The sequence below is a fragment of the Enterococcus sp. C53 genome (assembly GCF_040887425.1).
Classification (GTDB): Bacteria; Bacillota; Bacilli; order Lactobacillales; family Enterococcaceae; genus Enterococcus_B; species Enterococcus_B hirae.
In genome coordinates this window covers 403,701-461,371 of the sequence record NZ_JBFOFT010000001.1, presented here as the reverse complement: position 1 = coordinate 461,371, position 57,671 = coordinate 403,701, and the positions used below count along the sequence as shown (strand labels likewise).

At 37.2% G+C, this 57,671-nt stretch carries 54 protein-coding genes and 1 tRNA gene (2 of these 55 cut by a window edge); 7 read left to right on the top strand and 48 right to left on the bottom strand.

The window, feature by feature from the left end:
• The 23 genes from AB3I42_RS02295 to map form a co-directional block, all read right to left on the bottom strand.
• Positions 1–105, bottom strand: the 5' end (the start) of a protein-coding gene (locus AB3I42_RS02295) for a glycosyltransferase family 2 protein (protein ID WP_010719729.1). Its footprint begins 870 nt before the window's first position; the window shows 105 of its 975 coding nt (coding positions 1–105); it begins with the start codon at positions 103–105; its stop codon lies beyond the left edge, outside the window.
• On the bottom strand, positions 98–1,159 hold the full coding sequence (locus tag AB3I42_RS02290) for an NAD-dependent epimerase/dehydratase family protein (protein ID WP_010738171.1): 1,062 nt from the start codon (positions 1,157–1,159) through the stop codon (positions 98–100). The genes AB3I42_RS02295 and AB3I42_RS02290 overlap by 8 nt, the downstream gene beginning before the upstream one ends.
• A 9-nt stretch (positions 1,160–1,168) precedes the next feature.
• Positions 1,169–1,870 carry a 2-C-methyl-D-erythritol 4-phosphate cytidylyltransferase gene (locus AB3I42_RS02285; protein WP_010719731.1) on the bottom strand — a complete coding sequence of 234 codons (702 nt, stop codon included), beginning with the start codon at positions 1,868–1,870 and terminating at the stop codon, positions 1,169–1,171.
• A 234-nt stretch (positions 1,871–2,104) separates the two neighbouring features.
• The gene (locus AB3I42_RS02280) at positions 2,105–4,822 is read right to left on the bottom strand and encodes a DUF5776 domain-containing protein (protein ID WP_081128604.1); all 2,718 of its coding nucleotides are present in this window, start codon (positions 4,820–4,822) and stop codon (positions 2,105–2,107) included.
• Between the two features lie 12 nt (positions 4,823–4,834).
• Positions 4,835–5,680, bottom strand: a complete 846-nt coding sequence (locus AB3I42_RS02275) for a phosphorylcholine transferase LicD (protein ID WP_010719733.1) — start codon at positions 5,678–5,680, stop codon at positions 4,835–4,837.
• Between the two features lie 253 nt (positions 5,681–5,933).
• On the bottom strand, positions 5,934–6,974 hold the full coding sequence (locus AB3I42_RS02270; protein ID WP_010738173.1) for a glycosyltransferase family 2 protein: 1,041 nt from the start codon (positions 6,972–6,974) through the stop codon (positions 5,934–5,936).
• A gap of 17 nt (positions 6,975–6,991) precedes the next feature.
• A complete protein-coding gene (locus tag AB3I42_RS02265; RefSeq protein ID WP_010738174.1) occupies positions 6,992–8,383 on the bottom strand; it encodes a sugar transferase in 1,392 nt (463 codons plus the stop codon).
• Between the two features lie 206 nt (positions 8,384–8,589).
• Positions 8,590–10,728 carry a glycosyltransferase family 2 protein gene (locus AB3I42_RS02260; protein WP_181914587.1) on the bottom strand — a complete coding sequence of 713 codons (2,139 nt, stop codon included), beginning with the start codon at positions 10,726–10,728 and terminating at the stop codon, positions 8,590–8,592.
• A gap of 37 nt (positions 10,729–10,765) precedes the next feature.
• Complete coding sequence (locus AB3I42_RS02255; RefSeq protein ID WP_368022235.1) at positions 10,766–12,352, bottom strand: class I SAM-dependent methyltransferase; 1,587 nt, start codon at positions 12,350–12,352, stop codon at positions 10,766–10,768.
• Complete coding sequence (locus tag AB3I42_RS02250) at positions 12,342–13,562, bottom strand: ABC transporter ATP-binding protein (protein WP_010719738.1); 1,221 nt, start codon at positions 13,560–13,562, stop codon at positions 12,342–12,344. The genes AB3I42_RS02255 and AB3I42_RS02250 overlap by 11 nt, the downstream gene beginning before the upstream one ends.
• A gap of 11 nt (positions 13,563–13,573) precedes the next feature.
• Entirely contained in the window at positions 13,574–14,380 is an 807-nt protein-coding gene (locus AB3I42_RS02245; RefSeq protein ID WP_096709490.1) for an ABC transporter permease, read from the bottom strand.
• Between the two features lie 213 nt (positions 14,381–14,593).
• Positions 14,594–15,847 (bottom strand): EpaQ family protein, encoded by a 1,254-nt coding sequence (locus AB3I42_RS02240; RefSeq protein WP_010738177.1) that lies wholly within the window; start codon positions 15,845–15,847, stop codon positions 14,594–14,596.
• A gap of 222 nt (positions 15,848–16,069) precedes the next feature.
• A complete protein-coding gene (locus AB3I42_RS02235; RefSeq protein WP_081115122.1) occupies positions 16,070–18,121 on the bottom strand; it encodes a hypothetical protein in 2,052 nt (683 codons plus the stop codon).
• Positions 18,122–18,172: 51 nt separating this feature from the next.
• Entirely contained in the window at positions 18,173–19,021 is an 849-nt protein-coding gene (rfbD, locus tag AB3I42_RS02230) for a dTDP-4-dehydrorhamnose reductase (RefSeq protein ID WP_014834184.1), read from the bottom strand.
• A gap of 181 nt (positions 19,022–19,202) precedes the next feature.
• A complete protein-coding gene (gene rfbB, locus AB3I42_RS02225) occupies positions 19,203–20,231 on the bottom strand; it encodes a dTDP-glucose 4,6-dehydratase (RefSeq protein WP_010719743.1) in 1,029 nt (342 codons plus the stop codon).
• A gap of 21 nt (positions 20,232–20,252) precedes the next feature.
• Entirely contained in the window at positions 20,253–20,825 is a 573-nt protein-coding gene (gene rfbC, locus AB3I42_RS02220) for a dTDP-4-dehydrorhamnose 3,5-epimerase (protein WP_010719744.1), read from the bottom strand.
• Between the two features lie 14 nt (positions 20,826–20,839).
• On the bottom strand, positions 20,840–21,706 hold the full coding sequence (rfbA, locus tag AB3I42_RS02215) for a glucose-1-phosphate thymidylyltransferase RfbA (protein ID WP_010738180.1): 867 nt from the start codon (positions 21,704–21,706) through the stop codon (positions 20,840–20,842).
• Between the two features lie 88 nt (positions 21,707–21,794).
• Entirely contained in the window at positions 21,795–22,511 is a 717-nt protein-coding gene (locus AB3I42_RS02210; protein ID WP_010738181.1) for a glycosyltransferase family 2 protein, read from the bottom strand.
• A 13-nt stretch (positions 22,512–22,524) separates the two neighbouring features.
• Positions 22,525–23,349 (bottom strand): glycosyltransferase, encoded by an 825-nt coding sequence (locus AB3I42_RS02205; protein ID WP_368022234.1) that lies wholly within the window; start codon positions 23,347–23,349, stop codon positions 22,525–22,527.
• The gene (locus AB3I42_RS02200; protein ID WP_010719748.1) at positions 23,346–24,146 is read right to left on the bottom strand and encodes a glycosyltransferase; all 801 of its coding nucleotides are present in this window, start codon (positions 24,144–24,146) and stop codon (positions 23,346–23,348) included. Before AB3I42_RS02200 ends, AB3I42_RS02205 begins: the two co-directional genes overlap by 4 nt.
• A complete protein-coding gene (locus AB3I42_RS02195; protein ID WP_181914590.1) occupies positions 24,146–25,276 on the bottom strand; it encodes a glycosyltransferase family 4 protein in 1,131 nt (376 codons plus the stop codon). Before AB3I42_RS02195 ends, AB3I42_RS02200 begins: the two co-directional genes overlap by 1 nt.
• Before the next feature lie 68 nt (positions 25,277–25,344).
• On the bottom strand, positions 25,345–26,268 hold the full coding sequence (locus AB3I42_RS02190; protein ID WP_010719750.1) for a YihY/virulence factor BrkB family protein: 924 nt from the start codon (positions 26,266–26,268) through the stop codon (positions 25,345–25,347).
• Positions 26,269–26,294: 26 nt separating this feature from the next.
• A complete protein-coding gene (gene map, locus AB3I42_RS02185) occupies positions 26,295–27,059 on the bottom strand; it encodes a type I methionyl aminopeptidase (RefSeq protein ID WP_010719751.1) in 765 nt (254 codons plus the stop codon).
• 158 nt (positions 27,060–27,217) lie between these two features.
• Between map and AB3I42_RS02180 the strand changes: the two genes are divergently transcribed.
• The gene (locus AB3I42_RS02180) at positions 27,218–27,658 is read left to right on the top strand and encodes a flavodoxin (RefSeq protein WP_010719752.1); all 441 of its coding nucleotides are present in this window, start codon (positions 27,218–27,220) and stop codon (positions 27,656–27,658) included.
• A 198-nt stretch (positions 27,659–27,856) separates the two neighbouring features.
• Here AB3I42_RS02180 and AB3I42_RS02175 read toward each other — a convergent pair whose 3' ends face one another.
• Positions 27,857–28,417, bottom strand: coding sequence for a TetR/AcrR family transcriptional regulator (locus AB3I42_RS02175; protein ID WP_131773211.1), 561 nt, complete (start codon positions 28,415–28,417; stop codon positions 27,857–27,859).
• A gap of 258 nt (positions 28,418–28,675) precedes the next feature.
• Here AB3I42_RS02175 and AB3I42_RS02170 point away from each other — a divergent pair, with 258 nt between their 5' ends.
• A complete protein-coding gene (locus AB3I42_RS02170) occupies positions 28,676–29,908 on the top strand; it encodes an aminopeptidase (RefSeq protein WP_034867838.1) in 1,233 nt (410 codons plus the stop codon).
• Between the two features lie 317 nt (positions 29,909–30,225).
• Positions 30,226–30,645, top strand: a complete 420-nt coding sequence (locus AB3I42_RS02165) for a hypothetical protein (RefSeq protein ID WP_258924860.1) — start codon at positions 30,226–30,228, stop codon at positions 30,643–30,645.
• A 61-nt stretch (positions 30,646–30,706) separates the two neighbouring features.
• Here AB3I42_RS02165 and AB3I42_RS02160 read toward each other — a convergent pair.
• Positions 30,707–30,780, bottom strand: a tRNA-Arg gene (locus AB3I42_RS02160).
• A gap of 151 nt (positions 30,781–30,931) precedes the next feature.
• Between AB3I42_RS02160 and AB3I42_RS02155 the strand changes: the two genes are divergently transcribed.
• Positions 30,932–31,096, top strand: a complete 165-nt coding sequence (locus tag AB3I42_RS02155) for a hypothetical protein (RefSeq protein ID WP_010738186.1) — start codon at positions 30,932–30,934, stop codon at positions 31,094–31,096.
• A gap of 158 nt (positions 31,097–31,254) precedes the next feature.
• Here the strand turns inward: AB3I42_RS02155 and AB3I42_RS02150 are convergent, their stop codons facing one another.
• The 11 genes from AB3I42_RS02150 to sfsA form a co-directional block, all read right to left on the bottom strand.
• Positions 31,255–32,436, bottom strand: a complete 1,182-nt coding sequence (locus tag AB3I42_RS02150; RefSeq protein WP_010738187.1) for an enhanced intracellular survival protein Eis — start codon at positions 32,434–32,436, stop codon at positions 31,255–31,257.
• A gap of 145 nt (positions 32,437–32,581) precedes the next feature.
• A complete protein-coding gene (locus tag AB3I42_RS02145; RefSeq protein WP_010719758.1) occupies positions 32,582–32,995 on the bottom strand; it encodes a DUF3284 domain-containing protein in 414 nt (137 codons plus the stop codon).
• Entirely contained in the window at positions 32,995–33,177 is a 183-nt protein-coding gene (locus AB3I42_RS02140; protein ID WP_010719759.1) for a DUF3188 domain-containing protein, read from the bottom strand. Before AB3I42_RS02140 ends, AB3I42_RS02145 begins: the two co-directional genes overlap by 1 nt.
• Positions 33,178–33,204: 27 nt before the next feature.
• Positions 33,205–33,426: a hypothetical protein gene (locus tag AB3I42_RS02135; protein WP_010719760.1), complete on the bottom strand. Its 222-nt coding sequence runs from the start codon at positions 33,424–33,426 to the stop codon at positions 33,205–33,207.
• 63 nt (positions 33,427–33,489) lie between these two features.
• Positions 33,490–34,947, bottom strand: coding sequence for a PTS sugar transporter subunit IIC (locus tag AB3I42_RS02130; protein WP_010738188.1), 1,458 nt, complete (start codon positions 34,945–34,947; stop codon positions 33,490–33,492).
• A 124-nt stretch (positions 34,948–35,071) separates the two neighbouring features.
• Positions 35,072–35,392 carry a PTS lactose/cellobiose transporter subunit IIA gene (locus AB3I42_RS02125; RefSeq protein ID WP_010719762.1) on the bottom strand — a complete coding sequence of 107 codons (321 nt, stop codon included), beginning with the start codon at positions 35,390–35,392 and terminating at the stop codon, positions 35,072–35,074.
• A gap of 25 nt (positions 35,393–35,417) precedes the next feature.
• A complete protein-coding gene (locus AB3I42_RS02120) occupies positions 35,418–35,735 on the bottom strand; it encodes a PTS sugar transporter subunit IIB (RefSeq protein WP_010719763.1) in 318 nt (105 codons plus the stop codon).
• Between the two features lie 154 nt (positions 35,736–35,889).
• Positions 35,890–38,592 (bottom strand): sigma 54-interacting transcriptional regulator, encoded by a 2,703-nt coding sequence (locus AB3I42_RS02115; protein WP_034867831.1) that lies wholly within the window; start codon positions 38,590–38,592, stop codon positions 35,890–35,892.
• A 64-nt stretch (positions 38,593–38,656) separates the two neighbouring features.
• A complete protein-coding gene (locus AB3I42_RS02110) occupies positions 38,657–39,946 on the bottom strand; it encodes a DEAD/DEAH box helicase (RefSeq protein WP_010738191.1) in 1,290 nt (429 codons plus the stop codon).
• A gap of 1 nt (position 39,947) precedes the next feature.
• Entirely contained in the window at positions 39,948–40,961 is a 1,014-nt protein-coding gene (locus AB3I42_RS02105) for a Gfo/Idh/MocA family protein (RefSeq protein WP_010738192.1), read from the bottom strand.
• A gap of 16 nt (positions 40,962–40,977) precedes the next feature.
• Positions 40,978–41,706 carry a DNA/RNA nuclease SfsA gene (gene sfsA, locus AB3I42_RS02100; RefSeq protein WP_010738193.1) on the bottom strand — a complete coding sequence of 243 codons (729 nt, stop codon included), beginning with the start codon at positions 41,704–41,706 and terminating at the stop codon, positions 40,978–40,980.
• A 161-nt stretch (positions 41,707–41,867) separates the two neighbouring features.
• On the opposite strand from sfsA, the gene AB3I42_RS02095 reads away from it, so the two are divergent.
• The 3 genes from AB3I42_RS02095 to zwf all read left to right on the top strand — a co-directional run bounded on the left by AB3I42_RS02095 (position 41,868) and on the right by zwf (position 44,699).
• Positions 41,868–42,260, top strand: coding sequence for a DUF4828 domain-containing protein (locus AB3I42_RS02095; protein WP_010738194.1), 393 nt, complete (start codon positions 41,868–41,870; stop codon positions 42,258–42,260).
• 247 nt (positions 42,261–42,507) lie between these two features.
• A complete protein-coding gene (locus tag AB3I42_RS02090; RefSeq protein WP_010719768.1) occupies positions 42,508–43,155 on the top strand; it encodes a metal-dependent transcriptional regulator in 648 nt (215 codons plus the stop codon).
• Between the two features lie 14 nt (positions 43,156–43,169).
• Complete coding sequence (zwf, locus tag AB3I42_RS02085; RefSeq protein ID WP_034867829.1) at positions 43,170–44,699, top strand: glucose-6-phosphate dehydrogenase; 1,530 nt, start codon at positions 43,170–43,172, stop codon at positions 44,697–44,699.
• Positions 44,700–44,918: 219 nt separating this feature from the next.
• On the opposite strand, the gene ileS is transcribed toward zwf, so the two are convergent.
• The 12 genes from ileS to mraY all read right to left on the bottom strand — a co-directional run.
• A complete protein-coding gene (ileS, locus tag AB3I42_RS02080; protein WP_181914593.1) occupies positions 44,919–47,711 on the bottom strand; it encodes an isoleucine--tRNA ligase in 2,793 nt (930 codons plus the stop codon).
• 258 nt (positions 47,712–47,969) lie between these two features.
• Positions 47,970–48,674 (bottom strand): DivIVA domain-containing protein, encoded by a 705-nt coding sequence (locus tag AB3I42_RS02075; protein WP_010719771.1) that lies wholly within the window; start codon positions 48,672–48,674, stop codon positions 47,970–47,972.
• A 20-nt stretch (positions 48,675–48,694) separates the two neighbouring features.
• Positions 48,695–49,477, bottom strand: coding sequence for an RNA-binding protein (locus AB3I42_RS02070; protein WP_010738197.1), 783 nt, complete (start codon positions 49,475–49,477; stop codon positions 48,695–48,697).
• Positions 49,478–49,512: 35 nt separating this feature from the next.
• Positions 49,513–49,782: a YggT family protein gene (locus tag AB3I42_RS02065; protein WP_034686156.1), complete on the bottom strand. Its 270-nt coding sequence runs from the start codon at positions 49,780–49,782 to the stop codon at positions 49,513–49,515.
• 29 nt (positions 49,783–49,811) lie between these two features.
• Positions 49,812–50,408 (bottom strand): cell division protein SepF, encoded by a 597-nt coding sequence (locus AB3I42_RS02060; RefSeq protein WP_010719773.1) that lies wholly within the window; start codon positions 50,406–50,408, stop codon positions 49,812–49,814.
• The gene (locus AB3I42_RS02055) at positions 50,408–51,094 is read right to left on the bottom strand and encodes a YggS family pyridoxal phosphate-dependent enzyme (protein ID WP_010719774.1); all 687 of its coding nucleotides are present in this window, start codon (positions 51,092–51,094) and stop codon (positions 50,408–50,410) included. The genes AB3I42_RS02060 and AB3I42_RS02055 overlap by 1 nt, the downstream gene beginning before the upstream one ends.
• 14 nt (positions 51,095–51,108) lie before the next feature.
• Entirely contained in the window at positions 51,109–52,353 is a 1,245-nt protein-coding gene (gene ftsZ, locus AB3I42_RS02050; protein ID WP_010719775.1) for a cell division protein FtsZ, read from the bottom strand.
• 22 nt (positions 52,354–52,375) lie between these two features.
• Positions 52,376–53,704 (bottom strand): cell division protein FtsA, encoded by a 1,329-nt coding sequence (gene ftsA / locus AB3I42_RS02045; RefSeq protein WP_010719776.1) that lies wholly within the window; start codon positions 53,702–53,704, stop codon positions 52,376–52,378.
• Between the two features lie 153 nt (positions 53,705–53,857).
• Positions 53,858–55,105 carry a cell division protein FtsQ/DivIB gene (locus AB3I42_RS02040; RefSeq protein ID WP_306690249.1) on the bottom strand — a complete coding sequence of 416 codons (1,248 nt, stop codon included), beginning with the start codon at positions 55,103–55,105 and terminating at the stop codon, positions 53,858–53,860.
• A 16-nt stretch (positions 55,106–55,121) separates the two neighbouring features.
• Positions 55,122–56,204, bottom strand: a complete 1,083-nt coding sequence (gene murG, locus AB3I42_RS02035; protein WP_010738199.1) for an undecaprenyldiphospho-muramoylpentapeptide beta-N-acetylglucosaminyltransferase — start codon at positions 56,202–56,204, stop codon at positions 55,122–55,124.
• 16 nt (positions 56,205–56,220) lie between these two features.
• On the bottom strand, positions 56,221–57,591 hold the full coding sequence (gene murD, locus AB3I42_RS02030; protein WP_368022233.1) for a UDP-N-acetylmuramoyl-L-alanine--D-glutamate ligase: 1,371 nt from the start codon (positions 57,589–57,591) through the stop codon (positions 56,221–56,223).
• Positions 57,592–57,604: 13 nt separating this feature from the next.
• Positions 57,605–57,671: the final stretch of a phospho-N-acetylmuramoyl-pentapeptide-transferase gene (gene mraY, locus AB3I42_RS02025; RefSeq protein WP_181914594.1), read on the bottom strand. Its footprint extends 896 nt past the window's final position; only the last 67 of its 963 coding nucleotides appear in the window; the start codon falls outside the window, past its right edge — the gene reads right to left on this strand; it ends in the stop codon at positions 57,605–57,607.

The following is a 57,671-nucleotide window of genomic DNA, read 5'->3' as shown; positions in this document are numbered from 1 at the left end:
AATCAGTTCAAAATCGGAAAAAGTCTGAGCGAGAATGGAATCTACACATTTTTTTAAATATTTTTCAACTTTATAAACAGGTACGATGATACTAATTTCACACATGTATTTCATCCTTAACTAACTGTACTGTATGCTTCAGTGATTCTTCTAGACTAAAGATCGGGAACCAGCCAGTATCTTTAATTTTTTCATTATTTAAAATAGCCGTATTTGCTTTAGAAAAGCCTTGTTGTTCAATTGCATCAGGTAATTCAAAAATGACTTGCTTCCCACTAATTTCAGCAAGTTTTTGAGCAAGCTCTTTTAGATGCAAATCAAAACTGTCATTAGAGATGTTATAAGCTTCTCCATTCTGACCGTGAATAAGGAGATGAAGCATCGCTGAAACAGCATCACCTACATAAATATAGGAAAAATACTGGTTTCCTTCACTCTTTAATACAATATCTTCTTCATGCACTGCATTCAAGATAAATTGAGAAGAAGCCTTAGAGTCAGATAACAGCATCGTTGGGCCAAATGTACGGCATAATCTTGGAATCACAATATCTAATTGATGCTTCGCAATATATGCCTGACAAAGGGACTCACTGACTCTCTTACCTTCCGGATAGCCGGCACGTAAAGTATTGCAATCAATATAACCACAATAATCTTCCGAAAACTTTTCAACGTCTCCACGATTTTCGCCATAGATCTCTACAGTTGAAAGGAAAAGCACTCTTTTCGGTTCTGTTGCTACAGCATGTTTCAATACTTGTTCTGTACCAGCAAGATTCGTCATAATCGTGCCAATTGGATCGGTTGCATAAGCTTTTGGATGGGTATTGCTTGCACCGTGGATGATATAGTCAGCCTTAATAGAAAAAGGCAACGGATCTGTCACGTCTCCTTCGATGATCTCAAAATTTTGATCAGAGATATACGGAGAGAATCGTTCTTCCAATCTTTGACGATTTCTTCCCATTGCATATACTTTAATATTAACCCCTAAATACTGGTTTGCTAACATTAACGTATCGACTAAAAAAGAACCAATCATACCTGAGGCACCAATCATGAGTAAAGATTGACCATCCAAACTTTTTAAATCAGGAGTATGTTCGACTACCTTCAGCAAATCATCTTTATATAGTGGATTATTTATTAAAGACATCCTCTTCACCTAATCTTTCATTTTTAAATATGCTTTGAAAAGCTCTAAATCATCGGTTGTGGTCAATTTGATATTTTTATCAGAACCAGCCGCAAAATACAAGGTTTCACCTAAGTCCACCATCATCGTATTGGTATAAGATGAGTCTGTCATTCCAATATTTTCTTTGACCGCCCGATTATAAGCAGATAGTAATTTACCATATTGGTATGCTTGTGGTGTTGAAACACGTCGTAACGTATTACGATCCACATATTGTTGTGTCGTTTCTTCGGTTTTCTTAATAAAAATCTGTTCATTATACGGTAATGAAGTCACACCATTTCCATATTCCTTACATTTCACAATCACATCTGATAGGACGAGTTCATCCACCAATGGACGGATACCGTCATGAATGATAATTGTGTCATCATCCTCTGAATAATCTTTTAAAAATTGTACACCGTTATTGATTGATTCTTGTCCTTTAGATCCGCCAGTAATCACCCATTGGACTTTACTGATATTGAACTCTTTGATATAAGCCCACATGGTTTCTTCCCAACCTGATTTACATACAACAAGAATTCGATCAATCTGTGGATGGTGTTGGAATGACTCCAATGTATAAATAATGATGGGCTTCCCCTCGATATTAATAAATTGTTTTGGTATATCCTGCCCCATTCGTTTGCCAACGCCACCGGCAATAATTATAGCTGTAATCATATGAGATAAATTCCTTTCTTTTATGTGTATTTATACTAAATAGGTATTGAAAACTTGCCTATTATTTCACTATCCGTTCAATAAAAACCATATTTAACCTTTTACATTTTCTCACAACTGCCAATAACTTTCAATGTTTTCCACTGAGCCTCGGTGAAATATAAGTATTATACAAAAAAACAACACATCAAAAGAATGATAGAACATTCGATTGATGTGTTGATTTATTTATTTTTAGTTTACTTTTTGAACATACTTTTTATTTGCAGTCACATAACCATCAGCTGTTTTTAATCGTGGAAGTCCTGATGGGGTATATTCGATTGATTGGATCTCTACGATCGTTCCTTTGCTAATTGCAGCTCCTTTTTGCGTAAAACTGAGATCTTTATAGTAGTAATCATTCATCAACAGTTGAACTCTTTTAGGATTCGTCACAAAATAATTATCATTTGCATTCGCAGCAGCTGTAACATACCCTTTATTAGCTGTAACATATCCCTTATTGGTTTTTAATCGTGGGATTCCACCAGCTGTATACTCGATACCTAAGACATCGATCACCGTACCTTTCGCAATTGCGGTACTTGGTTGTTTAAAGTCTATGTCAGAATAATAGCGATCATCCCTCAACATAACAATTTTTCTTGGATTTTCGATAAAGTAATTATCACTGTCACTCACTAATTGTGTTACATAACCTCTATTTGCTGTCAAATAGCCTTTTGCCGTTTTTAACCGTGGGATTCCACCACTTGTAAATACCACATTTTGGACTTCAATCAATTCATTTTTAGAGACTGCCTCCCCTTTTTGACTGAAATTGACATCATGATAATACGTATCATTTGTCTTCATGACCACATATCCTGGATTACTATAATAATAGTTTGAGATATTATCTGGCACTTCTTGCACATACTCTTTATTAGCCGTCAAATAGCCATCGGGCGTAAGCAATCGCGGTACTTGACCTTCACGGTATACGACACCTGTAACAGATACAAGCGATCCTTTCGTCACTGCTTTTCCTTTATGGAGAAAGTCTGTGTCTCGATAGTAAGTATCATTGGCTTTCATGACGATTCGAACAGGGTTTTTCGTATAGTAATTATCAATTGATGCTACAGTTGCGATCACGTAGTCTCTATTTGCTGTATAAAAGCCTTTATTTGTTTTTAATCGAGGTATTCCACTCTTTGTTTTTTCAATTCCCGTTACTTTGATGACCGTACCAGCTGAGACTGATTCTCCTGGTTTTGTAAACTCGACATCTTGGTAAAAACGATCATTTGTCTGAGCAATGACTTGTCCTGGATTTGTCATATAGTACATATCAGAGATATCACGATACTGTTCGACCAAATTTTTATTCGCAGTCAAATAGCCATTTTTTGTTTTTAAACGGAAAATACCAGAGTCCGTGTAAGCTAAGCTTTCTACTTCCACCACTGTACCTTTCGTGACTTTATTTAAACGCTGGGTAAAAGCTGTATCTGCATAAAAATAATCATCGGTCTTCAAACGAACTTTTTTAGGATTCGTTGTAAAATAAGAATCAATATTGCTTTGAGCCGCTACAACATATGATTTATTTGCTGTTAAATAACCGTGATCTGTAAATAAGCGTGGAATCCCACTAGCGGTTGTTTGAATACTTTTCACAGTAACTAAAGTATTTTCTTTAACAGTCATTCCAGGACTGGTAAAATTCACATCATTGTAAAAACAATCATCCTTCTTGAGGATGACTCTTCCAGGATTTGTCGTATAATATTTATTTAGGTCAGGTCCGGTTCCTGTATTTGGCGTTCCAAAAAAAGAACTGTAAATCATCGACATGTCAAAGGGACGTGATTGATAATTAGCCAAACCTGGGAAATACATTTTAGACGACCACTGCCAAGCGCCATAATCATTGTTCCACTGCATCGATTGTGTTGGAGTATAAGGATATTGTGCGACCCATATACGTTCTTTATTAAAGGGAGCAGGATTGATGTACCCACTATCTAGCCAGCCTCTACTAAGATATAGTGCAGCATTAGAATACCCAAGATTTTTTAGTTGTTGATTAAAAGCCAGAGCATTTTTTTGCGTATCGCGTCCGTTGGAAATCAAGTTTGGGTCTTCTGCGTCATCGAACATGATCGCATTTTTGGGCAAACCGAATTTTGACGCTGCTTGTGCAAAATATTTTGCCTCTGCTTGAGCCGTCTGGACAGATGTATACAAGCTATAATGATAAGCGGACACGCTTAGTCCTGCAGCTTTAGCATTGTTGATTTGACTTTGCGCATACGGATTAGTATAAGATGTTCCTTCAGTGAGCTTGACGGTTACTCCCGTAACCCCGTAACTTTTAATTTTTTGATACTCAGCAACAGAGATTGTTCCATTCCAACTAGCGACATCAATGAAGTCTTTTCTTGGTAAATTAGGATTATCGGCATATACACTATCAGGTTCCCTCATTCTCGTCATAATCCCATACTGACTGCCAGACGGTTGCATGGCATAAGTACCTTTTTTATGGTTTGTCCCTCTTTTCCCGAGTTCAGCATCTTCTCTTGAATCACCTTGACTAGCATCTGGTTGGACCTCGGTAGAATCACTCGTAGAATTGGCGGTCTCGGAACCCGAAGTGCTGGTACTTTCTTGAGTGGGGATTGTCGAGCTGCTGGTCATACTGGATTCTGTCGAAGAAGTCTCAGCCGTAGATGTTTCCGTAGTTGTCGAACTATCCGATTGTTTTGTATCGTTAGTTGTGGTAAGTGTTGCTGAATCAGACGAGTCGTTCATTTGCTTTTCTTCAGTTCCCACTTCATTCATAGCCTTCTGTTCTTGACTAGATTGAGAAGTTTTAGCTATATTTTCAATTGCATAAGTATTGGAAATAGAGCTATTTAATAATAATGTACATAAAAGTACACCAGAAAAAATCCGTTTCATCTCTTTTCTCCTTCATACTGTATCGTTTACTTTGTAAGCTTTTTTAGTATCAACAAGAACAGCTTCATGATGAGGCTGTTGTTCTTCTTCAGGGGGCAATTGCATGTAGTCACCAAAGACCTGTTTCAAATAGCGGTCATATCCAACAGGAATTGGCATTTTTGTCTCTTCAAAGGGAACAACAATCGCTGATTTAAAATCTTCCAAATGGTAAATATTTCCCATATATTTAGGTCCGACACATAATTCTGTGACATAAGGTGTCGATCCGAATGAGTACTTACTCATTTGTTTTTCTGCAAAACGCCAAATCTTATAGCGAATTTTGGGCGAAGAGAACGTACTTAAAAGCACCTTGCTACCTGTTGCCATCATTCCTCCATGTTTTTCGGGCACAACCTGAGAACAAAACAATGCATAAACGAGCGCCCACATTTTTTGGATTTTCCGTTGCGCACTTTTTTCAGGCGCACCGTCCAAAGGAAAAATATCAATCGGTATACCATGAGGAATAGCCATTCCTTCTTGATACGTTTTGACAAATGTGGTATTTGCATCTCGAATGGTCATAAATGAATTATGATCATTGTAATTCTCAGAAGCAACCAATAGCGGATAGCGTTCAACATCAGCATATTTTGGCCATAGTTCTTTTATTTTTTCATAATCTTGTCTAGGCATAAAAAAATCCAAGTCATCATCCCAAGGAATAAAACCTTGATGACGGATAGAGCCAATACAGCCACCACCACAAAAATAACAAAGTAGGTCGTGTTTATTACAAAAATCGACAAAATATTGAGCGATTTCTAACACTACCTGCTGGACATTTCTTAATTCAGGATCATTACTATACATACTTACAGCTCCCTCTATTTTTATTTTATCATAACTATTTTTTTTATCCGAAATAGAATCTGTCTAAATTTGCAAAAAAAGAGTGTGGGTCAAAAGGAAAACCTAAAGACCCAAACTCGAATAAATAGTGTGTTAGAAGAAACTTTTATCCTAACACTTTTATAAATGTGAGAATAAAGCCATGACAGCTGTCACTGCTTTTTTATTTCGATTGAAAAGCAAATGATATCACCCTGCTATTCCGGTCGCTTATTTAATACACTCGTTTTAGTGTTGCCATCAATCCTGGCATCTTTATTTCAACAAAACTTCCGATGCGTACAGCAGTTAAAAAGAATGAACAAGGCAGGTTATACAATTGCTTCGTTACTTTTTTTACTGTAGAGTCGGTGCAAGCAATTTTTTTCGCCTCAACAATAGTTGGATCCGTTAATATTTGCTTTGCTTCAGCTTTTTTTTCTTTTGCTGTCCGTGTCGAAGTGCCATAGATAGAAAAGATGACCGACGTCGTTCCTTTTAAATGGAGAGCTGCCATTCCTGGCTTATCGACTTCATTCGTCACTTCATTTGCTAATTGGTAGAACTCTTTGAAGGTACTAAATTTATTGGGACGGTACTGATTCGTGATTCCTTTGCCACCTTCAAATTCATAAATATAAGAAATTTTCGGGTTCATCAGGACATTTTGACAATATTTATAATAATGCAAATTAAAAATACGGTCTTCACAGCTATTGTATCCTTTAAAAAGAAGCTGATTCTGTTTTAAAATATCCCTTCGATAACATTTATTCCAAACTACATACATCAACTGATCGTTCATTAATCGATACATGTCTTTTATAAAACTATCATGACTTTGATAATGATGCTCCGTCACTAAATTTTCTTTTTCTGAAATAATCTGTTCTCCGTCCATCGTTCGAAAGATAAATGAACTAACGATCAAATCGGTGTCTGGATGTTTAGCTAAAAGCTTGTCATAATCAGATAAAACTTCTTTTTTCGGCGTATCATCCGCATCAAAAAATAAGATGTAAGTTCCTTGGGCTTGCATAATCCCTTCATTTCTTGCTAAACCAGGCCCTTGATTAGCCGTTGTGATCAGTCGAAATTTAGGGTCGTTCTCAATAAGTCTCGTAATGATTGCTTCCGTTTGATCTGTCGAACCATCATTGATTAACAAAACTTCATAATCAGTAAAATCAAATTCTTTTAAAGATGCGATCGTACGAGCAATCGTGCTTTCAGCATTATAAATGGGTATGACGATACTAAATTTTGGGTTACTCATTTTTCACTACCTCTCAACTAGCGAAAGATTTTCTCTTTTGGAAAAGCAATCTCTGCCAATGAATGAACATTCTCATCTTCTTCCAAGCCTTGAGAAGACATCTTATCAAAAAGAATTTTAATGGTTTGTAATAATATTTTTAAATCGAGCAATAAAGAATATTTCTTGATGTAAAGTAAATCAAACCGTAATTTACTGTTGTAATCTGATACGTATTTCCCATAAACTTGCGCATAACCCGTTATCCCAGCACGTACATTGTGTCTCAAATAGTAATAAGGATTTTCCGCATTGAATTGATCAACAAAGAAAGGACGTTCTGGTCGAGGACCAACGATCGACATGTCTCCCTTTAATACATTAAAGATTTGTGGTAATTCATCAAAACGAACTGCTCGGATAAATTTACCCACTGGAGTGACACGAGCATCGTTGCTCTTAGCCAAAACAGGTCCTGATTTGGCTTCTGCAGTCGCAGTCATCGAGCGAAATTTATAGATTGAAAATTCTTTTTGATTTTTAGTGATCCGAATTTGTTTATAAATAACCGGACCCGGTGAAGTAACTTTTACTAAAATAGCAGTTAATAACATGAAAGGTGAGGCTATGATCAGTAAAATCAACGAAACGATAATATCAAACAACCGCTTGAATAATTCATATTCTGGTGGAATTCTGAATCCTGAAGCTTCAATAATACTTTCATCTTCAAAGTTCATGATGTTTGGATTGATCATCGTTAAGTTTTCAAATGTCGTATTGAGAAATAATTTCTTCTCATTTTTTGTCACTAGTTGATAGATTTTTACTTTTTCTGCTTCTTCAATATGTGAAGCCAGATAGACGATATCCATTTGATCAATCATTTTTTTCACATTTTCATAGTAGTGATCGATGACAACCGCTTCTACTTTATGCTTATTATTTTTTTTAGAACTGAAATTTTGTATGGCCGGTGCCACATCTTTTTCTGATCCAACGATCACGACTTTCTTATCACGACTGACTTTCAAGTACAACTTATAGATTAATATTCTGTAAAGACTCAATAAAATGGTCGCTAGCACAAATGACAGTAAAATTACGCCTCGTGGGAAAGCAAACCAGCGTCCAGCAAAGGTGACGACCATGATCCCCAATGTCATTAAGACTTGACCAATAACCGTGACAAACACGATATCGCTGACCGTTCGATTATAAAAAACATATACGCCCAATAAGATATTCAAGGCAATAAATATAACAGAAATAAAGATTGCTGAATGTTGAAAAGTTTCAAAATTCCGCATGGGTATTTCCCCATGAAATTTCAGTAAGAAACTGCTATATATGGCTACATTGTACATCAAAACATCCATTAAAATAATGAATATTCGTCTTGCAGCACTCCATTCCCCATTTTTATTCATATATACACTCCTAATCACAAAATAATGCACCTATTATCTTACCATAGCAGGGTTTAAAAGCCTAGTGAATAAACAAATTGTAACAGAATTACAAAAAACTACTGCTCTACAATTATAACGCTTGCTTTTAATATCTCATTTTACGAAAAAAAAACTACCATGCTTTCTTAACTGATTGCATGATAGTTTCTATTTTCATTTCTTAATTAATCTGGTCTTAATGAAAAATCTCCAATTCCTTCTTTTGTCAGATTATCGTTATAAAAAGGATCATGGTTGATATATCCTGGCCATTTCACTTGCATTTTCTTTATCTCACCTGCAAAACGTTTTTGCTTCTCAGGCGTATCTTCATAGCCTCTTGATTTTGATTCAAAATGATAAAGTTCAACTTGATGGGCATAAACGTTATATCGACCTAGCTCATAAATTTTCAGGCATAAATCCACATCATTGAAAGCGACTGCTAATGTTTCATCAAAGCCATGGACCGCATGAAAATCACTGGCTTTGACCATCATACAGGCAGCTGTTACCGCTAAGTAATTGACATCGATGACTAACCGACCAAAGTAACCACAGTGTGTTTGGTCATAGTTGTTCAACGCATGACCAGCAACGCCACCAATACCAACTAACACACCAGCATGTTGTGTCGTATCATCTGGGTAATAAAGTTTGGCACCGACACAGCCAATTCGATCAAATTGCGCATAGGCAACCATATTGGTCATCCACTCAGGCTCAATAACTTCCGTATCATTGTTTAAGAACAATAAATATTTGCCACTTGCTTTTTCTGCCGCTAGATTGTTGATCCTAGAATAATTGAAAGGTATATCGATCAATTCCACTATAAAACGTTCGTTTAGTCGTTGCTGGTATTCCTTAAATAGTTCCTGCATCTTAGGATCGGTACTACCGTTATCAGCAACAATGATCTCATAGTTGGAATAGGTTGTTTTGTCAATAATTGAGTCGATACATAGTTTTAAGTCATCATATCCGTTTTTAGTGGGAATAATGACACTAACTAAGTCTTCTTGCAGCACTTCATAATTGACCTCGTAGAAACCAGAGATTCGTCCAGGACGGACTTTTCCTCTAATTCCTCTACGATCGAGTGCATCAGTCAATGCCTTGACTCCAGTATCATAAATATAGCTCTTCGCTTCACCATTGCTGGCAGTAGATCCCGGAATCGTGCGCCAGTGATACAGTACTTTATCAATGTGATAAATGTGATCAGCTGGGATCTTCTCAGTGATTCGTAGTACCAAGTCATAATCTTGAGAACCTTCATATCCTTTTCTAAATCCACCGATTTCTTTAACTAAGCTGGTACGATAAACCCCTAAATGTGAAATATAATTATTGCCCATTAAAGTATCTGGTGACCAATCCGCTTTAAAATGAGGATCAAAACGCTGACCTTCTGCATCGATCTTATCTTCATCGCTATAAATGACATCAAGTTCAGGACGCTGATTCAAGACGCTTGCGACTTCAAACAACGCATAAGGCGGTAGTTCATCATCATTATCTAACAACGCTATGAACTCTCCTGTTGCCATTTCCAAAGCAGAGTTGGTCGCTAGACTGATATGCCCATTTTTTTCTCTAAAAACGACTTTGATTCGTTGATCTTTAGCTTGATACTTTTCTAAACATTTTCTGATTTTAGGATCAGTTGATGCATCATCACTGATACATAGTTCCCAGTGATCATACGTTTGTTTTAAAACAGAATCAATACATTTTTCCAGCCATTTGATTTCGACATTGTAGACTGGCATAAGTACTGAGATTAATGGACGATATTCAAATCCTTTAGCATCTTGACGTTGCTTTTGGAGATCAAACTGTTCATGACGTTTGATCCATTCGGTATAATCCACAGAAGCTGGTTTCATTTCAAACTTGACACGTCGGATCGCTTTTTTCACTCCGTGTGTCCGTGCATAATTGAATCCTTTTTGAAGCAATCTTTTTTTCTTTTCCCAGTTTGTTTCAAGGCCATCGTCATACGGATAACGACCATTCAATTTCACCGCAATCCCATTTTGATGGGATTTTGTTTGGAAATCTAAAATCGCTTTACCTCTCATTCTTCCAGATAATCGGATGTTGAAACCACTCGGTGTTTTCACATCCATATTGTATAAATGATTGATATCCAAACGAACAACATTGGTGACTTCGGCAGATACTTTGTCCTTATCGACTTTAATGATCGGAATTTCTTTCGTCACCTCATCAACCGCCCAGCCAACAATCAATAAATCCCCAGTTGCTCTTTCACGAGTAATTCGGTCTATAAATACAGCAATCTCTTTTTTTTGCACGAGCTTTTGTTCTCCTTTATTAAAAATAAGTTCGTTCTTATATCTCGATAAACCAGGATTCGCCATTTTCAGCAACAGCTTCAATTAAAAAAGATTTTTCTCGTTCACATCTTATTTGCAATTCAAAACCAGCTTTTGTTCCCGCTGGCAATTGTTCCGCCTCATTTACTTCTGGCCGTTCAAACTGCAAGGCTTGAAAAAATGGTGCTTGGTTCACAGATAACTTATAGGATAACGGCTGACGTTGTGCGTTAGAAATTCCCCAACCATTGATTGTCAAAATTTTCGTTTCTGGATCCCAATGCTTGCTATCCACGCATAGAGAAATCGCCTTTGCTTGAATTTTCTTTGCTGTTTCTTTCGATCGAAGCTTGCGGTTTCTTGGTTTAATTGCGAATTCTTCCTCAGTTATCAGTTTACAATAACGGCCAGTCGTCATCTGTAATTCGTTAGCTAATTTTTCATTTGTCAATCGCACTTGTTCATTTTCTTTTTTCAGCGAAGTGATTTGTGCCATTAGACGTTGCTCGATCTGCGCTAAAGGTTTGACTGCCTCAAGTAGTTCTTTCATGGTTTGTGTCAATTCCCCGATAAACCGATAATGACAATGGATCGTCAATTCTTGACCTGCGACACCAAATAGAGTAAATTGTGGCGTTACTTCACCATCAAATAAATAGCAATCATTTTGTGTTTTGATTACTGCATTAGATTGGATGAAATCAATTTTGTTCCCCGCCAATTCCCCGCTAAATTCGATAAAACTTGGTTGATCAGCAAATTTAAAAATGACCGATTCGACATCCCCGGCAATTGGAAAAGTCAATGTTTGGTTTTCTCCCGTATAATTGTTGAAAGGATATTTTTGGGAGACTTCTTTGTTTGCAGTCTTTTGGATCACTTCCACCATTCGAACATAATTCGAATTTTGTGGTTGTGAGATGTGACTATTCTCAGTGTGTTTTTTCAAAGAAAAGAAGTATTGATAAACTTCTCCGAAAGGTCGCATTTTGAACTCATAGCGAACTGCTTCGGGTAATTCTTCATAAGTTGAATTTAATTCTGTGTCTCCGACAGCTAAGTAAAGGTAATCCTCAATATTAATAGATAAACCAGCTTTTTCAAACACTTTTTTAAAACCTTCGTGTGTGTAAAAAGAATTATGTGTTTCATCTAATAAGCCATAAGAAGCCCATGGTAACTCATTGTTGAATAAATGGATCAGCACAGAATTATGGACTAAATTCGGAAATGTGATTAAAATTTCTCCATCTTCGTTGAGAAATTCTCTCACTTTTTTTAATGTTTCAGCTGGGTTCACTAAATGTTCTAAAACATCGGCAAAAAGGATATAATCAAAGGTTTGCCCTGCATAATAGTTTGCCCACTCAAAACTTTCAATATCTCCATAAAAACCATCTTGTGAAAATTCACTGACAAAATCGAATAATTCTTTATCTAATTCGACGATACTTACTTGACAATTTTTGGCTCCGATTAAATGTTTGGTCAATCGGCCGTTTCCCGGTCCAAATTCCAAGACTTTGCTGCCTGGTTTAATTTGGGCAGCAATTTTCCCTACACTACTTTGTTCATCTAAGTCCATTTCAAAATCATACTTCATCGGCTAGATAACCTTCTTCCCATTTATGGTCTAAGACCACGATTCCTTCCCCAATATATGAACCATTAACAAATAAGTTCATATATTTTGTTTTGTAAACTAAAGGTACGGTGGCATTTTCTTCAAAAATTGCCACATCAAAATAATATTCACCAGCTAGCAGGCCTAGTTTTTCATATTCTAAATAGAAAACATTTTTGCCTTTTTTCCAAGGGATTTTGATGCCGTCCAACAGTGTATTTAAACCACAAACGTAAAAATTATCGACAGTTCGTAAGGCAATCCCTAAAACAGGATTCTTGATCGAATCATCTTTTACTTCATAGGTTACTTTGACATACAGTGTTTCGCCTTGATCAAGCACGTCAACAGGATTTTTTTCTTTATCCAATAATTCCGCACTCAGTACATCAACGATGTCAGGCGCTGCAAAACGTTCCATTTGATTTTTATTTCGATCAACTGTTTTGACTGATTTTTTCTTTAAAAAGTTTTCATAGTTCGTTGTGACATCCATGGTATCCCCATATTCAACCACTTCACCATTTTTTAGCCAATAGGATCGATCACAAAAACGGCGGATCGAACTGATGTCATGGGAAACGAATAAGATCGTTTTACCTGAGTTCTTGATTTCAGTAAATTTTTCCATACATTTCAACTGGAACTCAAGGTCCCCTACAGCTAAAGCCTCATCGACAATCAAGATATCTGGATTGACATTGATAGCTACCGCAAAGGCTAAACGAACAAACATCCCACTGGAATATGTTTTTACTGGTTGGTAAATATGTTCGCCGATATCAGCAAATTCAATGATGTCTCCGACCATTCCATCGATTTCTTCACGAGAAAAGCCTAACACCATGCCATTCAAATAAATATTGTCATAGCCAGAATATTCGGGGTTGAACCCAGAACCTAGTTCTAATAGTGCAGATATTTTCCCTTCAATCTCCATTGTTCCAGATGTGGGCGTCAAAACGCCAGTAATGATTTTGAGCATGGTGGATTTTCCTGAACCATTTTCTCCGACAAAACCGATCATTTCCCCTTTTTTAATTTCCACATTGATATTTTTCAACGCATAAAAAACGTCATGGTAAGATTTTTTGAAGGGATTCAAAGCTTCACGAAAACGGTCAGATGGTTTTGCGTACATATTATAAGATTTTGTAATGTTTTTTAATTTAATCGCATATTCAGTCATATTCATACTCCTTACAGCACATCTGAAAAATGTGGTTTCAATCTACGGAACACAGCAGATCCAATAACGAAGATAGCTAGCGTAAATACCCAGAAATAGAGAGTATACATTCCGTGTTGCCAGAACCAAGCTTGTCCTAAGAAAGACTCACGATATCCTTGCACGACATAATAAAGTGGGTTTAGTTTTAAGATTTGAACGATCACTGGATTGAACTGACTTGGACTCCAAAGGATTGGCAATGTCCACATAACCAACTGTAGGACAATCGTGATCAATTGCATGATGTCTGGTAGAAATGGTTGAATTGATGCTGTCAACCATGTTAAGCCGGTTAAAAAAGCACACATACAGAATAAATAATAAATCAGTTGGAGCGTCATCCAAGTTGGATAGATTCCATGTCCAATAACCACCACTAAACCAACGAAAATAAAGAAAAGATGTGCATATAGATTCGATAAAATTTTCGTAGTTGGTAAAATGCGGATATTAAATACAACTTTTTTTACTAAATAAGTGTATTCTCTGAAAACTAACGTCGTTGATGTAAACGCGTCAGAAAAAAAGAACCATGGGATCATTCCCGTAATCAAATAAACAATAAAAGGATATTTTCCATCTGTCATCGCTGCCTTTAATCCAAAACCAAAGACCAACCAATAAATCAATACGGTAAAGACAGGATTAATGAATGCCCATAAAATTCCCAAAAAAGAGCCCGCATAGCGAGACTTAAAGTCATTCACTGAAAACTGAAGCAAGAGCTTTCTATTCTGGTAGATATCCTTCATAAATAAAAACAGATCTTTAAACATTTGTGTTCCTCCAAGCAAATTCTGTTAATTACAGTCATGTGCCATTTTACCACACTTTTACTCACGGACTGTGATATTCTTAGTTTCTTAATTTTCTATTAAGCAACTTTACGCTAACATTTTTATTTTACATAAGAAATAATTTAATTGCAATGAAGCAAAAAGCTAGCTGACCCAAGAATAACTTGTTTCAACTAGCTCTTATCTAAATATTTAATGTCGGCGTGCTACTCTTGATAAAGAGCCGTCTGTCGTTTCCCTCGTTTGTTGATTCGCTATTTTCCGCTTGCTTGCAACGTTTTTTAAATCATCATACCGGTGACTTGCCATTCCCAATAACAGATAGATGATAGGTACCCACGGAAAAGAAGTTAAAGTATCTTCCATAAAGGATTGGATCATCACCGCAAAGAATGCCCATAAAAAGGTTACTTGTCCATTCGATAAATCTGCTTTTAAGGTCAATCGACCTACATAAATTAAGACTAGTACCCCTGCGATGATGACACCCAGCAATCCATATAGATTTAAAAATGAATTATAACTATTGTGATTTCCTAAAAATTGATTTCCACGTTGAAAAATGAACGGTTTCATTCCAACCCAGACTTGTTCGCTTTTTTCTGAAATAGTCTCATAGAATTTCAACCAAATTTCTTCACGACCAGTAAAGAGATTTAGATGCTCGGAATGAGCTGCTAAGTAAGAAACTGGCAACGCAAAAATCGTGACAATCATGTAGGCTAAAAATGGCGCTCGTATTATTTTGAACAATTGTTTTGGCCAAATATCCAGTAAAACAAATACGATCATCGCAACTAAAGCACCTTTTGATTGACAGACCCAGATACCAATAATCCCAGCAATCACACTCGGAAATCCAACGAATACCCGAACATACCAGCGCTCAAATGAACTGGCAAACCCACTGATCAGTAAGGAGAGGGTCATTAAAGTACTACCAATCGTATTCGTGTTGATCCAAATATCGGAAACTTTATTATCAGGCAACCAAATACTTTCACCATCAGGAATTTTTATTTCAGTAAAAATGCGGTATAACGTAATGCCAAGAAAGACATAACATACTAAAATAAAAATCGAACGATCTAACTTATCAAACTGAATCCATTTAACCGTCAAACAAAAGACTATGATTAGCGGGATCAAAAGATCTACATTCATAGAACTTGCTCTTACTTCACGGAAATGATCAAACAGAAAATAAATAAGCATTGCCGCTGCTAAAAAAATAAAGTCAGCTCTTCGTCCTTTATATACGTTTAAAATAAATAAAATGACAATGCCAAACGTAACAAATTGCGCACTGTTGTCATATAAAAAAAGCGCTTGAGCATTGCCTAGGCCTGCTGTCCATACAAAATAAATAGCAGAAAGAAATAGAATCAGTAATCCAACACTCATTTTATTTATTAATTTTCCAATAACCGTCTGAATAATCTCCATCCTCCTTTCATACTGTTTTATTATACTGTTTTTTAAAAACAAACGGCAATGCTATTTTTAGATTAATTGATAAAAAACTCACTTTTAGTGCTTCATCCAGTCTTTTTAAAAGAAAAAACATGGAACCTAAAAATAGGTACTGAGCAATTTCAGAAGAAGCAGTAAAGAAATTTACTTCCTTACACTCCCATATCAATTACTCAATACCTAATAATTACTTTCTCAACCGCCTGTATACGACCATTCATCTACTTGGTTATCCGTATTATTCACAGCATTATTGGCTGTAGATGGATCGTTTTCAGGATAGGTTACTTCAAAAATCATATAACCATCTTTATCAGGACCGTATAGTTGAGTGAATTGTGCTTGGTACAATTGATTATAATCAGTTAACGGGCGTTTGCTGACCACGTATTTGATTCCAAGCTTTTCAGCATCTTTAAAGTTGAGGGTCACAGAAAACATATCTGGACGATCTAAAACAAATGAAGTTTTTTCTTTAGCAATAAAGGCACGTGTGTGGGCATATCGATTATAATATTTTTCATATTTTTTATCTGGATCAATTTTAGCCCATGCCTTCATGTCTGGATAAAAGCGTACCGAATTAAAAGCTTTTACGCCTAATGTTGGTGTAAAGTTATACAGCTCATCTTCTGTTAACCATACTTGTTGTGGATCTGCCTGATCAATTGCTTTTATCTCTTTTGCCAGAGTCTTTTCAAAGATCGCACCAGTTCCTTCTACAACTGGGTTCACAAAGAAACCTGAAGCTACAATCAAAGCGATAAACGAAAGATAGAACAATCGACAACGTCGGAACAAAATAAATGCCAGGATTAACGTACCAACAATCACGATCATAGTGATCTCAAATTCGGTAAAGTATTTTGTCATTTTGGAATTGACCAAAGCATACGTAAAGATTCCCGCATTCGCCAACAATAGGAAAAATTTATACCATGTTGGGATCACATCTTCTTGCCAAATATAGGCAATAAACCATATGGTTAAGAGGCAAGCTGCAAAACTAAAGGTTAATATTGCTCTAAAAGGTGGCACGTAAGATAATAAAGTGAGTTCAGCGAGCCATTTTGGTAATCCTAAAGTAATCCAATAAATTGAAAACAGACAAAAGAGCATTAAAATCCGTCCAAACAGTTTTTGTTCACTATTTTTTTTACCAAATAAAACAAATGGGCTTGCTAAAAAGACGGTCGGGAAGAAATGATAAAACAGAGCAACTTCAGAATTATTAGAAAAATTGATATCTTTAAACGAAATTTTCCAGTTTGTCAGAAAATAAAAGAACTCTCCTAAATGCCATTTTCCTCCTGTACTTACTCGTTTTCCTGGATATAAGGTATTTAAAGAAGCCAGTAACGCATCTTTAGAGGTTAACCAAAAGTGGATCAGTACGCCACCTATAAATAATATTGCCCCAATGATCAGTACTGCATCAAACCAATCCCAAGTGATTCGCTTCCCATAATAGAGCAATAACCCAACAAAATAAAAGACAAGTAAATAAGCAAGCATAACTTGATGGGCTGGATAAATCACCAGGATAAAACCTAGACCAAATATGACGATCAAACTCATCATCATTGCTCGTACCCATTTTTTTTGATGTTGGTAAAAATAATGATAAAAAGCAACCATTAGTCCTAATGTGAAGAAAATCAGATCTCCCACGTGTTGCATGAACCACCACTGGACTGCTGGTGAGAAAGTTAAGGCAAAGGCGCCTACGAGTGATAAAGCTTTTTTTCTTTTTGTCAAAATCATTAAAACTTCATACCCCAATAAAACCATGACCACTAATTTCATTGCCCAATAAAACGAAAGCCCACGATCTCTTCCCAAGAAAAAGAATCCCCAATTGAATGGTTTACCAATAACTGTGATATCTTTAACAGGAGAATTATAAGCAATGATCATATTTTGTCCATTTAAGGAATAATCGGGATTTACTAAAGGATAGTCATTTTCAGCTTGTGAAAGATAAAAAGGTGTTTGCACGAGCCATTCATCTGAACGAACTTCCCTATTTTGCCCGAAGATGACATCAGTTTTCTTTCCGTCATCTCGTTGCGATACATATTTATCCCATACACCCAATGAACTACCATTCAAATTAAACGTCACAATAACTACAATGACTAGCAATCCGATGAGGTAACGAAGTTTTAGAAAGACATCAAGAACAGAATGATCTGTGCGCTCAGGCTTCACGGCTGTTCGTTGCGCGCGTCTTGTTTGTTTTTCCATGCGATTCTCCAATTTCTAGTTTGTTCTTTTTTTTACGGAAAAACAAGTTTGCTATTTCAAACTTTCAGCTGCTTCCAACATTTTTGCTAATGCTTCTTGCCATGTCGGAATGACAAAGCCTAGATCTTCTGCTTTCTTTAGACTCATCACAGAATATTGTGGGCGAACTGCTTTTTGTGGATACTCTGCTGAAGTGACTGGTGCTACTTCGACATCCGTATCTTTTAAGATTTCTTTGGCAAATTCATACCATGAACAGCTATTTTCATTGGATAACTGATATACGCCATAAGGTGCTTGTTTTTCAATCACATATACCATAAATTCAGCAAGTGTTCGAGTCCAAGTTGGGCGACCATATTGATCATTGACAATAGTTAAACGATCATGCGTTTCGGCTAAACGTTGCATTGTAAAGACAAAATTATGTCCATAAACACCAAATACCCATGAAGTACGGATAATATAATAGTCTTCTAAGATTTCTTGAACCGCTTGTTCCCCTAATAATTTTGTACGACCATACTCATTCAATGGGTTAGTTGGATCGTCTTCGCGGTATTCTTGGTCTTTCTTTTTGCCATCAAAGACATAATCTGTACTGATATATACTAATTTAGCATTCACTGCTTTTGCAGCCAATGCCACATTTTTAGTTCCATCAACGTTAATCTTCTCATCTAATTCTTTGCCTTCTTCTTCTGCTTTATCAACGGCTGTATACGCTGCACAATGAAAAATAATTTCTGGCTTTAAGTTTGTAATATACTCCATTGTTTTTTCTGCATCAGTAATATCCAGCTCAGCAGCATCAGTTGACACATAAGCCATTCCTTTTTCATCTAATAAATGGCGTAATTCCGTTCCAAGTTGACCATTTCCTCCGGTTAATAAGAACATTCTGATCTCTCCTCTTTTTTGTTTTAAAAAGGGGTCTGCAACATCTGTCACAGCTCCCCTTACAATTGCCAATAAACAATTCCTATTTTTATACTAATTTTTTTCTGCACGTTTTACAACTTCATGCGTGTCTTTTTTACCCGAATTTTTTGAGAGTTCCTTAAATCCGGCTTATCATCATTTATTGACCATTTTTGGCATAGGCTGCTTCCACAGCTTCTTTTTCTTTCTTCCACCAATCTTGGTGTTCTTCATACCATTTGATTGTATCAGCTAAACCATCACGGAAGTTGGTAAATTCAGGTTGCCAACCTAGCTCCTCACGTAACCTTGTCGAATCAATTGCATAACGTAAATCATGTCCTGCACGATCGTTGACATGGTCGTAAGCATCTTTGGGTTGTCCCATAAGTTCCAAAATCAATTCCATGACTGTTTTGTTATCTTCTTCCCCATCGGCACCGATCAAATAAGTTTCACCGATTTTTCCTTTAGTCAAAATCAACCAAACCGCAGATGAATGATCATTCGTATGGATCCAATCGCGAACGTTTTTTCCTTCACCATATAGTTTTGGACGTATACCACTTAAGATATTAGTAACTTGACGAGGAATAAATTTTTCAATATGTTGATATGGTCCATAGTTGTTTGAACAATTTGAGATCGTTGCTTGCAACCCAAATGAACGAACCCAAGCTTTCACTAATAGATCAGAGCCCGCTTTAGTTGAAGAATATGGACTTGATGGATTATAAGGTGTTTCAGCTGTAAATTTTTCCCCTTCGCCTTCTCCATGACCTGGTAAATCTTCACGTAAAGGTAAATCCCCATACACTTCATCGGTGGATACATGATGGTAACGAACATTGTATTTACGACAAGCTTCTAACAGGGTGTACGTACCAATAATATTGGTTTGGACAAAAGGAAATGGATCTTTTAGCGAATTATCGTTATGCGATTCTGCTGCATAGTGGACTACGGCGTCTGCTTCTTTGACTAAACGATCCACTAATTCTGCATCCGCAACATCACCAACGACCAATTCTACACGGTCACTAGGTAGCCCTGCTAAGTTCTCTTTATTCCCAGCATAAGTCAATTTATCTAACACCGTAACATGAACCTCTGGATGATGATTGACCACATAGTGGACGAAATTTGAGCCGATAAATCCGGCACCACCAGTAACAATGATATTTTTCATATAAAAATTCTCCTTGCAATCCTAAATTTCACCATAAACAAATGGATTTTCTGCTTCAAACTCTTTTAAAGTTGGATGATGCTGATCCTTTTCAGACATAATCGCTTTGGAAAGATCGATAGGCCAATCAATCGCTAAGTCTGGATCATCAAAGGCAATCCCACCATCAGCTTGTGCATTGTAGTAATTATCACATTTGTAAAGAAAATTGACATTTGGTGTCAATGTCACAAATCCATGAGCATAACCTTTAGGCACCAAAAGTTGTCGATGGTTGTGTTCAGATAAGATAAAGCCTTCCCATTTACCATAGGTTGGACTTCCTTTACGAATATCGACAATCACATCTAAAACAGCACCAGAAGTTACCCGAATCAATTTCGTTTGTGCTGCTTCTCCTTTTTGGAAATGCAGTCCGCGGATAACACCAGCTTCTGCCGATAATGAATGATTATCTTGAACAAAATCAAAATCTAAACCATGTTCAACAAATTTTGCTTTGGAATAACTTTCGGTAAAAAAGCCACGATGATCACCAAAAACATCCATTTCAATGATCTTCACATCTGTTAAATTAGTATCAGTTACTTTCATTACTTCAGACTCCCTTAATTGTTGGCCAACTGTAAAAGATATTGACCATATTGATTTTTTTTCAACGGTTGAGCTAATGTAAGTAATTGCTCTTTAGTGATATATCCCATTCGGTAGGCGATTTCTTCTAAGCAAGCTACCTTGAGATTTTGACGTTTTTCAATCGTTTCAATAAATGTGGATGCCTCTAGAAGAGATTCATGCGTGCCAGTGTCTAACCAAGCAAAACCTCTACCCATCAATTCAACAGATAGTTTTCCTTTTTCTAGATAGACTTTGTTTACATCAGTGATCTCTAATTCACCACGTTCAGAAGGTTTGATGTTTTTCGCAATCGAAATAACATCATTATCATAAAAATATAACCCTGTTACTGCATAATTTGATTTTGGTAGCGCAGGTTTTTCTTCGATTGACAGAGCCTGCATCTTTTCATCAAATTCTACAACACCAAAACGTTCTGGATCATTAACGTGGTAACCAAACACTGTTGCTCCAGTATCTTTAGAAGCAGCGCGTTGAAGCATTTTAGATAAGCCACCACCGTAATAGATGTTATCTCCTAAAACTAAGCACACACTATCATCACCGATAAATTCTTCACCAATAATAAAAGCCTGTGCTAGCCCATCTGGACTTTCTTGCACTGCATACTCAATTTGTAATCCTAACTCTGCCCCATTACCAAACAGTTCTTTAAATCTTGGTGTATCTTGAGGAGTAGAGATAATCAGGATTTCTTTGATACCCGCTAGCATTAGTGTAGACATTGGATAGTAGATCATTGGTTTATCGTAGACTGGCATCAACTGTTTTGAAGTTGCCTTAGTTAGAGGGTATAAGCGTGTACCACTTCCCCCAGCAAGAATGATTCCCTTCATGAGTATAAATTCTCCTTTTCAATTTAAAATTCACCTTGTTATTATCTCATCAAACTTGTTATTTGTCATGGAATTATTAACGATTTAACTATCTTTTATTAATTCCAAACCATTTTCTCTTCACAAGCGCCTTGATCAGATTCAACCGCCAGGTAATTTTTTGGGTTAGTTTAGTGTTTGTTTTGATTTCACTCACATTAAAATCATGTCTACGATAAAGTGTCAATGTTTCTCTAATAAACCCAACACGAGTTCCACCTAACATTCCAATCCACATATCATGCATTGGTACTTCAGAAGGAATTGGTACTATTTCTTTCTTTAATGAAGATCGAAAAGCCATGCCGGCACCGATATAATTACTCCGAATCAAATTATTGAGCCAGCCTGTTCGGGAATGCCGATAGGAAAAATACGACGCGTGTATCTCATTGAGTTGACCATCCACAATCACTAGATCACTCACTACTACTAATTGTTGCGGATTTTCTTCAAAATATGCGGTGATCTTAGCCACCTTATTAGGTAGCCAAACATCATCTTGGTCTGCTAAAAAAATGATGTCACCTTTAGATTGTTGAATGGCATGGTTGAAGTTGGCAATGACACCTTTCCTTGGTCCTTCAACAAATTTGATTCGATTGTCTAGTTGCGTGTATTCCTTTATAATTTGACAAGTTTCATCTGTCGATCCATCATCTGAAATAATCAATTCATCCTCAAGTGTCAGTTGGTTTAAAATACTATCCAATTGTTCTCTTAAATATCTGCCACCATTAAAGGTAGCCATACAAACTGATTGCACAAATTCACACCCTTCAGTTTTCAGTAAATGATTGTAATGTCAAACGCCATATTTTACGATTTCTGACTGTTAAAAATTGTTTTACTGTACGTAACAATAATTGTTTTCGATGACGCAGTAACATTTCTTTATCATAATTTTGATAAAAAGTTTTTTCAGCTTTCAGTATCGACTGATACCTTGTAACAGAAACTTTCTGATAATCAAGAACTGAAAGATCATGTTCCATTTTTTCAGGTAAGATAAAAACCGTCTTTTTGAACTGATAGATCGTCCAAAAAAGCCAATGATCCAAGAAATCAAGGGGAAAATCTAAATTAAAACCGCCAATTTCCTTTAAAAATTTGATAGAAAAAACAGCGCCCGAATTAATCGCCATGATTCGTCTTTGACTGAGCTGTGATCGATCAACCTTTTCAACTTGACGATTGATATAGCGATCCGCAAAAACAGGCGATATTTGGTTGCTTCCAGCATAAACTAACGGAACGGCTGCAACCAATTCATCTGTCCAATCAATCGTTAAAAGCGTATCAAAATACGTTGCAGTCAATTGACTATCATGATCAAGTGTAACGAAATAGCGAATATTCTGCTGCGCATGATTCAACGCATAATTATAAGCCGTAGCCAGACCAGGATTTGATGGATCATGATAGTAGCTTATATCTTTGTCTTGTTCTAATAATGGCTCCAATTGCTTAACGGGACTATTATTATAAACAACCAGTTGAATCTTCTTCTCTTTGACAGCTTTCATGAGCAGATCAAAAGAAGGCGATTGACTAAAACGCTGCTGGTATAATACGATAACGACTACTATTTTGGGTATGGTCAAAAGAAAGTCCACCCCCACTTATTGAAAAATTTCACCATTGACTGTAAAAAGATACGAAAAAGTTTAAAATTGCGATGAGCACCTTTTCCATATAAATGAACAATCGTGTATAACGGCGTATAAAGGAGTTTTTCTCCTGCTTTTTCAAAAGTTAAGCAAAGATCATTATCTTCAAAATACATAAAATAGCGATTGTCAAACCCGTTGACTTTTTTAAATTTATTGACATCAACGACCATAAAACTACCAGAGATCATACGCACGTAGCTATTGGTTGTTTCTGACAAATCATGGCATTCGAATTTTGCTAAACGTTGAGCAAACAACTGCTTGACAAAACGAGCCGGAATAAACCGCAATACATAATCGAATACATCTAATTTTTGGCGAATCAAATGTTGTGTCGTACCATCTTCATTCAATATTTTAGGTGCTAACATGGCACATTCTGGATGTTCCTGCAAAAGTTTGACCAAGTCAACGACTGTCTGCTGATCCACCAGAATATCTGGGTTAAAGATCACAGCATAAGAAAAGTCACTCGTTAATAAATTATGGTTATGTCCATAACCAAATCCTTTATTTTCCTGATTAAAATAGATTTTGACAAACGGATACTTTAGATATTCTTTCAATCGTTCTTGGTAGTCAATCGACGAAGCATTATCGAAAATCAAGATCTCAACCATGGCTTGGTCATTTATGCTGGCTAGAAGCGTATCTAACGTTTGAAAAATCTTTTGACTATTAGCCGTTACGATGCTAATTAAAATCGGTTGTTTTTGATTTATTTTCATTAGTGTCTAGTCCATTTCCTTTTATATTTCTGTATGACTTGTATTCGATATTCTTTATTGCCTAAAAAACGTAAAGTTTTAAGAATGTACTGATGCTTCTCGTTGATCAATCCAATCAACTCAAACAATAAAATAGCCGCAAATAGCATCGAAACGATCAAAACAATCGAACCGAGACGCCCAGTATAGTTCATGATCATGGCAGTAAATGAAAACATCAATGCCATAGCATAAATGGTCAAAACTGCTCCTTTATGCGTAAAACCTAGACTCAATAATCGATGATGTAGGTGTTTTTTATCTGCTGTAGAAAAAGAGACACGGTTCGCTTTTCTGCGAATAATCGCAAAAAAAGTATCTGTTACTGGAACGCCCATCACAATCAATAATGAGATAGAAGAAACAAATGTTACATTCTTCAGACCTTGTAGAGAAAGAACAGCCATCATAAATCCTAAGAACAATGCCCCAGTGTCTCCTAAGTAAATTTTGGCAGGATAAAAATTATAAGGAAAAAAGCCAATAATGCTTGCCACTAAACAGAATATGACGATTGGTATGTATACTGTAGAAGCATGTAGGAAAAAATATCCGATAATACCAATTGTAATCAACCCGATCAACGAGATTCCGGTTGCCAAGCCGTCTAATCCATCAATCAAATTAATTGCATTAGTGATACCGAAAATCCAAAAAATGGTCACAGGAAAACTCAGCCAACCCAATTCGATATAACCAAAAAAGGGCAATGTTACTGAATCAATGTGAATATCTGCCACAAAATAGACGATCAACGCTGCTAATAAGATCCCGACGGACTTTTGTTTAGGCGTCAACTCGTATTTATCATCCAGTACTCCCGTTAGAATGATCACTAAGGAAGCTAGTAAAATAGGAATGATATAAAATTTGGGAATGATGTCACGAAAAAACAATAAGGTGGATACGACAAATGAAATAAAAATGGGTAGTCCCCCAGCTGAAGGCATAGGTATTTCATTAATACGTCGCGCATTCGGTTTATCCACCATTCCGGTTTGGACAGAAATAATTTTAAATATGGGCGTTAGTACTAAAGATAACAAGATTGTTAAAAAAAATTTGACAACCATACTAAATGAAACAAGCATATTGGCACCTACTTTAATTAAGAGTCTAGAATTATTATAAAACACTCAAGCAATAAAAACTCGCAGTTCTATTTTTTTTTATGAGAAAATTTATTTTTGAAACGAATCCACCATTTATTTGTAGAAACTCGTCTTTTCTTGATTTCGTTACCTGTTATGTATTCTTGCACAACAGCATTGATGATTCCGCCAAATATAATGATTGTAGCAGCAAAATTGAGCCATAGCATCAAGACGATGAAACTCCCGATGATTTGGTATCCACTGACTCTTGTTGCAAAGTATTTTGCGTAGATTCCAAACACCTGAGATAGCAACATCCAGCCGACAGTAGCAAAAATCGTTCCCGGAATCACTGCTTTTAGTTTTAATTGCGCATTCGGTACTATCACATAAATCAAAAACATAATGATAAATAAGACAACTAAGGTAATCGGCCATTTCAAAGTTTGGAACTGGATGATCACATTGCCAGAAAAATTAAAAATCGGTTGGAGCGCTTCAAGTATCATTTGACCCAGTCCTAAAAAAATCGTTACTCCACTAATCGCAATCATGAAAAGCAAAATCACTACTAATGAAAAGAAACGGACGATCAAAAAATTCTTTCTATTTTCTACACCATAAGCCTTATTCATGGCAATTTGTAAAGCGTTGATACTTTGACTGGCAGACCACAAAGCAGCTAAAGCAGATAACGACAACAAGCCACCGGAACTTTGCGTTAACAAATTTCGAATTGCAGGACCGATAAACTGATAGACCGTCTCAGGGATGATTTGCCGCACATAAGTCAATACTGTCTCTTGATCGATTTTTAGAAATGGCAAAATATTACCAAACGCAATAATTAGGGGAAATAAAGACAATAATAAATAATACGCCACAACAACTGACGTGGTACCCATTTCTGAATCAGTGATCCGTTTTTTTGTTGTTGCAATAAAACGCATTAAATTTTCGTTTTGCTTTATTTTCCCTAATAATTTCATCAAATTCTCCTTATTGATCTAGCTTCTCAATACGTACCTTCTTCACCTTGAGAAGTTAAGATTCTTGGTCCATCTTTCGTAATTGCCAGTGTATGTTCATATTGGCAAGACAAGCCACCATCTCTTGTATAAGCAGTCCAGCCATTTGGATCCATTTTCATTTTCCAAGTTCCAGTATTAACCATTGGCTCAATGGTAATAACCATCCCTTCTTTTAACCGTAGACCTTTTCCTGCTTCACCATAATGAGGGACAGCAGGTTCTTCATGGATCGTTGGACCCACACCATGACCAATAAAGTCACGGACAACCGCTAAGTTTTCACTTTCAACATAAGTTTGGATAGCATGACCAATGTCGCCAATTCGGTTCCCAACTTGCGCTTGTTCGATTCCTAGATACAAAGCTTTTTTTGTCACTTCCATCAAGCGATCAATTTCCGGTGTTGACTCTCCCACTACATAAGCCCAACAAGAATCAGAAATGCCGCCTTTTAAATCGATACACATATCCACTTTCACTAAATCGCCATTTTTCAGCGGTTTTTTACGTGGAAATCCATGACAAATTTCGTCATTGATGCTAATACAAGTCGCATACTCATAGCCTTCAAATCCAATTTGAGCCGCAATCCCACCATGGCTTTCAATATAGTTACGAACAAAAACTTCAATATCCCAACTCGTCACGCCTGGTTTGATAAAATCTCGCAGATTTTTATGTACATCCGCTAACAACGCGCCAGACTCAGCCATTGTTTCAATTTCTCGTGCTGATTTCAATGTAATCATATTTTCGTCTCCTTTTTACAAATCTTCCTCATTTTACCATAGTGTCCGGTCGTTCGCCAAATCAGATTCTCTTCACATGACTTGTTTTCTTTTAGTAAAGGTTTTGGTATAATCTGTAAATGTTAGAGGATCATATATCAATAAGTAGGAGGCAACCCATGGCTTTAGCAAAAATCGTTTACGCAAGTATGACTGGCAATACAGAAGAAATTGCTGATATCGTAGCAGAAGCTTTTGAAAATTTAGATATTGATGTTGAAATCAATGAGTGTACTCAAGTGGATGCAGATGAATTTGAGGATGCAGATATTTGTGTCGTCGCAACTTATACATACGATGATGGTGACTTACCAGATGAGATCGTAGACTTATATGAAGATTTACAAGAACTTGACTTGTCTGGAAAAATCTATGGCGTTTGTGGTTCTGGAGACACTTTTTATGATGAATTTTGTAAGTCCGTAGATGACTTCGATGCTGCCTTTGCGAAAACAGGAGCAGTAAAAGGAACAGAAAATGTTAAAGTTGATTTAAACGCTGAAGAAGAAGACATCGAAAAACTCGAAGCATTTGCTAAGGCGCTTGTTTCAAAATTATAGGCCAAATCAGTCAGCTCACAGCTGAGAACTTTTGGAAAAACTTCAATTATTTGATAAAAAGAACGTGTGATGCTGGAGAGAGTTAGCATCACACGTTCTTTTTATCATGTTTTTAGAAGCTTTTTTAATTTCAAAAAATCAATGTGTATGTTTGAGAAAGACTTTCGAGAAATACTTCAAGTAGTTTGTTTAATTCACTTAGATCGTTTCTTTCGTATTTAGTGTCGCATTGATGCTATCTTGGATCATTTTTTCAATTTGTTCCTTGGTCGGATGAATGATACTTGAAGACATCAGTGCTGCTAATCCTGTAGCGATGATCCAAATTGTGTTATGCAAAGACTCAATTTGTTCCGCAGATAGATCAGCATACTCTGGATCTTTCTTGACCGTCTCGACAAAATAATTATAAGAGAAGTTTTGCATCTCCCTTTCCCCACCATATTCTTCTAAGTACAGAGAACTGTATAATTTTTTCTCTCGATTGGCAAAATCAATATAGTTTACAGCTAAATCGATAATGGTATTTCCTGTATGTACAACTGGGAACACTTCATGCTTCAAGTACTCGTAAATCTGAGCAAATAAGGCTTGCTTCAGATCATCCATGTTTTTGAACTCAAGATAAATCGGTTGAGTCGAACAATTCATTTTATTTGCAATATTCCTTGCCGTAAATTTTGAAAATCCTTCTGTGGTAGCCACTTCAAAAGCGGCTGCTAAAATCTGATCTTTTGTGATCGTCTTTTTTCTTGCCATATTTTTTTAATCTCCTTGAAATTATTTATAACGCTTCCACTATTGATTAATTTAATTGTAACATGATTATTTTGTTATGCACAACTTGTTTTTTTATTTTTAAAAAATTACTTTAAAAACAATCAATTTTATAAATTTTAGACATCATTTAGAAGAACACCCATTTTTTTATTTTACGATTCTGGCAGATTGTCTCTAAAAGAATTAAATGTTATCATACAAATAGCTATTGGATGAAACATTAGGAGGAAATGGATTATGTTAGAAAATTTTAATGAGAACCTCGAAAAATATGCACGATTAATTGTTGAAACCGGCGTAAACGTCGAAAAAGACCATACAGTTGTTTTACAAATCAACGTCGATCAAGCCCCATTAGCTCGCTTGATCACCAAAGAAGCCTATCGTTTAGGTGCAGCTGAAGTGATCGTACAATGGACGGACGACGTGATCCAAAAAGAATTTCTTTCTTACGCTGCACAAGACCGTCTTGAAACTGTTCCACAATATAAAATTGATCAGACTGATGATTGGATCGCTAAAGGTGCTAGCCGAATCAGTGTTGTATCTGCCGATCCAGATGCTTTTGGTGGCGTAGATGGAAAACGAATCGCTACGTATCAAACTGCCGCTGGCAAAGCAATGATGAATCTAAGAAAAGCGACCCAAGCAAATAAAGTAAGCTGGACTGTAGTCGCTGCGGCTGGTAAACAATGGGCAGCTAAAGTTTTCTCAGATTTACCAGAAGAAGAACAACTGGATGCATTATGGGATCAAATTTTTAAAACAACTCGTATTTACGAGGAAGATCCTGTACAGGCTTGGAAAGAACATGATGAAAAATTAGCGAAAAAAGCTGCTGAATTAAATCAAGAACAGTTTACTGCCCTGCACTATACTGCCCCTGGCACAGATATCGTCATTGGCCTACCAAAAAATCATCTTTGGGAAGGCGCAGGAAGTTACAACTCCCGTGGAGAAAAATTCATGGCAAATATGCCTACTGAAGAAGTGTTTACTGCACCTGATTACCGACGGATCGATGGTTATATCTCTAGTACAAAACCATTGAGCTATGCAGGTACGATCATCTCAGGGATGAAGTTTACTTTTGAAGCTGGAAAAGTCATTGATTTTTCTGCTGAACAAGGTCAAGAAGTATTGGAAACCTTGCTCAATACTGATGAAGGCGCACGCTCATTAGGAGAAGTAGCACTCGTTCCCGATCCTTCGCCAATTTCTCAATCGGGTATTATCTTTTACAATACGTTATTTGACGAAAACGCGTCGAATCACTTAGCTCTAGGATCTGCGTATGCCTTTAGTGTCGAAGGTGGTACTGAAATGACCGATGAAGAACTTGTGCAAGCTGGTCTTAACCGCAGTCAAACCCATGTTGATTTTATGGTTGGTTCTGACCAAATGAATATTGACGGTATCCGTGAAGACGGTTCTACTGTTCCAGTATTTAGAAATGGTGACTGGGCTTAATCTGATAAAACGATACAAAAAAAGAGGAGAAATCTTAAACGACCTCCAAAAGTTAGATTTTTGGTCTAACTTTTTGGGGTACTACAGACTTCTTCTCTTTTTTGTGATGATTATTTCTATTACAGACAACACTTTTCCCTGCTACTCACTGAAAGATGGTCGAATAAGCGATTTTTTGATCCTGTTGTTCAAGTTTTTTATAAAAATTATTTATACTATTTATCACGAAATTCTATTAATACATTTTCTGTTTTTTGATAAGATTGACAAAAACAACATTTATTATTAAAAATTAGAAAAAATGATGGAGAGATAGTATGCCTTTTATTGTTTATTTTATTGTTTATTTTATTGTTTATTTTTTTGTCTTAGTATTAACGCTTTATATCCCTCTGCCAACTGCGTTATTGTTTTTTCATCGTTTAGCTAATCAACATGACCTGCTCACAACAATCCACAAATTCATTTTGCTATTTTTGGTTTGTTTAGATTATCGGTTCAGTTTCTACTGTATTTATCAATGTAAAATAAAGAAACAATACTACTTGTACCTTATCTTGATTAATATTATCGAATTAGGCATCCATTTTTATTTACTGGTCAAATACCAAACAGTTTGCTTAACTATCATCACTTTGAGCCAGTTATTATTGCTTATTTGTATGTTTACCTTTCCTTTATCAAAAAAATTTAGAAAAGCTGTCTTTCACTCACCAGAAAAATCGAATGTAGCGTAGAAAACTATCTTGGTCCCACATAAACAAAAAAACCTGAACCACAACGGTTACAGGTTTTTAACGTTCCTGACTGGAATTGAACCAGCGACCTATCGCTTAGGAGGCGATTGCTCTATCCTACTGAGCTACAGGAACAAGTTCTCAATAGTATTATTTTAGCTTGTTTAAGGAGCACATGCAAGCTTCTCTTAGAAAATCATTTTTCTTCCTAAGCAAAACGTTTCCACTAGCTTTTGACGAGTGATAAAATAGAGTTATCTAACAAGTGATGAGGGAGGTTTTATTTATGAATGACAAACCAAAAGAAGAAATATACGCTGAACGCTTTGATGCTTCTAAAAAAGAACGAGAACAACTATCAAAAGAAGCCATTAAACAGCATGAAGATGAAAAACCTCAGAAAAAAGAAAGTCGCAAATTCAAGTTTACTAAAAAAGAAGATTTGCTGTAGAGAAATGAGATAAATCAGTGGCAAAAAAGCAATCTGATTTTCAGAATGATATCGAAAAAATTTCAAAATAGCTTTTTATACGATAACGCCCTCCAAGAATTCGTCGAAAACCTTGGAGGGCGTTATATGTGTTGAGCAACAAATATTTTACGTTCATTTTAAAAATAATCATTTAGAATAGGTTGCTGACTTGGAAAGCATGGCGCCATTTCTAATAGAGCTTCAGTTGACAATTGGATGTGATTGTAAAAAACAAGTTCTTCCATCTGACGATACCCCATTAATAATTGAGTCATGCGTTGGATGGTGCCACTGATGGTTGGTAATTTTGTTTCTGTTACTTTTTCAATTTTCACCTCTGCATTTGATACAGTGATCTCAAAGATCCCTTCATTCCACTGTGCGTAAGGATCATCTGTTACTTCTAAAGCAAAAGTGAGCGCTTGTTTTTTGAAAGGATAGTCTTTCAAAAACAACTCAAGATCAACAATTCTGCCCATCATATATGGCGTGATCGTCATTTGTGCAAAAGGATTTTTAAGCAAATAATTTTGATCACTACCTGAATAACCACAAGCATAGTCAAAAGAAGCAAACGCCCCACTATGGGAACTAACAAACCTCACTAATCCTTGAAAGGCTTCATGACTCAAATAGCCCCATTCCACTACTACAAATGTTGGTGCCGTTAACTGGTAAACCACATATCCTGTTGCTTGACCAGATTCATCGTAATACAGCGCATAATGATTATCTGTCTTTTGCTTAAACTTATAAGTATACCACCAGTCTTCTCTACTTAATCCACCACGCTGATTTGCTGGCATTTGTTTATAAATCATTTCTATGACTTCTCTTGCTTGTTCAAAAGTCACTCGTTTCATTTTGCCAGCCGTCTTTTTCACGTTCGGTACATCTCGACTATCCAATTGATAATTGATTTTATCAAACAATTGCTCATAACCGTAGCGACGATAAAATGGGTAAGAAAATGGAGCAAGATAAGAAAGACTTACTTTTCTTTCACGGCAATCTTTTAAGATTTTTTCCATGATTTGATTGATCCCGCCTTGTCCCCTAGCTTCAGGATAAGATGCTACATAACCGATTCCTGCCATTAAATACTGTTGCCCATAAAATTCAACAGAAAAAGGCGTCGCCATTACTTGGCTAGTGAGTTGCTCTTCCTCGTCAAAAAAACCATAATTCCATGAATTTTCAACGATCAGTTTGAATCGTTCACGTCTTGCAGGTGTATCCTGCGCATTAAATGCATAGGTTGCTAGTTCAAACATCGCTTCTTGATAAGCAACACCAAGTTCTTTTACTTCATTTGCCATTTTTGTTACCCCTTCCATCAAAAACAATAAAAAATTGTGTCAAGTTCAGTGATCCAACCATAGTCACTTTATCAAAATAAAAATGTTATTTCAATAAATCACTATTTAGCTGAATCAACTGCTTCTTGCCACAATTAGTTTTTTACTAGTAAGTTTCTTCGATCATTACTAACATTTTTTTGAAGCGACGTTTTTTAAAATACATCAACATCGTTCCTAAAATCATATCATTCAATTTTTGTAGCATCCCATATGATTGCATTTGTTCCGTATAACGTACTTCGCAGGTTTTATCATCTAACGCTTTGATTTGATAATGGACGACATAATCATTTTTTGTGGTAGATGTTCGAAATTTATACGACTGATTTTCAATAACTTCCTCGATCTTGATGCGAGCGCGGCTATTTTGTGAGAATTGTTTGACGTATTCAAGGTTTTTAAGTTGTTTACGAGTAACCGATTTTCCAGTCGCTTTACGTACATCAAAAAGGACAGAGTCCATCACTTTATCATAGAAAAAGGATGCTGGAATATTTAAAGTTTTAACGATTTCCATTAGCTATTTTTCCCCTTTGCTTCTTCTCTTTTTTTCCCTTTTAAAAAGAAATGTATACCTAAACCTGCCAGAAATAGTCCTGTAGCCATACTATACAAATCATAGTTTTGCGAACTAGGATTTAAACAATACAATACGATCAGTGAACCAATACTACATAAAAATAAGCCGTTTTTCATCATTTTGAACCCTTCCTATCTTACAACCAGTTAAACTGCTGTTGCTTGAAAATATAAAACAGTGCCCCATGGTTGTGCTTTGATTAATGCTTTTGCTTTTTGTGCTGCTGCTTCTTTATCTTGTGCGCTCGTCTCAAAAAACAATTTGATCCCTTGTTTTTCTTTAAATGTATATGAAAAGCCATCTTCATTGTAACCTTCTAATAACTCTTTGATAGCATCTTGTTGCATGGCACTTGCGATTGAAATCATTTTAGTTCCTCCTAGATTATTGTTTAGAGAGCAGAAGCAAAAAATGCTTCTGCTCATTGATTTTTATTGTTCGCCTGCTGCTGGATCCATCTTATTCGCTGAGATAACGAACGGTGCCCAGATCAAGAAAGTCACGATCATACATACTAATGTCACGATTGGCGCACGCCAGTCTGCTCCGGTAGCTAGGAACGAGAGTAAGAATGGTGGAACAACCCATGTGACTTGTTGCGATACTGGGGCGACCAAACCAAAGTAAGTTGCTCCCCAACCTATAGCTGTTGCAACAACAGGTGCTAATAAGAATGGGATGAACATGATAGCGTTCAATACAATCGGCAAACCAAACATAACTGGTTCATTGATGTTGAAAATACCAGGTCCGATCGACAATTTAGCAACTGTTAAATAATCAGCACGTTTAGAAAGGAGTAAAATAGCAATCAATAGAACGATCGTACCACCAGAACCCCCGAACCAAGCGAAGGCATCAAAGGATCCACGAACCCACATATAAGCCTTACCATCTTCAATTGCATCTAAGACTGCAGGTGTTCCTGTTTTGCCATTGTAACCTTTTTGGAAAATATCGATATTGATCAATTGTGCTTGACCCCAAATTCCTTCTAAAACTGGAGCTAACACGTTTGGTCCATGAATACCAAAGAACCAGAAGATCTGAACAAAGACCGTAACGATCAAAACAGCACCGATCCCTTGAGATAATCCCAAGAAAGGTTCAGCGATATATTTTTGAACTAAATCAATGATCAATTGTCCGTCAGCGATACGACCAACGATATAATTAATAATAGCAATGACATATAAAGCGATCGTTGCTGGCAGAATTGCGGCAAAAGCCTTCGATACTGCTGGTGGTACAGAATCTGGCATTTTGATCGTAATGTTGGCTAACATTAATTTACAGAAAATAATGACAGAAATAGCACCCATGATCATGACTGTGAAATAAGAGTTTCCATTTAAATGATCAAGTTTTAGCCAACCCCAAAGACCAACAGATAAATTTCCATCCGCGATCGTTGCCCCTAATTCTGTTCCATTGATGGCATCAACGATATTTTGCGGAACATTCACGTTCAAAGCGGCTGACAATGAAGGACCAAAAGAAATTCCTTGGATCAAAGTTGCCAGACCAACGATCCCTCCGGCTAGGTCATTGACCCCATAAGCTCTCGCAAGATTGTATCCCCAAGAAAAGGCAAAAATCAAGCCGGCAATTGCTAAAGTTCCATTCCATACAAATCCATTAATTCCAATAATAACATTTAATACTGCAAAAATTCCTTTGTCCGCTGCTAAACTATCTGCATACGTACTATTAAATTGCTGTGGTAAATCTCGAATAATTGCATTGATCATTACAGCGACTGATCCCGCCATTGTTGCAGGTAAAGTACCGATAAAAGCGTCACGCAAAGCAACTAAATGTTTCTGCGCACCAATTTTTGCGGCAACCGGAAGGATGTATTTCTCCATCCAATTTGTTAATCCGTTCATTTTTATATCCTCCTATAAGTTGTTTATATAAAGAATTGCTTCCTCATACCAAATTAAAAAAATCCGTTCAAAATTTTTTCTTCTTCCGTTCAAAAAAGAAGGTTCTATTTTCGTTCATCTGTCTTTATTCGACATTGATTCTTCGGTAAAGTTCAATAAGTTCTTCTGCTAAATCAGTAAAAGCAATCGACGTCATTAAATGGTCTTGACTGTGTACGGTCAATAACGTGACCTGAACATGGTTTCCTTGTGCTTCTTGTGTCAACATTTGCGTCTGTGAATGATGGGCTTGGACTAATGATTCCTTTGCATCCATTATTTTTTGATCCGCTAACTCGAAATTACCTTTTTTAGCCGCAGAAATCGCTTCCATTGCATCGCTCTTGGCATTACCACCAAACATGATGAGTCCCATGATGGCTTCGAGATTTTGTTGATCTTCCACATTTTTTCCTCCATTTCCTATAGATTTATTGCATCAAATTTTCGGCTTGTTCTAGTACTTTTGCACCATTCATCATGCCGTAATCTTGCATATTGATTACATCTAGCGGAATCCCTTTCGGTGCTAATTTTTGCTCAAATTGAGCTTTCATAAACCGGACTTGAGGTCCTAAAAGTAAGACATCGACATTTTTTGCTTCAAGATTATTATCAGCGTCTGAAGCTGAAACAGCAAAAATATCTGCCTCCATTCCTTTTTCTTCTGCAGCTTTTTGCATTTTCGTAACTAGCAAACTTGTACTCATCCCCGCAGAGCATACTAACATAATCGTTTTTTTCGCCATTTTCTCCACTCCTTTTAATTTGTTTTACACATTTTTATAATGCAAGAAGCATGCCAAACAAAAAAAGAACCAAAATAGCGTTTTCATAACCTTTGGTCCTTCTTTTCTGTGCGCACACTGGTGATATCTGTGTAAAAAAATAGATTAGTGTGTTTTATTTTTTAATTTTATTTTCAATAAACATTTGCGTTAAGAAGGCAATCTCATTTTCTGGGATATTCACCTGATATTTCCGTTCCAATCCAATAAGATTCGTTCGAACGATGTCCATTTCTAAACGATAAATTTTTGAGAAAGTAGACAGATTCTCAAATTCTCGGGTCTTCTCATGCTTGATCAGTCCATCCAGTAAAAAGGCTAAATGAATCACGATCCCAATATCTACTCCTGGCTCTACTATAATTGAGAGATCCGTTTGGATTTGCTGGATGTTTTTTTGTAAAGAATGGATCAAAAGCTCTACCGAAGAAATCGAATTTAAAGAATCTTTTAATGAATCAACGATTTTGGCAGTTGGAACTTCATCATCAGCGATCCGCTTGAGCATATTCAATTTCTCATCGTTGAAGACATCATACGCTGAGAAAAACGGAATATTTTGGTAATCCACATCTACCGTGCCCGCAATGGCTTTGATCTCATATTCTTCTAATAATGCATCAATGTGTCGCTTAAATGATTCTCGTTCTAAAAACTGCATTTGGATCACTTCGACCTTTTTCTGGTCGATTACAGGAACAATCCGTTGGTATAATTTAGCTGCTACACCTTCCCCAGTAAAACAAGTAACGATCACTGCTTTTTTACGTTCATAGGTCTCAGTTTGTTCTTCTTTGAATTGGTCCTTGACGATCGTTTCAAAGGAAATCTGGATACTTTGATAGATATCTTCCAAGCTCCGCCCAACATTCGCCATCCGTAATGCCTCAATCACGATCATCGTACTACTCATTGTAATTGCTTTCGTTTTGATTCCAGTCTCTTCAAAAATCAAGTCACCAAAGGTATTTAAAGAACCCATATCCGTCAGTAAGATCAATCCATTCGTCAGACTTGCCTGACGATTTTGAACATAAGCCAGCACTTCTTCATACATCGTTTGGACTTCCATGGCTAACGGCATATTAAATGCTGTACCTAATTTCGTTCCTAATAATTCTTGCGCCATTTCCAACATACTTGAGGCGGTTTGTCTGCCGTGCATCAAAACTAAGACCTCAACTTTATTTTCTTTTACTGGTTCACTTTCGCCAAGATTAATGGAAAGAAACATACTGATAAAACCAATTTCGTCAAACGGAATTTCAATTTGTTGTTCTTCTTCAATGATCGTAGATAAATCAATGGCTACTTGAAATTCCTTTTTAAAATTTTTGCGTACGTTGTTGAGATCAGGATGAACAATCATGTGTCCTTCTTTGACCCGATCCAATGTACTTTGCAAATGAAGGGCAAAGGCAAATCGAGCTTTTTCATTGTAGATTCGATCCAACCTAGCTTCTGCAACATCGTATAACTCGTTGGTTAATCGCCAAATGTCATCTGGCAACAGATCTTTTGGAATCGTACTCTTTGTCAACTCTTTGACATAAGTTTGGAAATAAGCATCCACATCTTTCGAGATCAAAGTTTCTAAATCAATACTTTCGACACCCGTTTCTGATAAAGAAAGCATTTTTTCTTCGATATCATTATAGACCTGCATGTTTCGTTCTGGATCTTGTGACCAAACAACATCAGCAAAACCAGGCTCAAAAGTCAGGTATTGACTCTTACTATCCATAAAGCGATCCAAACGTTCAGGTACTTCTTTGATTTTCAACAACCCTTTTTGTACTTGGAGAGACAGTTCTTCTTTACGAATAATCAGTTTTTCTTCATTATGTGTCCGATAATGTAAAAATGACTTCGCACATACTAATTTCAAATCACGCTTGACTTGTCCGATATTTCCTTCTGCATCATAAAGCATAAATGCCAAAATGGCTTCTTTTTCGATATCTATACGTTGATTCAAACGATTGGCTTCTTGTTTGATAAATAAAGAAATGATTTCATAACGTTCATCTAATGAACGAGAAGCCAGATTTGGTAATGTGATTGCCATAGGAATTCGGCGATTAAAGGTTGTCAAAAAACTTTCGGATGACTCGGTGGTTGCTCCAATGATCTGAACAGATGCTTCATGGACGTGGGCGCTTTCTCCCAACGGACGATAGACCCCTTTATCAATAAAAGTAAACAACATTTCTTGTCCTTCTGGTGGTAAACGATGAATTTCATCAAGAAACAGGATCCCACCATTCGCTTTCGCAATCAACCCTTGACTATCTTGCGATGCCCCAGTATAAGCTCCTTTTTTGATTCCAAAAATATGTCCAAACAGTAACTGTGGATTCTGCGCATAATCCGCACAGTTAAATGAAACAAAAGGGGCATCTTCTGAGAGCATTTCAGAATCAATCGCAAAATGATACATACATTCTGCAAACATCGATTTACCCGTTCCTGTCTCACCAAAAATGATTGTATGCAATCCTCGAGGAGGATATAATATGGCTGCCTTAGCTTGCTGGATGCTTACTTTCAAAGAATCATTTTCACCAACTAGTGTATCAAACGTCACTTGGGTCGATGCATCAACGTGAACTTTGTCAGAGGCTGTTTTTTGCGGAGGCAATGAATAGACGACTGGTCTGCCGGAACTTTTGATAATATAGCGGTCTTTATAGAGATCGCTGAGATATCGACTTGCATTACTTCGATCGATTTTTAGATGTTTTGCCACATCACTTGCCGTCAATCCTTGCTGTTTCTCATGCAATAGATCCAATATTTCTTCTTGTCTTTCGTTCATACAATCCCCCACTATCCTCAAATAACGCTGATTACGTTTTCAATATAATAACACAAAAAGGCGCTTATTTGCGCCTTGCTCCTTTATTTTTCTGCTTTTTTTGTTTGTTTTTAAGCTTTTTCTTTGGCGTACTATTTTTTTCAACTTGTTCTTTTTTCGAAGGACCAAATGGAGCAGTTTTTTTTGTGTTTTTGTCATTGGCTTCTTCTTTTTGTGAGAGTTCTTTTTGTGGCAATTCTTTGACTAATTGTCCACCATGAAGAAAAATCTCTTCCATATCAATCGCCATATGACGTGTTAATTTTTTCAACTCTTTAACTGTATGATCTTGCACAAACGTGATCACGGTTCCGTCTTTCCCCATCCGTCCGGTTCGCCCTGAACGATGCAGATAAGCTTCTTCCGTTAAGGGAATTTCGGCATTCACAACATAAGGTAATTGTTCGATATCTAATCCTCTGGCTGCTACGTCAGTCGTGAACAACATCGTGATTTTCTTATCCTTGAATTGATCAAGTGCTGCTTTACGTAACAATTTATTTTGATCGGAAGCTAAGCTGCCAACTGAAACACCACGAAATTGTAATTTTTCTTCCATTGTCCCTAATTCATTGAGTTGGTTGAAAAAGACTAGTCCATGAAAATCTGTGACATAAGCAAGCCGTCTCAAATACTCTTCTTTTTTACGAGGTGGTATCCTTAAATAGTAATGTTGCTGACCTTTTCTAGAGTCATCGTCTTTTGTGACATCAACAACTGGGATGGAAGCATTTGTGATTTCTTCAATTTTACTGATTGAGCGATCAGCTGTTGCTGAGAAGAATACTAATTGATAGTCCACAGGGGCTTGTCGCAAAATTTGTTCCACTAATGAACGATTCCCCTCATCAAACAATTGATCTGCTTCATCAAAAACAATCGTTTGCAACTGATGAGCTTTTAATTTTTTGGTCTTCATCAATTCCAGCACCCGTCCAGGAGTCCCTACTAAGACTTCTGGTCGTTTTTTCAAACCTTCGATCTGCCTTTTGACGTTAGCTCCGCCCACAAGTGATTGGACTTTTAATGCCAATCCTTTTGACCACTCACGAGCCACTTCTGCGACTTGAATTGCTAATTCTTGTGAAGAAACAAGGATTAGTAAAGTACTTCCCCCCTCTTTAGGGACATTCAGCAGCAAAGGTAAAAGATAAGCTAATGTTTTGCCTGAGCCGGTTGGTGAAATACCAATAATTGATTCTTTTTCTTTAAGCGGTTGAAAAACAGCCTGTTGGATCAGAGAGGGTGTTTGAAATCCCTTTTCCTGCCATTTTTCTTGCCAAGCTTGTGGAAAGTTTTTTACAAATTCATTCATTTTAAAAATCGTCCTCATTATCGGCATCAAATTTGATGCCACCATTTATTCTAAGATCGTAAACTACTTGGTTCACATTGCGAGCAAGTTCGATCCATTCTTCATATCGTAATCCCCAAGCTGGATCGTTTGGATGATTGATCACATTGGCAAAATCAGCTGCCTCTTCTGCCATGGGATTTTCAGCTGCGGTAATTGCTAATGCATCAATTTCCTGATGTTCTCGATCATGGAACTCTGCTTTTTCAATCGCATTGACCCCGTTCATGACTAATGTTCCTGAATTAAAGTAGATTTCTGAAGGTAAGTAAGAATCCCCGATTTTACCAGGTTGAATCGTGACATCAAAGGTCTCATAACGCAAGATCCCCCAACCTAATCCATCAACACCAGTTGAGATCTTTCGTGGGAAATAGTGAACTTCTGAAGGCATCCCAAACCATCCTATCGTAGCATAAACGAGATAAACGCCCAGATCCATCAGCGCACCACCAGAAAAACGGGTAGAGAAAATATTTGGTACTTCTCCTGCTAGTACTTGATCGTAACGAGAAGAATATTTCATATAACTAAAGTTGGCACCGAGGATCTCATCTTTCAATGGAAGATAATCAGCAATTTTTTTGAATCCTGCTTCATGGATGTTTCGTGCAGCTTCAAAAAAATAAACATTTTTCTCATTCGCTAGATGAATGATCTCATCCATTTCTTTAGGCGTACTAAATGCCGGTTTTTCAACAATGACATTTTTCCCTGCTAAAATGCCTTGTTTTGCTTGTTGAAAATGCAGGCTGTTAGGCGAAGCAATGTATACCGTATCAAGATGTTCCAGACCAAAAAAAGTTTCTAAATCTGTCGCATAGGCAATATCTCCCTCATACTTGGCGCCAAATTCTTGTGCTTTTTCTAAATGTCTCGAATAAACTGCTGTTAATTCATATTGTTTCGTGCTTAATGCTGCTTGCACAAATTGATGGGTGATCCAGTTGGTACCAATAATTCCTAAATTGATCATTTCATTTACCTTCTTTCTATTTATTCGGGTCTTCAAACGATGCCTCTACATCAAATGGTATGGCTTGTTTCAAATTGACACAATCCGCTGTTACCTGACAATTATAGGCTAAAACATTCACGCCGTTTAACTGTCCGTAGCGTATGATATTGGCTAACTCCGGTTGCATTGCTTCGTTGATTGTTGCCAGATGAAGGTGTTCAAACTGTGCGATAAACAACACGTAAGTTTCATAGCCTTCCTGTCGCGCTTCCACTAATTCTTTCACATGTTTTAAACCTCGTAACGTTGGCGCATCAGGAAACGCCCCAATTCCTTTATTTTCTAAAGTCATTCCCTTTACTTCGACGAACACTTTTTGTCCTGAATCTGTTTCTAAATAAATATCAAATATGGACTGTCGATAGCGGACTTCACGCTTGAACTTAACGATTTTTCCGATCAACGATGGCAACTGGATTGTTCCAGATAAAATTCCTTCTAATGCCAAACGGTTGGGAAGTTGACTATCGATATTGAACCAGTTATCCCCTTTTTTCACAGCAATTAAATCATAATCTGTTTTCCGTTTTATACTAGGTGTATATGCAACCGCTACTTTCGCTCCTGGAAGCAGGACTTCTTTACCTCTTCCAGTGTTTTTCACATGGGCTACGATCACTTCTCCTTGTTGGTTCAAGCAATGAGCGATGAAACGATTCGGTCGTTCAATAAAAAAAGCGATTTCTACTTGCTGGTACTTCAAAAACGGTCACCTTTCTTCCTACTATGTATCCTACCATAATTTCACAAAAAACTCTTGAAAAACCAGTCGAAAGTCCTAGAGAAATCTTTATTTTTTTTAGGTACAATGAAACTGACAGAAAATGATCGTTGGAATTAAAAGAGGTTAGGAGTGACAATCGTATGATACGTAAAAAAACACTTTATGGAATCCTTGCATTTTTTGCTATTTTATTTGGAAAATTCTTTCTGAAAAAGAAACAGCCAACCACCAAAGACTTTGATCCAACGCAATACCATGGAACCTGGACCTTTATAGATAAAAATCAACAAAAACAACAACTACTGGTCACAGAAACGTTTGATTTATCTATCAACGGTCACTCCTTAGTAACGGAATTGGTCGAACTAACTCCACAGCAACTCGTCTTGCGAGATCAATATGGTTTTTATTTGATCCTATCATACAGTGATACGACCTTTTATGATGAATCATCCGATACTTCTTATACGTTGACAAAACAAAATAGTTCCTCAAAAGAGGGTGTGACAAGAGCGGCTAACTCTGAGAAATAAGTCGAAGAATTTCCAAAAATCTCCTCCTGTTTTTGGAATTCTTCGACTTATTTTTGATAGAGCCACTTCTTGAACGACTTTTAGAGCAAGTCCTGTATCCCAAACTCTTTTCATTCCCTTCATCATTGATTTACCTTTCTGTATTTCTTCGTTTATTTTACGTTTTTTGTCTAGAAAAATAGTCATTTGATGTTTTTTTTGATAAACTTACTAATGATGGTTTCATACCATGAAAGGATGATTAAACATGACACCAAATCGAGAAGATTACTTGAAAATCATTTTGGAATTAGGCGGAGACACGACAAAAGTAAATAATAAACAAATCGTTTCCAGTCTTGCTGTGTCCCCAGCTTCTGTTAGCGAAATGATTTCCAAACTTGTGAAAGAACAACTCGTTGAGCATTCTCCTTATCAAGGAGTTCAACTTACGGAGACTGGCTTACAAAAGGCAAGTAGTTTGATTCGCAAACATCGTTTATGGGAAGTTTTTTTAGTCGAACATTTAGATTATAGCTGGAACGAAGTCCATGATGATGCTGAAGTGTTGGAACATGTGACTTCAGAACAACTTGCTGACCATTTAGAAGACTATTTGAATCATCCTATGCACTGTCCACATGGTGGAATTATTCCTAAAAAAGAACAAGTGGTTCATGAAGAACGTAGACAAACATTAGAGTCTTATCCAGTTGGTTCTAAAGTTCGCATCGCTCGAGTGTTGGATGAAAAAGAACTATTGGACTATCTTGTGACGATTGACTTAAACATTGATGAAGAATACGAGATTGTAGATGTTGCCGCTTATGAAGGACCGATCACAATCCAAAATCAACAAAAGAAAATCCCTGTCAGCTTTAAAGCAGCCAGTACGATTTTTGTCGACAAATTATAAAGGAGTACACCCATATGGCTAATGAAAAAAATGTCTTATTTACAATCTTTGGTGGTACAGGTGATTTAGCACAACGCAAATTGTATCCTTCCTTGTTCCGCCTTTATAAAAAAGGAAATCTAGGAAAACATTTTGCAGTAATCGGTACTGCTCGTAGACCTTGGAGCGATGAGCATTATCGTGAAGTGGTCGCTTCGACGATCCAGTCCTTGAATCCGACTGAAGAAGAAGCAAAAGAATTTGCTAGTCATTTCTACTATCAATCACATGATGTAAATGATTCTACCCACTACAATACTTTAAAAGACCTAGCTGACCGCTTAGATGAAACCTACCAATTAGCTGGCAATCGCATCTATTATTTAGCCATGTCTCCAGAATTTTTCGGTACGATCGTTTCTCATCTTAAATCGCAACATATCGTTACTGAAAATGGTTATAATCGCTTGATCATCGAAAAACCATTTGGTTCAGATTATCAATCTGCATTCGAGCTGAATGAAAAGATCCGTCAAGTCTTCCCTGAACAAGATATCTTTAGGATTGATCATTATTTAGGTAAAGAAATGATCCAAAATATCTCAGCAATTCGTTTTGCTAATAACATTTTTGAATCACAATGGAACAATCGCTATATCGATAATATTCAGATTACATTCGGTGAAGCTTTAGGTGTTGAAGATCGTGGTGGCTACTATGATCACAGTGGTGCTTTAAAAGATATGGTCCAAAACCACATTCTACAAGTACTAGCACTTTTAGCGATGGAACCTCCTGTCGCCTTTTCTGAAAAAGAAATTCGTGCAGAAAAAATCAAGGCACTGAAAGCTGTGCGAATCTATGAAAAATCTGAAGCATTAAAAAACTTTATCCGTGGGCAATATGCACCTGGTGAGTTAGATGGTAATACATTTAAAGGCTATCGTGAAGAAGATAAAGTAGATCCTGAATCTACTACCGAAACTTTTGTAGCTGGGAAGTTTGTCATTGACAATTTCCGCTGGTCAGGTGTTCCCTTTTATGTGCGCACTGGGAAACGTTTGACAGAAAAAGGAACTCGGATCAATATCGTCTTTAAACAAGTCCCAGTCAATGTTTTTAAAACTTCGGTCGAAGATGAACCTTGTGAAGATAGGACATTACCACCAAATGTTTTAACGATTTATATCCAACCAACGGAAGGTTTCTCTTTAACATTAAATGGAAAAGAGGTTGGACAAGGGTTTAACACTGAATTTAGAAGATTAGAGTACCGCAATAGCGCTGAAATGGTTGAAAACAGTCCTGAAGCTTATGAGAAGCTGCTTTTAGATGCTTTAAAAGGTGATGGTACAAACTTTTCACATTGGGAAGAAGTTGCTCAATCTTGGCATATCGTCGATGTCATTCGTAAAGCTTGGGATCAAGTGGAACCTGACTTCCCTAATTATAAAGCTGGAACAATGGGACCAGAAGCTGCATTTGAATTGCTGGAAAAAGATGGGTTTGAATGGATCTGGCAACCAGATGACTGGTACCGTGATCGTGGAAAGCTAGAAGACTAGCTGTGTATAACGTTTAAAAGTAAAAATTTACTAATATTAAGAGTCTGGGATATTAATCAGTTATGTTCTGATTAATATCCCAGACTTTTTGGCTCCTCTCGGCTCTATATGGATAATGAAATCACTCTATTAAAACGAAAAACATCAAAGCTAGTAACTCTTACTAACTTTGATGTTTTTTAGATAACTTTCCTTTAGTCACCAAACATGACCAAATTTTTATTCAAATCCTTCTGCCACTGCTTCTGGATAGTTTTCTTCAACGATGTGCGCACAGCGTCCACATAAGTGTGGTAATTTTTCATCAACGCCTACGTCTTTGCGGATTTGACGACAACGATCGCATGTTTGTCCGTCAGCTTTTTCTACTAAAATGGCTACGTCATCAAATTTCACCGCAGCTTCTGGTACTTCTGCGTTAGCTGACATCACTTCATAGTAATCTGGTGACACGATCAACAATTGTGGAATATCCGCATCCACAGCTGTCAGCAATCCACGAACTTGTTCATTTGGATAGATCGTTAACTTCGCTTCCAAAGATTTACCGATCAATTTATTGTTTCGTGCTTCTTCTAAAGCTTTTAACACTTTATCACGGAAGTCCATAAATGCTGCCCAAGTATCCATCAATTCTTCTTGATTTGGATACTCTTGGTAACCTGGAAGTTCACTTAATTGAACAAACTCTTCTTCTTCTTTTAAGAAAGACCAAATTTCTTCTGCAGTATGTGGAATAATCGGTGTTAATAATTTTGTTAAAGCTACTGCTGTTTGATAAAACACAGTTTGCATACAACGGCGTTGGTAATCACTTTCTGATTCGATATAAACAACATCTTTAGCAAAATCCAGATAGAACGCAGATAGATCTACTGTTAAAAAGTTCATTACGGTACGATAGATGTGCATGAAGTTATATTTCTCATATCCTTCTTCACGAATTTCTTTAATCACTTCGTTCAATCGGATAGTCATATATTTATCTACAGAACGTAATTCTTCAAATGAAATCGTATCTTTTTGTGGATCGAAGTCTTCAGTATTTGCAATCAAGAAGCGCATCGTATTTCTGATTTTGCGGTAAACTTCTGCTACTTGGCTTAAAATATCCATGGATACACGTACATCTGCTTCATAATCCACACTAGCTACCCACAAACGTAAGATATCCGCGCCAAATTGTTTGATCACTTTATCTGGCAAGATCGTGTTACCTAACGACTTACTCATCTTACGCCCTTCGCCATCCAGAGTGAACCCTTGAGAAAGGACAGATTTATACGGTGCAACCCCATTGATTGCCACACTTGTAGTAATACTTGAATTGAACCAGCCACGGTATTGATCAGAACCTTCTAAATACATATCAGCTGGGAATGATAGTTCTGGACGTTGACGCAAGACTGCTTCGTGAGAAGAACCTGAATCAAACCAAACATCCATGATATCTGTTTCTTTCGTAAACTGTCCATTCGGTGATCCTGGATGCGTAAAGCCTTCTGGAAGAAGATCTTTCGCTTCTTTCTCAAACCAAATGATTGAACCATGTTCAGCAAACAATTGCGCTACGTGTTCAATCGTTTCCGGCGTAATGATTGCTTCCCCATTTTCAGCGTAAAAGATTGGCAATGGCACACCCCATGCACGTTGACGTGAAATAACCCAGTCGCCACGATCACGGATCATATTATAAAGACGTGTTTTCCCCCAAGGAATAATCCAATCTACTTTCTCTACTTCCTCTAAAATATTTTGTCGGAAATCGTCGATTGATGCAAACCATTGTGGTGTAGCACGATAAATCACAGGTTTTTTCGTACGCCAGTCATGAGGATAACTATGCGTAAAGAAGTCAAGTTTTAATAAAGCACCTTTTTCTTGTAACAAATCAGTAATCATTGGATTCGCTTTGTCGTAAAAGACCCCTTCAAATCCTGGTGCTTCTTCTGTATAAACCCCTTTTGAATCCACTGGAGAAACTACTGGCAATTTATATCTGTTTCCTGCAATATAGTCATCTTCCCCGTGACCTGGTGCTGTATGGACTAATCCAGTACCAGCGTCTAAAGTTACATGGTCACCTAAGATGACTAATGATTCCCGCTCATAAAACGGATGCCAAGCAGTCATGTATTCCATTTCCTGACCAGCAATCTCTTTCAACACCTGAACATCAGACCAACCGATTTCAGTTTGAACCTTTTCTAATAAATCTTTTGCAACGACAAATTTACGTCCATCTGCTTCGATTAAAACGTACGTATAAGTTGGATTTACTGCAATCCCTTGGTTTGCTGGTAATGTCCATGGCGTAGTTGTCCAAATAACGAAAGCTGTATCTTCATCTAACAACCCTTTGCCATCTTTCACATTGAAAGCCACAAAGATAGAAGGAGACTTCACATCTTTATATTCGATTTCTGCTTCAGCAAGTGAAGATTCACTTGACGGAGACCAATAGATTGGTTTCAATCCTTTATAGATATAGCCTTTTTCAGCCATTTTACCGAAAACACGGATTTGTGCCGCTTCGTAAGAAGGATCCAACGTGACATATGGATGCTCCCAATCGCCTGCCACTCCTAGTCGTTTGAAATCTTCTCGTTGTTTGTCGACTTGTGAAAGGGCATATTCACGACATTTTTCTAAGTACTCTGACATTGTCATTTCTTTTCGTTTGATCCCTTTATTGGCTAATACTTGTTCAATCGGTAAACCGTGAGTATCCCAACCTGGAACATAAGGTGCACGAAATCCTGACATTGATTTTGAACGGATAATGATATCTTTACTGATTTTATTTAATGAATGTCCTAAATGGATATTTCCATTTGCATAAGGAGGTCCATCATGTAAGATGAAACTTGGCTTTCCTTCATTTAATTCTTGTCTTTTTTGATAAATTTTATTTTCTTCCCATTCTTTTTGCCAATCCGCTTCACGATTAGGCAAATTACCACGCATTGGGAATTTTGTTTTACCTAGTTGTAAGGTTTCTTTCATTTTCATAAACCAGTTACGCTCCTTCTTTCATCATTTTAAAGAACACAAAAAAGCATGTTCATCCAAAGGGACGAACATGCCGTGGTACCACCCAAATTCAGTTACATGATCATGTAACTCTTAAAAACCAATAACGAGGTCAACCGTTGTTTCTTACTCCTATTTCAGAAACAATTTTCGTAGAGGATCTTTCACTTTGCAGGGTCTTGCCGAACTTCCACTATCATCGGCTCGCTGAAAAGAATGACAAAATGCTTTTCTGTTCTACTCTTCGTCATCACCAGGAATGATCGAAATATCGATCGCCTGTGTATCAAATGCAGTCATTGGTGCTTCCATGATGCCTGTGTCTGAGTTTACATCAGTTTGATTTTCATTGTCAAGTTGTTTTGCTAAAACTTCTTTGATCACTTCATGACTATCTGACACATAGCTTGAGAAAGGTTGTAAAATTTCATCCCATTCTGGACTTTTTACTTGTTCTAATTGAGATTCTAACATCAAGCTGATTCGTTGGTGGAAAACTCGTGTTTTTTTCTTTAAGTCTTCTGTTTCAACTGCTAGCTGTTTTGCTTTTTCAGTTGCATCTGTTAGGATTTGTCTTGCTTTTTCTTCCGCATCTGTCGTTAATTGGTGCGCACGTTTTTCAGCCGTAGCCACTAATTCATCCGCTTTGTTTTGAGCAGATGTCACGATTACTTCGGACTCTTTACTTGCACTTGTTTTAACTTTATCCGCTGTGTCTTGTGCCACGATGATTGACTGATTCAATGCATCTTTTAGTTCATTGAAATATTCTAATTTTTCTTCTGAATGTTTCACTGCTTTTTCAAGTTCACGGTTTCGTTGCGTGATTTCTTCATAGTCACGAACAACTAAATCTAAGAAATCATCTACTTCGTCTTGATTGTATCCCCGCATTTTTGTGGGGAATGTTTTGTTTTGGATATCTAATGGAGTTAAAGCCATGTGTAAACCACCTTTTTGTTTTATTTACGTAATACACCAAATAATACCCTGTATTTTTCTTTTTTAGTTTTTCCTTCAAGTTCTTGAATTTGGATTCGACCAAATCCTCTGATCGAAACGATATCTAATAACTCAAGTAAAAAATCAGGGCGTGTATTTTCTGTCCAATTTACTTTTACTTTTCCAGACTCAATCAGCTGCTTCGAACGCTGTCTGGAAATATTATAAATCTCCGAGATCACGCTGTCTAGTCTCAATGAAGTCACTGTACCTCTTTCTTGTGTCCAACCATCTTTTGGCACAAGTAATTCCGTATACTTGATTGGCTCCATCCGAACAGAGACTTTGCCGATTTTTGTTACTTGCGTTGCTACAAACTGTTCAACTTCTCTTGCAATGAACACTTGCCAACGATCACCATCAGAAATGATATCACCAAAGTAAGCTCGTTTGATACCTGTACCAACCAATGTACCTAATACTTTTCCATGAGTCAAACTAGCAAACTTACTCGGATAATGGATTTCATAAAGTGACACCTCAAAATCTTCGTCAGTAGGCTCATAATAGTCAGGAAAAATCAAACATCGCTTCCGTTCTGCTTGCTCATAACCGCCATAAAATGAAAAGTGTAATTCACTATCTTGACGGATCAGCGTCTCTAGTATATAGGATTGTCTTGGATCAAGAAAGTCAGTAAGATAAGGTGCATATTGCCCTTGTACCTGTTCGATCCAATCACCTACTGAATCGATGAAAGAACGTTCATCTGCACGGAAATGCTGATAAACATTTGCGTCCATATTTTCCCCTCCTATCAGCTACTCCTTTGATCGTTTTAATAAATTGCCATGACTATCCATAAAACGATATGTTGAAGACCTTGTACTGCTAAGTTTAAAATCAAGATCGCAGCTAGAATCGTAAAATCAATTCCACCAAATCGAAGTGGAAGCCGATCAAATAACTGGATATACGGTTCACAGATTTTTGCTAAAAAGCGACCAATCCCTGATTGATATCCTCCTGGAAACCAGGATAAAAGTGCATAAACCATTAACAAAAGACTGTAAAAGTAGGCTGCTCGTCCCAGCAGATTAAGTAATATAAAAATAATATAAATTGTCGTTCCTCCTCTTATAGGTCAAATAGGTTCACGTCTGCAAAAGATTGTGCTGTTGAACTATCGATTTCCATTCCAGTTGGCGTGCATAGAAAAATCTCGTCACCTACTCGCTTAATGTCACCATCTAATGCATAGACAGTGCCAGTTAAAAAATCAACGATTCTTCTCGCTTGTTTTTCTTCTACTAAATGGAAATTTACTAATGTTGCTTCACCAGCAATGATTCGTTTAGCAATAGCCATTGCTTCAGAATAAGCTCGTGGTTCCATGACCGTAATTTTTCCAGCTAAATTTGTTTTAGGTGTAAAAGAAGTTTTTGCTGTTTCTTCTTTACGTGTTTTTTTAGCTGGTGTTTGATGTAATTCAATCACTTTTTTTGTTTCATTTGCCGCTACACTTTCACGAGCAACAGGACGTGTTGTTTGTTGCGCACGTGGCTTTGAGACAGCTCTTGGCTGGCTCATTTGAGATTGTGTTGGCTGTATTGGTTTCTTTTTTGTTGTAGGCTGTGCTACAGCCGGCTTAGATGTTTCAGGATACTCCTCGTACTCTTCCTCATCAGCTAATCCGAAAAAATTAGCAATCGCACCTCTATTTAAAAGTGGCATTATTGTTCCTCCTCGTCTTTGAATAGCGCTGTTCCTACACGGATGAATGTGGCACCTTCTTCGATTGCCAGTTGAAAGTCCTGACTCATTCCCATGCTTAATTCCGTACATGGTGCATGCGAAAAACCTTTCGAATGAACAAGATCACGCAATTCTTTCAGCGTTCCAAATACTTTGCGAATTTGTTTAGCAGAAGCCTCTTTAGGTGCCATCGTCATTAAACCAACAACCTTTATTTTAGACAAAGCAACTAAAGATTCGATAAAAGGAACCAGCTCTTCTGGCGAAAAACCATGTTTGGATGCTTCACCAGATACATTCACTTCCACAAAACAATCGAGGGGTTTTGTTGCCCTTTTTTGTATTTCTTCTGCTAATTTCAAACTGTCTAATGCGTGAAAGCAATCAATTTCATTTATAATCAATTTTACCTTTCTACGCTGCAAATTACCAATTAAATGCCACTTTACATCAGGATAATTAACTAAATCTTGTTTTTTTTGTAACAATTTATCTACGCGGTTTTCTGCGCAGTTTTTTACACCCTGTTCAATCAATTTTTCTGCCGTAGCAGAATCCACTGATTTGGTGACAGCGACTAGTGTGACTTCTTTCGGATCACGATGAACAAGAGCACACGAGTCCTGAATCTCTTGCTCGATTTTTAGCAAGTTGTCAGCAATCATGTGCTCTTCCTCCTTTATTTTTTACGACGGAAAAATGGTGGTGTACTTAATTCATCGTCACCTTTTGCTTTTGTTTCTTCACGATTGAATGTATCAAATTCTTTTTTTTCGATAGGTTCAAAATTCGTTTCTTCAACTCTAGGACGGACATTTTGTTCACGTCTGATGTCCCAGTCACCAAAACTGCTATTTTCTTCTTCAGCAGAGATTGGTTTTGCTTGATCCATATCTAAAACTGTTTTTTGAGTAGATGATTGCATTTGTGTTTGTCTAGCCGGACGACTAGACTTGCGTTCCTTTTTTGATTCGTCGATACCCGTTGCAATAACCGTTACACGGATTTCATCGCCCATTTCTTCATTGATTGATGTACCTAGAATGATGTTAACATCGCCTGTAGCAGCATTTGCTACGATATCTGAAGCATCTTGAGCTTCAAATAAAGTCATGTCTAATCCACCAGTGATGTTAAGCAAGACTTGCTCAGCTCCATCGATTGATGTTTCAAGAAGTGGAGAAGAAATAGCTTTCTTCGTCGCTTCGATCACACGTTCTTCACCGCTTGCTACACCGATACCCATTAACGCTGTTCCTTGGTTTTCCATAACAGTTTTCACATCAGCAAAGTCAAGGTTAACGTAACCTGGGGCTGTAATCAAATCTGAGATCCCTTGAACCCCTTGACGTAATACATTATCAGCTTCACGGAAAGCTTCTAACATTGGTGTTTTCTTGTCAACTACTTCAAGAAGACGGTTGTTTGAGATAATTAATAATGTATCGACGTTTTCTTTCAAACGTGCGATACCTTCAGCAGCAAATCTGCCACGTTTTGGTCCTTCAAAAGTGAATGGTCGAGTTACGACACCGACAGTCAAAGCACCAAGTTCTTTAGCAATTCCTGCTACGATTGGAGCAGCACCTGTACCAGTTCCGCCTCCCATACCTGCAGTAATGAAAATCATGTCAGCGCCATCTAAGGCTTCGCGTAAAGCTTGTTCACTTTCTTCGGCAGCTTTTTGACCAACTTCTGGTTGAGAGCCTGCGCCTAGTCCGCGTGTATATTTAGGTCCTAATTGGATAACTGTTTCAGCTTTTGAATTTTTCAATGCTTGGACATCTGTGTTGGCAGTGATGAACTCAACACCTTTTACATTTTCTTCAATCATACGGTTAACAGCATTTCCACCGCCGCCACCGACACCGATGACTTTGATTACTGCGCCGTCATTGATATTATTATCAATTGAGAATTCCATATTTTATTCCTCCCAGGATGAATTAATCAAAAATTTTTGAAAAGAAACCTTTAATTTTAGTTGTTACATCTTCGTCTGATTTCTTTTGTTCAGGTTCGTCGTAGACCGTTTCTTCTGGAACATCATAGCTATCATTATCATATGATGTCACTTCTTGTTCTACAGTTGTGTGATGCGCGACCACTGTTTCACCTGTCACAGCAATTTTAGCCAATTGATAGACTTCACTCAAGTTAGCTGAGTAATCCACGATGCTGATCACATTAGTAAAGACTGGATTACGAAGTCCCATTTGGTTAGGTACATATAGCTTAACATTCACACCAAAAATCTCTTGTGCCAGATCAACAACACCTGGAAGGCTTGCAGCACCACCAGTTAGTACGATACCACCAGGTAACTCTAGTGCTTCGATTTGGTCTAACGCTTCTTTGGCTTTATTGAAAATCTGTTCCATACGGGCTGAAATCACTTCTGATAAATAGCGTTCATCCACTTTAACAGGTTCAGATTGACCGATCACATCTACTGGAAACTCTTCATTTGCAGAAGTACGTTCTGGATAAGCATCCCCATAATTGATTTTTAACGCTTCAGCATTATTGAATGACGTATTCAACACAATCGAGATATCTTTTGTGACGAACTCGCCACCTTCTTGATCTAGACTAGTGAACTTCAATTGTTTGTCATGCATAACAGCTGTTGTCGTTTGTCCACCGCCCATATCAATCACGATCGTTCCAAAATCTTTTTCTCCATCTGAAAGGATTGTTTCTGTTAAAGCTAATGGTGTAATGACTAATTCATTGACAACCAATCCTGCATTTTCTACACATTTACGGATATTATGAACAATCGTCTTTGGCCCAGTAAATAACAAGCCATACATTTCTAATCTGACACCGATCATTCCACGAGGATCTTTGATTCCTTCGAATCCATCAACGGTAAAGTCTTGTGGCAAAATTGATACGATTTGACGTTCAGGAGGAATTGAACGAACAAGGGCAGCTGAAGCCACGTTTCTGACATCTTCATCGGTGATTTCTTTCGAATCCCCGTTTACTGCAATCATTCCTTGGCAATTTTCCACTTCAAGCAAGTTTGCTGGTAGACCAACACTAACCCCTTTGATCTGTATCCCTGCTTTTTCTTCTGCTTGTCTTACTGCTCGTTGTATCGCTTGGACCGTTTTATCGATATCAACGATAATGCCGCGGTTAATCCCTTCTGATTTTGCGTTTCCTACTCCAATAATATTCATTTGGCTGTCGATATATTCAGCCACGACAACTTTGACAGATGTCGTTCCAATATCAAGGCCTACATACATTCCTGTTTTTGCCATGAACGGGATTCCCTCCTACTTACTATTCCATATACAAGCGAACAACTAACGTCCGTTTTTAAATATACTTTAATAGATATATTCACTGCCTTCAATTCTACCATAAATTACCGGTTTTTAGAAAGTAGATTATCACTTTTTAAAACTGTTTTATTAATTTTCGGTTAAATCTGAAGACGATGAACTTGAATTGTCATCGATTTGGCTAGATTCACTTGTATTCTCTGACTGACCTGCTTGATTTGACTCAACTGATTCCGAAGATTGGTCTGACTGATCACTTGATGCTCCCGATTGTCCTGTGAGATTTTCGGTAGAACTTGTCTGCACAGATGAATCTGTTGCTTCGCCATTCTCCTTCTTGCTTTCACTGTAAGGATAAGAGAAAATCCCTACCTCCATATCAATGACGCCCTTTTCCTTCATCTCTTTAGCGACTTGTGGATAATATTTCATTTGACTGGCTAGATTTTGAATATTGACGATCACTTGGTTCCCATCATTCATATTTAGTTGGATCAAATTTTTATTGCTCTCTTTTGGTGTATATTTGATTTCTGAAATTGCTTTTTGTAATTCTGAAGTTAATTGATTATATTCTTTAACCAATTGACTAATTTTGGCGTTATCTGTGAAATTCTCTAGAATTGGTAAATTCTTAGTCGGATTTGCTACTTTTTCCTTTAAGACTTTTCCATTTTCGATTACAGGAAAATATTCGCCGTCCTTCATCACTAAAGCAATCTCTTTGTATTCTTTGATAGCCAACTCAAAAGTATTGATTGACTTAAAATGCAATTGTGCGCTCTCTACTCTTGGTTGTTCTTTTTTCAATGTATCAAGATATTGGTTTTTATGGAAATACTGACTCCAAACATTTCCATCAATTGCCAAATGAGAGTCGGCAATGGCTATTTGACTCGTAATCATTTGGTTCCCTGAAACTGTTATCCCTTGCAGTCGACTATAAGGGGAAACATAATAAATCAAAAAAATCAGTGGGATCGTTAGGATTGAAATAATAAAAGTCAGTCTTCGATAAAGAACTTTATTTCGTTGATTTTTCAGATTCGGTAGCCGATTTAAAAAAGAGCCATTATAAGGACTACCAATTTTTGGTTGTTCAATTTTTTCAAATGGCTCAGAGTCCCCTTTTTTCATTGGATCAGAAGCGGTTGCTTCTTGCTTCTCACCTTCCGCTGAGTCTGCTTCTTTAGTAGCGGAAGTGGATGCTGCCGGCTCATTTGTATTTTCATTTTTTTCTTCTTTTTGCTCTTCTTTTTGTTCTTCCTTTTTTTCGTGTTCTGCCAAATATTTCCGGTTGGCCTTTTGCCAAGGAGTTAGATTTTGTTCACCCTCAGATTCATTTGGCAGCTTGTCTGGCTTTTTTTTCTTACTCACTAAGACCACACCACCTTTATTTTTGAATTAATGATTTTACTAGCTCGTACATTCTTTCTGATGCGTCTGGGATTCCTTGCTGTTTAGAAGCTAAAGACATTTGTTTTTGTAATTGATCATTAGTCATGATCTCTTCAATCGCTTGTTTTAGGGAACGTCCATCTAATTCGTCATCTTTGATCATCTTCGCTGCATTGTTTTTGACTAAGCTCATTGCATTTTTTGTCTGATGGTCATTCGTCACATAAGGACTTGGAATTAGAATAGCTGGCAAACCTAAAGCTGTTAATTCAGCAATCGAAGTCGCACCTGCTCTACCAACCAATAGATCGCTTGATGCCATTACTTCTGCCATTTTATTGATATAAGGCTGTATGCTGACATTGGCACAAGCAGGAACTTTCGTTTGTATATCTTTATAATAGCGTTCGCCTGAGGCATACAGAACCTGGTATTCCTGATCGAACGACATTAAAAATTCTGTTACTGCCTGATTGATTTTTAAAGCCCCTTGACTACCACCAAAAATCAAGACTGTTTTTTTCTCTGGATCAAGTCCATAAGTGGCTAAAATTTTCGATTTATCCATATCCGCAACTTCTTGCGCCCGAGGATTACCGATCAAAGACGATTTTTCTGCAGGAAAAAATGGAGCAGCATCTTCAAAAGAAAGTGCGATTCGATCCACATAGCGACTTAAAAATTTATTGGTGATGCCAGGCACACTATTTTGTTCATGGATGATCGTAGGAATCGCTAACTTAGATGCCGCATAGACTACTGCACCCGACACGTAGCCCCCAGTCCCAATCACCACATCTGGTTTAAATTCTTTTAAAATTTTTTTTGCTTCTCGAATACTTTTTAAAAAAAGTTGGATAGTCTTCAGATTATGTAGCGAAAGTTTCCGCTGAAATCCTTGTATTTCTAGCGTACGAAAAGGCATCCCGGTCTCAGGAACAATTTTATTTTCTAAGCCTCTTTGCGCTCCAACGTACATAAACTCAGTATTCGGCTCTTTTGTTTTTACATAATTGACGAAGGCTAGTGCTGGATAAATATGCCCGCCAGTTCCGCCACCAGTAACCAAAATTTTCATTCATTCTCGCTCGTTTCTACTTTTGTATAGTTAGTTTATTGACAGCTTCCATAAACCGTTCGCCTCTAATTTCAAAATTAGGGTATTGATCCCAACTTGCATTTGCTGGGGACAATAAGATCGAATCACCCTCTTCACTCAATTCAAGGGCGATCGGTACAGCGGCTTCTGCGTTTTCAGCTGCCTTGATCACAGGGATACCTGCTTTCTTGCCGGCATCCGCTAATCTATTTTTAGTTTCCCCAAAAGTGATCAACGCTTTGATGCCTTTTAAAGCTGGTATCAACTCATCAAATGAATTTCCCCGATCCAGACCTCCAGCGATTAATACTAATTGATCTAACTGAAAACCACTTAATGCCATTTTAGTAGCTAAAATATTAGTGGCTTTTGAATCGTTATAAAACTTCCTTCCTTGAAATTCCCCCACATACTGTGTACGATGCGGTACTCCATGGAAATGGTGTAAAGCATTTTTGATCGCTTCATTTGAGATACCATATAATTTAGCAACTGAGATGGCAGCTAGTGCGTTCTCAACATTGTGTGAACCAGGAACACCCAATTCTGTAATATCCATGATTTTTTCTTGGTTATAGTAGATACTACCATCTAAAGAATAGGCACCTTTAGGTAGTTTTTGTTCCGTCGCAAAAGGTAACACCGTTGCTTTAGTCTTTTTGCTGAGTTCTCTTAGCTCTTCTTGATTCCAATTCAAAATCAAATAATCTTTCTCTGTCATATTCTGTTGTAAATGCCATTTTGCTTTTACATATTCTTTTCTCGTTTTGTGGTAATCGATATGAGCCTCATAAATATTGGTTACTACTGCTACATGGGGACGAAAATCAGTGATTCCCATCAATTGGAAACTAGATAGTTCCATAACGATTTTATCGTCAGCTGTTGCTTCTTGCGCCACACTACTAGCTGGATAACCGATATTCCCGGCTAGGCGAGCTGTTCCTGGCAAATCACCAGCGTTCAATAACAAGCCTGTCATAGTTGTTGTTGTTGTTTTACCATTTGTTCCTGTAATCCCAATAATCGGACATTCCGCTACCTCGTAAGCTAATTCCACTTCCGTAATTACCGGAATACCCAGTTCTTGTGCTTTTTGAACAAATGGATGACTATACGGAATCCCCGGATTTTTCACCATCAAAGAAAATTCTTCATCCAATAATTCAATCGGATGGCTTCCAGCAATCACTTTGACTCCCAGTGATAGCAACTCTTGTGCTTCTGGATTTTCATCAAACGGCTTTCCGTCATTAACAGTGACAAGTGCGCCCAACTCATGTAACAGTTTGGCCGCACTAAATCCACTTTTCGCTAATCCAAGAACAAGGACTTTTTTGTTTTCATATGTTGAAATTTTTTTCATTTCCTGTCATCTCCTACCAAATGAACCATAGTGTTATTAAAGAAGTTACAATACTTACTAACCAAAAAATGATGTCGATC

Bases quoted from the DNA above. Each gene is read 5' to 3' on its own strand.
- AB3I42_RS02290 (WP_010738171.1), bottom strand. From the start codon at position 1,159: ATGTCTTTAATAAATAATCCACTATATAAAGATGATTTGCTGAAGGTA.
- AB3I42_RS02285 (WP_010719731.1), bottom strand. From the start codon at position 1,870: ATGATTACAGCTATAATTATTGCCGGTGGCGTTGGCAAACGAATGGGG.
- AB3I42_RS02280 (WP_081128604.1), bottom strand. From the start codon at position 4,822: ATGAAACGGATTTTTTCTGGTGTACTTTTATGTACATTATTATTAAAT.
- AB3I42_RS02275 (WP_010719733.1), bottom strand. From the start codon at position 5,680: ATGTATAGTAATGATCCTGAATTAAGAAATGTCCAGCAGGTAGTGTTA.
- AB3I42_RS02270 (WP_010738173.1), bottom strand. From the start codon at position 6,974: ATGAGTAACCCAAAATTTAGTATCGTCATACCCATTTATAATGCTGAA.
- AB3I42_RS02265 (WP_010738174.1), bottom strand. From the start codon at position 8,383: ATGAATAAAAATGGGGAATGGAGTGCTGCAAGACGAATATTCATTATT.
- AB3I42_RS02255 (WP_368022235.1), bottom strand. From the start codon at position 12,352: ATGAAGTATGATTTTGAAATGGACTTAGATGAACAAAGTAGTGTAGGG.
- AB3I42_RS02250 (WP_010719738.1), bottom strand. From the start codon at position 13,562: ATGACTGAATATGCGATTAAATTAAAAAACATTACAAAATCTTATAAT.
- AB3I42_RS02245 (WP_096709490.1), bottom strand. From the start codon at position 14,380: ATGTTTAAAGATCTGTTTTTATTTATGAAGGATATCTACCAGAATAGA.
- AB3I42_RS02240 (WP_010738177.1), bottom strand. From the start codon at position 15,847: ATGGAGATTATTCAGACGGTTATTGGAAAATTAATAAATAAAATGAGT.
- AB3I42_RS02235 (WP_081115122.1), bottom strand. From the start codon at position 18,121: ATGGAAAAACAAACAAGACGCGCGCAACGAACAGCCGTGAAGCCTGAG.
- rfbD (WP_014834184.1), bottom strand. From the start codon at position 19,021: ATGTTCTTATTAACCGGAGGAAATGGTCAACTTGGAACGGAATTACGC.
- rfbB (WP_010719743.1), bottom strand. From the start codon at position 20,231: ATGAAAAATATCATTGTTACTGGTGGTGCCGGATTTATCGGCTCAAAT.
- rfbC (WP_010719744.1), bottom strand. From the start codon at position 20,825: ATGAAAGTAACTGATACTAATTTAACAGATGTGAAGATCATTGAAATG.
- rfbA (WP_010738180.1), bottom strand. From the start codon at position 21,706: ATGAAGGGAATCATTCTTGCTGGGGGAAGTGGTACACGCTTATACCCT.
- AB3I42_RS02200 (WP_010719748.1), bottom strand. From the start codon at position 24,146: ATGAAAATAAATCAAAAACAACCGATTTTAATTAGCATCGTAACGGCT.
- AB3I42_RS02195 (WP_181914590.1), bottom strand. From the start codon at position 25,276: ATGCTTGTTTCATTTAGTATGGTTGTCAAATTTTTTTTAACAATCTTG.
- AB3I42_RS02190 (WP_010719750.1), bottom strand. From the start codon at position 26,268: ATGAAATTATTAGGGAAAATAAAGCAAAACGAAAATTTAATGCGTTTT.
- map (WP_010719751.1), bottom strand. From the start codon at position 27,059: ATGATTACATTGAAATCAGCACGAGAAATTGAAACAATGGCTGAGTCT.
- AB3I42_RS02180 (WP_010719752.1), top strand. From the start codon at position 27,218: ATGGCTTTAGCAAAAATCGTTTACGCAAGTATGACTGGCAATACAGAA.
- AB3I42_RS02175 (WP_131773211.1), bottom strand. From the start codon at position 28,417: ATGGCAAGAAAAAAGACGATCACAAAAGATCAGATTTTAGCAGCCGCT.
- AB3I42_RS02170 (WP_034867838.1), top strand. From the start codon at position 28,676: ATGTTAGAAAATTTTAATGAGAACCTCGAAAAATATGCACGATTAATT.
- AB3I42_RS02165 (WP_258924860.1), top strand. From the start codon at position 30,226: ATGCCTTTTATTGTTTATTTTATTGTTTATTTTATTGTTTATTTTTTT.
- AB3I42_RS02155 (WP_010738186.1), top strand. From the start codon at position 30,932: ATGAATGACAAACCAAAAGAAGAAATATACGCTGAACGCTTTGATGCT.
- AB3I42_RS02150 (WP_010738187.1), bottom strand. From the start codon at position 32,436: ATGGCAAATGAAGTAAAAGAACTTGGTGTTGCTTATCAAGAAGCGATG.
- AB3I42_RS02145 (WP_010719758.1), bottom strand. From the start codon at position 32,995: ATGGAAATCGTTAAAACTTTAAATATTCCAGCATCCTTTTTCTATGAT.
- AB3I42_RS02140 (WP_010719759.1), bottom strand. From the start codon at position 33,177: ATGATGAAAAACGGCTTATTTTTATGTAGTATTGGTTCACTGATCGTA.
- AB3I42_RS02135 (WP_010719760.1), bottom strand. From the start codon at position 33,426: ATGATTTCAATCGCAAGTGCCATGCAACAAGATGCTATCAAAGAGTTA.
- AB3I42_RS02130 (WP_010738188.1), bottom strand. From the start codon at position 34,947: ATGAACGGATTAACAAATTGGATGGAGAAATACATCCTTCCGGTTGCC.
- AB3I42_RS02120 (WP_010719763.1), bottom strand. From the start codon at position 35,735: ATGGCGAAAAAAACGATTATGTTAGTATGCTCTGCGGGGATGAGTACA.
- AB3I42_RS02115 (WP_034867831.1), bottom strand. From the start codon at position 38,592: ATGAACGAAAGACAAGAAGAAATATTGGATCTATTGCATGAGAAACAG.
- AB3I42_RS02110 (WP_010738191.1), bottom strand. From the start codon at position 39,946: ATGAATGAATTTGTAAAAAACTTTCCACAAGCTTGGCAAGAAAAATGG.
- AB3I42_RS02105 (WP_010738192.1), bottom strand. From the start codon at position 40,961: ATGATCAATTTAGGAATTATTGGTACCAACTGGATCACCCATCAATTT.
- AB3I42_RS02095 (WP_010738194.1), top strand. From the start codon at position 41,868: ATGATACGTAAAAAAACACTTTATGGAATCCTTGCATTTTTTGCTATT.
- AB3I42_RS02090 (WP_010719768.1), top strand. From the start codon at position 42,508: ATGACACCAAATCGAGAAGATTACTTGAAAATCATTTTGGAATTAGGC.
- zwf (WP_034867829.1), top strand. From the start codon at position 43,170: ATGGCTAATGAAAAAAATGTCTTATTTACAATCTTTGGTGGTACAGGT.
- ileS (WP_181914593.1), bottom strand. From the start codon at position 47,711: ATGAAAATGAAAGAAACCTTACAACTAGGTAAAACAAAATTCCCAATG.
- AB3I42_RS02075 (WP_010719771.1), bottom strand. From the start codon at position 48,674: ATGGCTTTAACTCCATTAGATATCCAAAACAAAACATTCCCCACAAAA.
- AB3I42_RS02070 (WP_010738197.1), bottom strand. From the start codon at position 49,477: ATGGACGCAAATGTTTATCAGCATTTCCGTGCAGATGAACGTTCTTTC.
- AB3I42_RS02060 (WP_010719773.1), bottom strand. From the start codon at position 50,408: ATGCCACTTTTAAATAGAGGTGCGATTGCTAATTTTTTCGGATTAGCT.
- AB3I42_RS02055 (WP_010719774.1), bottom strand. From the start codon at position 51,094: ATGATTGCTGACAACTTGCTAAAAATCGAGCAAGAGATTCAGGACTCG.
- ftsZ (WP_010719775.1), bottom strand. From the start codon at position 52,353: ATGGAATTCTCAATTGATAATAATATCAATGACGGCGCAGTAATCAAA.
- ftsA (WP_010719776.1), bottom strand. From the start codon at position 53,704: ATGGCAAAAACAGGAATGTATGTAGGCCTTGATATTGGAACGACATCT.
- murG (WP_010738199.1), bottom strand. From the start codon at position 56,204: ATGAAAATTTTGGTTACTGGTGGCGGAACTGGCGGGCATATTTATCCA.
- murD (WP_368022233.1), bottom strand. From the start codon at position 57,591: ATGAAAAAAATTTCAACATATGAAAACAAAAAAGTCCTTGTTCTTGGA.